57 protein-coding genes (2 of these 57 only partly in view) are annotated in these 56183 nt (G+C 69.5%); 25 read left to right on the forward strand and 32 right to left on the reverse strand.

Features of this window, described 5'->3' with window-relative positions:
* Window positions 1-44, reverse strand: partial view of a DUF3710 domain-containing protein gene (locus tag DMC61_RS07485; RefSeq protein WP_125687857.1) — the 5' end (the start) only. 610 nt of this gene lie to the left of the window's left edge; 44 of the gene's 654 nt are visible here — the first part of the coding sequence; its start codon is at window positions 42-44; its stop codon lies beyond the left edge, outside the window.
* Window positions 44-526 carry a dUTP diphosphatase gene (gene dut / locus DMC61_RS07490; RefSeq protein WP_007033571.1) on the reverse strand — a complete coding sequence of 161 codons (483 nt, stop codon included), beginning with the start codon at window positions 524-526 and terminating at the stop codon, window positions 44-46. Before dut ends, DMC61_RS07485 begins: the two co-directional genes overlap by 1 nt.
* 24 nt (window positions 527-550) lie before the next feature.
* Between dut and DMC61_RS07495 the strand changes: the two genes are divergently transcribed.
* Window positions 551-1045 carry a DUF3093 domain-containing protein gene (locus tag DMC61_RS07495; RefSeq protein WP_125687859.1) on the forward strand — a complete coding sequence of 165 codons (495 nt, stop codon included), beginning with the start codon at window positions 551-553 and terminating at the stop codon, window positions 1043-1045.
* 108 nt (window positions 1046-1153) lie between these two features.
* Here DMC61_RS07495 and DMC61_RS07500 read toward each other — a convergent pair whose 3' ends face one another.
* On the reverse strand, window positions 1154-1462 hold the full coding sequence (locus DMC61_RS07500; RefSeq protein WP_005164528.1) for a DUF4193 domain-containing protein: 309 nt from the start codon (window positions 1460-1462) through the stop codon (window positions 1154-1156).
* A gap of 454 nt (window positions 1463-1916) precedes the next feature.
* Here DMC61_RS07500 and cei point away from each other — a divergent pair, with 454 nt between their 5' ends.
* Window positions 1917-2600, forward strand: coding sequence for an envelope integrity protein Cei (cei, locus tag DMC61_RS07505; RefSeq protein ID WP_125687861.1), 684 nt, complete (start codon window positions 1917-1919; stop codon window positions 2598-2600).
* Window positions 2601-2668: 68 nt separating this feature from the next.
* On the opposite strand, the gene DMC61_RS07510 is transcribed toward cei, so the two are convergent.
* On the reverse strand, window positions 2669-3487 hold the full coding sequence (locus tag DMC61_RS07510; RefSeq protein WP_125687863.1) for an inositol monophosphatase family protein: 819 nt from the start codon (window positions 3485-3487) through the stop codon (window positions 2669-2671).
* 67 nt (window positions 3488-3554) lie between these two features.
* On the opposite strand from DMC61_RS07510, the gene ppgK reads away from it, so the two are divergent.
* Window positions 3555-4316: a polyphosphate--glucose phosphotransferase gene (ppgK, locus tag DMC61_RS07515; protein ID WP_043848708.1), complete on the forward strand. Its 762-nt coding sequence runs from the start codon at window positions 3555-3557 to the stop codon at window positions 4314-4316.
* Window positions 4317-4562: 246 nt separating this feature from the next.
* On the forward strand, window positions 4563-5963 hold the full coding sequence (locus DMC61_RS07520) for an RNA polymerase sigma factor (RefSeq protein WP_016332951.1): 1401 nt from the start codon (window positions 4563-4565) through the stop codon (window positions 5961-5963).
* A gap of 269 nt (window positions 5964-6232) precedes the next feature.
* On the opposite strand, the gene DMC61_RS07525 is transcribed toward DMC61_RS07520, so the two are convergent.
* Together DMC61_RS07525 and DMC61_RS07530 are read right to left on the reverse strand one after the other, a co-directional pair.
* Complete coding sequence (locus tag DMC61_RS07525; protein WP_233594726.1) at window positions 6233-7432, reverse strand: hypothetical protein; 1200 nt, start codon at window positions 7430-7432, stop codon at window positions 6233-6235.
* A gap of 46 nt (window positions 7433-7478) precedes the next feature.
* The gene (locus tag DMC61_RS07530; RefSeq protein WP_125687867.1) at window positions 7479-7745 is read right to left on the reverse strand and encodes a hypothetical protein; all 267 of its coding nucleotides are present in this window, start codon (window positions 7743-7745) and stop codon (window positions 7479-7481) included.
* A 62-nt stretch (window positions 7746-7807) separates the two neighbouring features.
* Here DMC61_RS07530 and DMC61_RS07535 point away from each other — a divergent pair, with 62 nt between their 5' ends.
* On the forward strand, window positions 7808-8599 hold the full coding sequence (locus DMC61_RS07535; RefSeq protein ID WP_125687869.1) for a bifunctional 2-polyprenyl-6-hydroxyphenol methylase/3-demethylubiquinol 3-O-methyltransferase UbiG: 792 nt from the start codon (window positions 7808-7810) through the stop codon (window positions 8597-8599).
* Complete coding sequence (locus DMC61_RS07540; RefSeq protein ID WP_125687871.1) at window positions 8596-9786, forward strand: hypothetical protein; 1191 nt, start codon at window positions 8596-8598, stop codon at window positions 9784-9786. Before DMC61_RS07535 ends, DMC61_RS07540 begins: the two co-directional genes overlap by 4 nt.
* Here DMC61_RS07540 and DMC61_RS07545 read toward each other — a convergent pair.
* A complete protein-coding gene (locus DMC61_RS07545) occupies window positions 9778-9987 on the reverse strand; it encodes a hypothetical protein (protein ID WP_016332945.1) in 210 nt (69 codons plus the stop codon). The genes DMC61_RS07540 and DMC61_RS07545 overlap by 9 nt on opposite strands.
* Window positions 9984-10568, reverse strand: a complete 585-nt coding sequence (locus DMC61_RS07550) for a hypothetical protein (protein ID WP_125687873.1) — start codon at window positions 10566-10568, stop codon at window positions 9984-9986. The genes DMC61_RS07545 and DMC61_RS07550 overlap by 4 nt, the downstream gene beginning before the upstream one ends.
* Window positions 10569-10678: 110 nt before the next feature.
* Between DMC61_RS07550 and DMC61_RS07555 the strand changes: the two genes are divergently transcribed.
* The 3 genes from DMC61_RS07555 (at window position 10679) to DMC61_RS07565 (ending at window position 14318) form a co-directional block, all read left to right on the forward strand.
* Complete coding sequence (locus DMC61_RS07555) at window positions 10679-11857, forward strand: sensor histidine kinase (protein WP_125687875.1); 1179 nt, start codon at window positions 10679-10681, stop codon at window positions 11855-11857.
* Complete coding sequence (locus tag DMC61_RS07560; RefSeq protein ID WP_016332942.1) at window positions 11854-12516, forward strand: response regulator transcription factor; 663 nt, start codon at window positions 11854-11856, stop codon at window positions 12514-12516. Before DMC61_RS07555 ends, DMC61_RS07560 begins: the two co-directional genes overlap by 4 nt.
* Before the next feature lie 362 nt (window positions 12517-12878).
* Complete coding sequence (locus DMC61_RS07565; protein ID WP_125688145.1) at window positions 12879-14318, forward strand: APC family permease; 1440 nt, start codon at window positions 12879-12881, stop codon at window positions 14316-14318.
* Here DMC61_RS07565 and DMC61_RS07570 read toward each other — a convergent pair.
* The 3 genes from DMC61_RS07570 to DMC61_RS07580 are packed head-to-tail and all read right to left on the reverse strand — an operon-like array spanning window position 14293 to window position 16218.
* Window positions 14293-14961 carry a hypothetical protein gene (locus tag DMC61_RS07570; RefSeq protein WP_125688147.1) on the reverse strand — a complete coding sequence of 223 codons (669 nt, stop codon included), beginning with the start codon at window positions 14959-14961 and terminating at the stop codon, window positions 14293-14295. The genes DMC61_RS07565 and DMC61_RS07570 overlap by 26 nt on opposite strands.
* The gene (locus tag DMC61_RS07575) at window positions 14961-15377 is read right to left on the reverse strand and encodes a GNAT family N-acetyltransferase (protein WP_125687877.1); all 417 of its coding nucleotides are present in this window, start codon (window positions 15375-15377) and stop codon (window positions 14961-14963) included. Before DMC61_RS07575 ends, DMC61_RS07570 begins: the two co-directional genes overlap by 1 nt.
* A gap of 46 nt (window positions 15378-15423) precedes the next feature.
* Window positions 15424-16218, reverse strand: coding sequence for a DMT family transporter (locus tag DMC61_RS07580; protein WP_125687879.1), 795 nt, complete (start codon window positions 16216-16218; stop codon window positions 15424-15426).
* Between the two features lie 339 nt (window positions 16219-16557).
* On the opposite strand from DMC61_RS07580, the gene DMC61_RS41570 reads away from it, so the two are divergent.
* The 3 genes from DMC61_RS41570 to DMC61_RS07595 all read left to right on the forward strand — a co-directional run bounded on the left by DMC61_RS41570 (window position 16558) and on the right by DMC61_RS07595 (window position 18293).
* Window positions 16558-16737 carry a hypothetical protein gene (locus DMC61_RS41570; protein ID WP_016332937.1) on the forward strand — a complete coding sequence of 60 codons (180 nt, stop codon included), beginning with the start codon at window positions 16558-16560 and terminating at the stop codon, window positions 16735-16737.
* A gap of 106 nt (window positions 16738-16843) precedes the next feature.
* Window positions 16844-17707, forward strand: a complete 864-nt coding sequence (locus DMC61_RS07590) for an alpha/beta fold hydrolase (protein ID WP_125687881.1) — start codon at window positions 16844-16846, stop codon at window positions 17705-17707.
* Complete coding sequence (locus tag DMC61_RS07595; RefSeq protein ID WP_125687883.1) at window positions 17688-18293, forward strand: TetR/AcrR family transcriptional regulator; 606 nt, start codon at window positions 17688-17690, stop codon at window positions 18291-18293. Before DMC61_RS07590 ends, DMC61_RS07595 begins: the two co-directional genes overlap by 20 nt.
* A 57-nt stretch (window positions 18294-18350) precedes the next feature.
* Here DMC61_RS07595 and DMC61_RS07600 read toward each other — a convergent pair whose 3' ends face one another.
* From DMC61_RS07600 to DMC61_RS07620, 5 genes are all read right to left on the reverse strand, one after another.
* A complete protein-coding gene (locus tag DMC61_RS07600) occupies window positions 18351-19532 on the reverse strand; it encodes an ROK family transcriptional regulator (protein WP_063274525.1) in 1182 nt (393 codons plus the stop codon).
* 11 nt (window positions 19533-19543) lie between these two features.
* Complete coding sequence (locus DMC61_RS07605; RefSeq protein WP_016332933.1) at window positions 19544-21004, reverse strand: sugar ABC transporter permease; 1461 nt, start codon at window positions 21002-21004, stop codon at window positions 19544-19546.
* Window positions 21005-21027: 23 nt separating this feature from the next.
* The gene (locus tag DMC61_RS07610; RefSeq protein WP_005164482.1) at window positions 21028-21801 is read right to left on the reverse strand and encodes an ATP-binding cassette domain-containing protein; all 774 of its coding nucleotides are present in this window, start codon (window positions 21799-21801) and stop codon (window positions 21028-21030) included.
* 79 nt (window positions 21802-21880) lie between these two features.
* Window positions 21881-23014: a sugar ABC transporter substrate-binding protein gene (locus DMC61_RS07615; protein ID WP_016332932.1), complete on the reverse strand. Its 1134-nt coding sequence runs from the start codon at window positions 23012-23014 to the stop codon at window positions 21881-21883.
* 325 nt (window positions 23015-23339) lie between these two features.
* A complete protein-coding gene (locus DMC61_RS07620) occupies window positions 23340-25094 on the reverse strand; it encodes a DEAD/DEAH box helicase (RefSeq protein WP_016332931.1) in 1755 nt (584 codons plus the stop codon).
* A 264-nt stretch (window positions 25095-25358) separates the two neighbouring features.
* Here DMC61_RS07620 and DMC61_RS07625 point away from each other — a divergent pair, with 264 nt between their 5' ends.
* Together DMC61_RS07625 and DMC61_RS07630 are read left to right on the forward strand one after the other, a co-directional pair.
* Window positions 25359-26462, forward strand: a complete 1104-nt coding sequence (locus DMC61_RS07625) for a YihY/virulence factor BrkB family protein (RefSeq protein WP_125687885.1) — start codon at window positions 25359-25361, stop codon at window positions 26460-26462.
* 134 nt (window positions 26463-26596) lie between these two features.
* Window positions 26597-29722, forward strand: coding sequence for an efflux RND transporter permease subunit (locus tag DMC61_RS07630; RefSeq protein ID WP_125687886.1), 3126 nt, complete (start codon window positions 26597-26599; stop codon window positions 29720-29722).
* Window positions 29723-29810: 88 nt separating this feature from the next.
* On the opposite strand, the gene DMC61_RS07635 is transcribed toward DMC61_RS07630, so the two are convergent.
* Entirely contained in the window at window positions 29811-30647 is an 837-nt protein-coding gene (locus DMC61_RS07635; protein ID WP_125687888.1) for a hypothetical protein, read from the reverse strand.
* A 120-nt stretch (window positions 30648-30767) separates the two neighbouring features.
* Entirely contained in the window at window positions 30768-31010 is a 243-nt protein-coding gene (locus DMC61_RS07640; protein WP_007033595.1) for a DUF3039 domain-containing protein, read from the reverse strand.
* A gap of 58 nt (window positions 31011-31068) precedes the next feature.
* Between DMC61_RS07640 and DMC61_RS07645 the strand changes: the two genes are divergently transcribed.
* The 4 genes from DMC61_RS07645 to DMC61_RS07660 are packed head-to-tail and all read left to right on the forward strand — an operon-like array spanning window position 31069 to window position 34315.
* Window positions 31069-31875: a sporulation protein gene (locus DMC61_RS07645; RefSeq protein WP_125687890.1), complete on the forward strand. Its 807-nt coding sequence runs from the start codon at window positions 31069-31071 to the stop codon at window positions 31873-31875.
* Window positions 31875-32519, forward strand: coding sequence for a hypothetical protein (locus DMC61_RS07650; protein WP_125687892.1), 645 nt, complete (start codon window positions 31875-31877; stop codon window positions 32517-32519). The genes DMC61_RS07645 and DMC61_RS07650 overlap by 1 nt, the downstream gene beginning before the upstream one ends.
* A 9-nt stretch (window positions 32520-32528) precedes the next feature.
* Window positions 32529-33446, forward strand: a complete 918-nt coding sequence (locus DMC61_RS07655) for a pseudouridine-5'-phosphate glycosidase (protein ID WP_125687894.1) — start codon at window positions 32529-32531, stop codon at window positions 33444-33446.
* Window positions 33443-34315: a carbohydrate kinase family protein gene (locus tag DMC61_RS07660; protein ID WP_016332924.1), complete on the forward strand. Its 873-nt coding sequence runs from the start codon at window positions 33443-33445 to the stop codon at window positions 34313-34315. The genes DMC61_RS07655 and DMC61_RS07660 overlap by 4 nt, the downstream gene beginning before the upstream one ends.
* A gap of 73 nt (window positions 34316-34388) precedes the next feature.
* Here the strand turns inward: DMC61_RS07660 and DMC61_RS07665 are convergent, their stop codons facing one another.
* Together DMC61_RS07665 and DMC61_RS07670 are read right to left on the reverse strand one after the other, a co-directional pair.
* Entirely contained in the window at window positions 34389-34742 is a 354-nt protein-coding gene (locus tag DMC61_RS07665) for a DUF3099 domain-containing protein (RefSeq protein WP_043848012.1), read from the reverse strand.
* Window positions 34743-34759: 17 nt separating this feature from the next.
* Entirely contained in the window at window positions 34760-36025 is a 1266-nt protein-coding gene (locus DMC61_RS07670) for an amidohydrolase (RefSeq protein ID WP_125687896.1), read from the reverse strand.
* A 27-nt stretch (window positions 36026-36052) separates the two neighbouring features.
* Between DMC61_RS07670 and DMC61_RS07675 the strand changes: the two genes are divergently transcribed.
* The 4 genes from DMC61_RS07675 to DMC61_RS07690 all read left to right on the forward strand — a co-directional run bounded on the left by DMC61_RS07675 (window position 36053) and on the right by DMC61_RS07690 (window position 41218).
* A complete protein-coding gene (locus DMC61_RS07675) occupies window positions 36053-37549 on the forward strand; it encodes a methyltransferase (RefSeq protein WP_016332921.1) in 1497 nt (498 codons plus the stop codon).
* The gene (dtd, locus tag DMC61_RS07680) at window positions 37549-37974 is read left to right on the forward strand and encodes a D-aminoacyl-tRNA deacylase (RefSeq protein ID WP_125687898.1); all 426 of its coding nucleotides are present in this window, start codon (window positions 37549-37551) and stop codon (window positions 37972-37974) included. Before DMC61_RS07675 ends, dtd begins: the two co-directional genes overlap by 1 nt.
* A gap of 247 nt (window positions 37975-38221) precedes the next feature.
* Window positions 38222-39253, forward strand: a complete 1032-nt coding sequence (locus tag DMC61_RS07685) for a sigma-70 family RNA polymerase sigma factor (protein ID WP_016332919.1) — start codon at window positions 38222-38224, stop codon at window positions 39251-39253.
* A gap of 306 nt (window positions 39254-39559) precedes the next feature.
* Window positions 39560-41218 carry a fumarate hydratase gene (locus DMC61_RS07690; protein WP_016332918.1) on the forward strand — a complete coding sequence of 553 codons (1659 nt, stop codon included), beginning with the start codon at window positions 39560-39562 and terminating at the stop codon, window positions 41216-41218.
* A gap of 92 nt (window positions 41219-41310) precedes the next feature.
* On the opposite strand, the gene DMC61_RS07695 is transcribed toward DMC61_RS07690, so the two are convergent.
* The 9 genes from DMC61_RS07695 to DMC61_RS07735 all read right to left on the reverse strand — a co-directional run bounded on the left by DMC61_RS07695 (window position 41311) and on the right by DMC61_RS07735 (window position 48856).
* Window positions 41311-41718 carry a hypothetical protein gene (locus DMC61_RS07695; RefSeq protein ID WP_016332917.1) on the reverse strand — a complete coding sequence of 136 codons (408 nt, stop codon included), beginning with the start codon at window positions 41716-41718 and terminating at the stop codon, window positions 41311-41313.
* Window positions 41719-41886: 168 nt separating this feature from the next.
* Window positions 41887-42354, reverse strand: coding sequence for a hypothetical protein (locus tag DMC61_RS07700; RefSeq protein WP_233594727.1), 468 nt, complete (start codon window positions 42352-42354; stop codon window positions 41887-41889).
* A 39-nt stretch (window positions 42355-42393) separates the two neighbouring features.
* Window positions 42394-43191 (reverse strand): ABC transporter permease, encoded by a 798-nt coding sequence (locus DMC61_RS07705; RefSeq protein WP_125687902.1) that lies wholly within the window; start codon window positions 43189-43191, stop codon window positions 42394-42396.
* The gene (locus DMC61_RS07710) at window positions 43169-44026 is read right to left on the reverse strand and encodes a 2-aminoethylphosphonate ABC transporter permease subunit (RefSeq protein ID WP_125687904.1); all 858 of its coding nucleotides are present in this window, start codon (window positions 44024-44026) and stop codon (window positions 43169-43171) included. Before DMC61_RS07710 ends, DMC61_RS07705 begins: the two co-directional genes overlap by 23 nt.
* Window positions 44023-45084 (reverse strand): ABC transporter ATP-binding protein, encoded by a 1062-nt coding sequence (locus DMC61_RS07715; protein ID WP_125687906.1) that lies wholly within the window; start codon window positions 45082-45084, stop codon window positions 44023-44025. Before DMC61_RS07715 ends, DMC61_RS07710 begins: the two co-directional genes overlap by 4 nt.
* Window positions 45081-46100, reverse strand: coding sequence for a 2-aminoethylphosphonate ABC transporter substrate-binding protein (locus DMC61_RS07720; RefSeq protein ID WP_125687908.1), 1020 nt, complete (start codon window positions 46098-46100; stop codon window positions 45081-45083). Before DMC61_RS07720 ends, DMC61_RS07715 begins: the two co-directional genes overlap by 4 nt.
* A 16-nt stretch (window positions 46101-46116) precedes the next feature.
* Window positions 46117-46791 carry a phosphonatase-like hydrolase gene (locus tag DMC61_RS07725; protein ID WP_125688149.1) on the reverse strand — a complete coding sequence of 225 codons (675 nt, stop codon included), beginning with the start codon at window positions 46789-46791 and terminating at the stop codon, window positions 46117-46119.
* On the reverse strand, window positions 46785-47897 hold the full coding sequence (locus DMC61_RS07730) for a TIGR03364 family FAD-dependent oxidoreductase (protein ID WP_125687910.1): 1113 nt from the start codon (window positions 47895-47897) through the stop codon (window positions 46785-46787). The genes DMC61_RS07725 and DMC61_RS07730 overlap by 7 nt, the downstream gene beginning before the upstream one ends.
* 182 nt (window positions 47898-48079) lie before the next feature.
* Window positions 48080-48856 (reverse strand): GntR family transcriptional regulator, encoded by a 777-nt coding sequence (locus DMC61_RS07735; protein WP_125687912.1) that lies wholly within the window; start codon window positions 48854-48856, stop codon window positions 48080-48082.
* A gap of 327 nt (window positions 48857-49183) precedes the next feature.
* Between DMC61_RS07735 and DMC61_RS07740 the strand changes: the two genes are divergently transcribed.
* Window positions 49184-49990, forward strand: coding sequence for a trypsin-like serine protease (locus tag DMC61_RS07740; protein ID WP_125687914.1), 807 nt, complete (start codon window positions 49184-49186; stop codon window positions 49988-49990).
* 83 nt (window positions 49991-50073) lie between these two features.
* Here the strand turns inward: DMC61_RS07740 and DMC61_RS07745 are convergent, their stop codons facing one another.
* Together DMC61_RS07745 and DMC61_RS07750 are read right to left on the reverse strand one after the other, a co-directional pair.
* Complete coding sequence (locus DMC61_RS07745) at window positions 50074-51180, reverse strand: nitronate monooxygenase family protein (protein ID WP_125687916.1); 1107 nt, start codon at window positions 51178-51180, stop codon at window positions 50074-50076.
* Between the two features lie 8 nt (window positions 51181-51188).
* The gene (locus DMC61_RS07750) at window positions 51189-52805 is read right to left on the reverse strand and encodes an acyl-CoA synthetase (RefSeq protein WP_199749926.1); all 1617 of its coding nucleotides are present in this window, start codon (window positions 52803-52805) and stop codon (window positions 51189-51191) included.
* 58 nt (window positions 52806-52863) lie between these two features.
* Between DMC61_RS07750 and DMC61_RS07755 the strand changes: the two genes are divergently transcribed.
* Window positions 52864-53652 carry a crotonase/enoyl-CoA hydratase family protein gene (locus DMC61_RS07755; protein WP_125687921.1) on the forward strand — a complete coding sequence of 263 codons (789 nt, stop codon included), beginning with the start codon at window positions 52864-52866 and terminating at the stop codon, window positions 53650-53652.
* A 68-nt stretch (window positions 53653-53720) separates the two neighbouring features.
* Here the strand turns inward: DMC61_RS07755 and DMC61_RS07760 are convergent, their stop codons facing one another.
* Window positions 53721-55292, reverse strand: coding sequence for an acyl-CoA synthetase (locus DMC61_RS07760; RefSeq protein ID WP_125687923.1), 1572 nt, complete (start codon window positions 55290-55292; stop codon window positions 53721-53723).
* Between the two features lie 53 nt (window positions 55293-55345).
* Here DMC61_RS07760 and DMC61_RS07765 point away from each other — a divergent pair, with 53 nt between their 5' ends.
* Window positions 55346-56183, forward strand: partial view of a Zn-ribbon domain-containing OB-fold protein gene (locus tag DMC61_RS07765; protein ID WP_370456392.1) — the 5' portion only. Its footprint extends 191 nt past the window's final position; 838 of the gene's 1029 nt are visible here — the first part of the coding sequence; it begins with the start codon at window positions 55346-55348; the stop codon falls past the right edge of the window.

Here is a 56183-nt window from a genome sequence, read left to right on the forward strand (position 1 = left end):
TGCCGTCCGGTCGGCTTCGCGCGCTTGCGTCCGAAAATCCCCACTAGTTCTCCGTTCCTTCCCTGGCTCCGGCTCCCAGTGTGGCGTGTCCGCCCGTGGAGCCATACCCTCCCTCGCCGCGCTCGGACGGCTCGAGCTCGGCGACCTCGACGAACTCGGCCTGTTCGACCCGTTGCACGACCAGCTGCGCGATCCGGTCGCCGCGGGTGAGCACGACCTTCTCGGAGAGATCATGGTTGATCAGGCAGACGCGGATCTCACCGCGGTACCCGGAGTCGATCGTGCCGGGGGTGTTGACGACCGAGAGGCCGACGCGGGCGGCGAGACCCGAACGCGGGTGGACGAAGCCCGCGTAGCCGGGCGGCAGCGCGATCGCGACGCCCGTGCCGACGACGCCGCGTTCACCGGGCGCGAGCACGAGATCCGAGGTGGTGACGAGGTCGGCGCCCGCGTCGCCGGGGCGCGCGTAGGCGGGAAGGGGGACCGAAGGATCGATCCGGGAAAGCAGTACCTGAACGGTGGACACGGGCGGCGAGACTACCCTGAAGAGGTGGTTGAAAGTGTGAGCGCGGCCGAAGGCGGCGACGTCAAGCATTCAGAGCGGCTCTATGTCCCGTGGTGGGGCTGGCCGTTGCCGCTGCTGGGCGGCGGGCTGCTGGCGGCGGAGATCGACATGGGCTACCCCGGGCTCCGCGGGTGGCTGCCGTACGTGGTGCTGATCCCCGCGGTGATCGCGCTGATGATCTCGCTCGGCCGGTCCCGCGTCCGGGTGACCGGTGGCGACGAGCCGGAGCTGTGGCTGCGCGACGCGCACCTTCCGCTCAAATTCGTCGGCGACGTCGACGTCATCGACAAGGAGGCCAAGCGCAAGGCGCTCGGCCGCGACGCCGATCCGGCGGCGTTCGTGCTGCACCGGGGCTGGGTCGGCCCGGTGGTGCGGGTCTGGCTCACCGACCCCGACGACCCGACGCCGTACTGGCTGTTCAGCACCCGGCATCCGGAGAAGGTGGCCGCGCTGCTGCGCCACCCCGCCTCGAAGCCCTAGACACGGGCTCGTGCCTGTTCAGGAAAGGGGGCCGGCCACCTGGCCGGCCCCCTTATTCCTGTTCAGACCCCGAAACCCCCTGTCGCGCCGTCCCCTGTGCCCGTAGGCTCAGGCGCAGTCGCGGCAGATGAGCCGTCCGCCACTCTCCTCCGCCAGCCTGCTGCGGTGATGCACCAGGAAACAGACGGAGCAGGTGAACTCGTCGGCCTGCTTGGGCACGACCTTGACGGTCAGGTCCTCCCCGGAAAGTCCGGAGAGGTCCGCGCCCGGCAGCTCGAAGTTCTCGGCGGTCGCGTCCTCGTCGACGTCCACGACGCCGGACTGGTTTTCGTTACGCCGTGCCTTCAGCTCTTCCAACGAGTCTTCGGCCAGCTCGTCGGCTTCGCTGCGGCGCGGAGCGTCGTAGTCGGTCGCCATTAGTCCCTCACCCCTGCGATGCTTTCGATGTCAGATGGCCCGGACACGCGAGCGTGCGGCTCGTGAGTCCTTCGTGCCGCTGGTTAACGTCCCAGCGCCCCTGTTTGTGCCCGGCTGGGCAGTGAGCGAGGTCTCTCTTTTGCGCCTCTTACTGCCGCCTGAGCCCGCGAAGGGTAGCTCACGCCGATACCGTCTCTGCAACGAGTCAGACATTGCCGCGATTACGTCACCCAACAGGGGGAACCCTGCTGTCAAGACGCCTGTCGTCCGAATGGGTTGCGCCCGCGTCGGGTACCTCACCCCTTGGGCCCGGCTGCTTGCCCGGAGTGGCCATCGCGTGGTGCTATCCGGAGGCCCGCGCCGATCACCCTCGCCGCAACGCATAGGCTGATCGGACACGATGGTGAGATGAAGCACCGTCCGGGGATCCGGGCTTTGGGGAAGGGACTGGCAGGTGGCGTCGGGGAACGGCATCGGGGACCGCGGGGCGAGGCCGTATCGCAAGCACAATCCGCTGCCCGCGCTCATCGTCATCGGGGTGATGGCCCTCGGCGCGGTCATCGTCTGGGTGAACGTCGTGGCGAGCAAATCCGACATCGACGCCAGGGTCCGCTGCGATCCGCCGCCCGTGGCGCCGCAGGGTGTCACCTACACGCCGCTGGCGCACAACGGCCTCGACGACCGCGCGCCGGTCCCGCCGGACAAGGTCGCCGTCCAGGTGCTCAACGGCTCCCAAGTGCGCGGCCAGGGCGGCATCGTCACCAGCACGCTCCGGGAACTCGGTTTCTCCCAGATCGTCGAGCCGGACGTCGACCCGGCCTACAAGAACGCGGAAGCCAAGTGCCGCGGCCAGATCCGCTTCGGCGAGAACGGCGCCGCCGCGGCCCGCACGCTGAGCCTGGTGGTCCCGTGCGCCGAACTGGTCAAGGACAACCGCAAGGACGCTTCGGTCACCCTCACCACCGGCACCCTGCTCGGCGACGTCCGCCCGAAGGCGGAGGCGCGTCAGGTCCTCGACCAGCTCACGAAGTGGTCGAAGGCGCAGCAGGGCAGCGGCGGCGGTGAGCAGTCCGCGGGCGGCGGTGCCCCGGTGATCGACCAGGCGCTGCTGAAGGCCGCTCGCGAAGCCCCCTGCTGACCCGCTCTCAAGCGCTATGAACGGTCCGTTCCTTGCAAAATTTGCAAGGAACGGACCGTTCATAGCATTCAGATCGTGCCCACACCCGAGTCGATGAGCGCCTGACGCAACGGAGGCGCGATCGACGGCGCCACCGCGAACGTCGCGTCCGGCCCCAGCGCGGCGTCCTCCCCCGGCAGCGACACCTGAGCACCCGCCTCGGCCGCGATCAGCGCGCCGGCGGCCCAGTCCCAGTGCCCGAGGCCGTGTTCGACGTAGGCGTCCAGCCAGCCCGCCGCGACGGCGCACAGGTCCAGCGAAGCGGCCCCGTTGCGCCGGACGTCCCGCACCCGGGTGGCCAGTTCCGCGACGAACCGGGCCTGCTTCGTCCGCCGTTCGACCTTGTAGGCGAATCCGGTGCCGACGAGCGTCAGATCCAGCCGAGAAGGGGCGTTGACCGCCAGCGGCCGCCCGTCGAGGAACGCGCCCTGCCCGCGCGCGGCGGTCCAGCGGCGCCCGCTGACCGGTTCGACGACGGCGCCCGCCACCGACACCCCGCCGACCTGCGCGGCCACCGACACGGCGAACCACGGCAGCCCGTAGAGGAAGTTCACCGTCCCGTCGATCGGGTCGACCACCCAGGTCACGCCGTCGCCGGCGATCCCGCCGCCCTCCTCGCCGAGCACGGCGTCGTCGGGGCGCAGTTCGGCGAGCCGCGCACGCACCAGCCGCTCCGACTCGTGGTCCACCGCGGTCACCACGTCGGTGTCGGCGGATTTGGTGTCCACCCGCACCTCGCGGCCCGCGTTCATCCCGGTCCAGGCCTCGCGGACCAGTTCGGCGGCCTCGCCCGCGACACGCTCGGCGACACCCTTCAGCAACGTCTCGTCAACTCCCACGTCCGCCATGTCACCACATCCGGTTAAAGTCTCCGAGGCAGGCTTCTGAATCGTGCGAGAAGGGACCACGTCCGTGGTGGAGGCGACCCGAGGGTTCGGTATCGACATCGGCGGCAGCGGGATCAAGGGCGCGCTGGTGGACTTGGCGCAGGGACAGCTGATCGGCGACCGGATCCGCATCGACACGCCGAAGCCGTCGACCCCGGAGGCGGTGGCGGACGTCGTCGCCGAGATCACCGGCCAGGCGGGCTGGGACGGCCCGGTGGGGGTCACCCTGCCCGCGGTGGTCAAGAAGGGGGTCGCGCACACCGCGGCCAACATCGACCGCAAGTGGATCGGCACCGACGCCGACGCCCTGTTCGCCAAACGCCTCGGCCGCGGCGTCGACGACATCGCGATGCTCAACGACGCGGACGCCGCCGGCATGGCCGAGATCCGCTGGGGCGACCCGGCTGCGCGGCGCGGCGTGACGGCGCTGCTGACCTTCGGCACCGGCATCGGCAGCGCGGTCTTCCAGGACGGCAAGCTGGTGCCCAACACCGAGTTCGGCCACATCGAGGTCGACGGCTTCGACGCGGAGAAGAAGGCCGCGGCGTCGGTGAAGGACAACGAGGAACTGTCGTATCCCGAATGGGCGGAACGGGTGAACAGGTATCTCTCCGTGCTGGAAAACCTGATCTGGCCGGATCTGTTCATCGTCGGCGGCGGGGTCAGCAAGAAGTCGCACAAATGGGTCCCGCTGCTGGACATCCGCACGCCGGTGATCGTCGCGTCGTTGCAGAACAACGCGGGCATCGTCGGCGCGGCGGCCGCCGCGGCGGAGGGCATCGAGCACTGACGCGACCACGCTGACAACAGCCCCGCGGATGTCACTTCGGCGCGTCGCACGGCGTGTCGCGCCCGCCGTTCGGTGGTCCGCGCCGAGACGCTGTCACGTATCGTCGTTACAATGGAACACGGCCCCCGGCGGCGGCACCCACGAGAACGAGGGAAACCGCAGGCCGAGGGGTGTTCCCCGAAGTTTGAGGCAGCCGAGACCATCACGCCTCGGCTCGTCATGATCGACCGCTGCGAAAGGGCGTAAGTGGCAGCCGCAAGAACCGCAACCCGAAGCGGGACGAAGACAGCGACCGCAGCCGGCGAGCCGGCCGACGAGGCAGCCACCGACGCGGCGAAGCCCGCGGCGCGCAAGACCGCCGCCAAGGCGGCCGGCGCGAAGAAGGCCCCGGCGAAGAAGGCTCCGGCCAAGAAACCCAGCACCAAGAGTGCGAAGACCGAAGACGGCGACCCGGAAGACGGTCCCGGCGACCTCGACGAGGCCGACCTCGAAACCCCGGATCTGTCCGACCTCGAAGAGGTCGAGGTGGATGTCGTCGACGCGTCCGTCACCGAGGAGACGGACGAAGACGCGGAGTCCGAGGAGGACGTCGAAGAGACGCCCGCCCGCGGGCGCCGCACGTCGACCGACAAGAACGCCGGCAAGTCTTCCGACAACCCGGACTTCGTCTGGGACGAGGAAGAGTCCGAGGCGCTGCGCCAGGCCCGCAAGGACGCCGAGCTCACCGCTTCGGCCGACTCGGTCCGCGCGTACCTCAAGCAGATCGGCAAGGTCGCCCTGCTGAACGCCGAGGAGGAGGTGGAGCTCGCCAAGCGCATCGAGGCCGGGCTCTACGCCGCCGAGCGCGTCCGCAACGCCGAGGAGGAGGGCGAGAAGCTCGTCACCCAGATGCGGCGCGACCTCAAGTGGATCGTGCGCGACGGTGAGCGGGCGAAGAACCACCTCCTGGAGGCGAACCTCCGGCTCGTGGTCTCGCTGGCCAAGCGCTACACCGGCCGCGGCATGGCGTTCCTGGACCTGATCCAGGAGGGCAACCTCGGCCTGATCCGCGCGGTCGAGAAGTTCGACTACACCAAGGGCTACAAGTTCTCCACGTACGCCACCTGGTGGATCCGTCAGGCGATCACCCGCGCGATGGCCGACCAGGCCCGCACCATCCGTATCCCGGTGCACATGGTCGAGGTCATCAACAAGCTCGGCCGCATACAGCGTGAACTGCTGCAGGACCTCGGCCGCGAGCCCACCCCCGAAGAGCTCGCGAAGGAAATGGACATCTCCCCGGAGAAGGTCCTCGAGATCCAGCAGTACGCCCGCGAGCCGATCTCGCTCGACCAGACCATCGGCGACGAGGGCGACTCGCAGCTCGGTGACTTCATCGAAGACTCCGAGGCCGTCGTCGCGGTCGACGCGGTGTCGTTCACGCTGCTGCAGGACCAGCTCCAGTCGGTGCTGCAGACGCTGTCCGAACGCGAGGCGGGTGTGGTGCGGCTGCGGTTCGGTCTCACCGACGGCCAGCCGCGCACGCTCGACGAGATCGGCCAGGTGTACGGGGTCACCCGTGAGCGCATCCGGCAGATCGAGTCGAAGACGATGTCGAAGCTGCGTCACCCGTCGCGTTCGCAGGTGCTGCGCGACTACCTGGACTGAGCCCAGGGTTCACGGAAAACCCCGTCACCGTTTCGGTGGCGGGGTTTTTCGCATCCGGTGTCGAATCGCGGCCCGCCCTGGTGTCTGTACCGCCTCGCCCTGCGCCGGGCCATCGGGGTGGCGGGGTGGCTTAGGCACCTGCTGCCGGTGCGCAGGCGGCGGTTTCGCGTGATTGAACGGACGACACACGTGTTGGAGGGGACGACACACGTGATCGGACGGACGACTCGCGGCGGAACCGGTTATCGAGTCACGGACTTGGGCGGGGTTCAGGGCCTGCCGGTCAGGGTGGTCCACGGGACGTGCACGGTCACCCGCTCCCGCAGCTGTTCGTTCATCAGCCACAGCTCCCCCGTGGCCGGCCAGTACGACAGGTTCTGCGAGTTCACCGGCGCCCGGCCGCTCAGCCGCGACGTCGACGTGCCGCCGACCCCGCCGTGCAGGCACGAAGGATGGTCGCCCGCCACCCCGGCGTACTCGGGACACACACCGGTCAGCACGAAATATCCGTTGCGCGACACCGCTCCCTGCATGCCCCACACCGGCGACACGAAGCCTTCCTTCGCGTGCACGGTGCCGTCGGCCGACACCTTGGGCAGCCCGGTCGCGCGGTCGAACGGCCACCGCAGCACCCGGCCGCCAGCCGCGTTCGGGATGTGCTCCGCGGTCACGATCGAGCCGTCGCTGTGGTCGAACGACATCGTCGCCAGACACGGCCGCGTCCCGGGCGCGTTGGTGCAGGCACCGCCGCCGGGGTACCAGTACGCGCCGATCTGCGGCATCGCGTAGTCGTAGAACGCCGCGTGGTACTTGCCGTCCGGGCCCTTCCCGACGACGCCGGAGCTGTCGTCGACCTTCCAGAAGTGCGTGGTGTCGAAGACCCGCACCACGCCCCCGGTGGTCGCGACGAACAGCCGGTTGCCGATCCAGGTCATGCCGTGGCCATGTCCTTGCACGACGGCGAAGTTGTCGTCCGACGTCGGTTCGACGAGCAGCACGTGCCGGTAGCCCAGCCCGGTCGCGTCCACAAAGGACAGACGGACCATGGTGTCGCCGGGGGTGTGCCAGGACGTCGCCACCACCCGTTTACCGCCGACCTTCCCGGTCGCCGCGTCCGCGTCGCCGGAACCGGTCAGGCCCTGAGGGATCCAGTCGTTGGTCTTGTCGTCGTTGGCGTCTTCCCAGCAGAAGCCCGCCGGTTTCAGCGCCGTCGCGAGATGGGTCGCGTGGCACAACGGCCGCGCCTTCCGGTTCGCCGACGACAGGATCTCCGGCAACCCGCGGGCCGGGAGGTGTTTCTCCAGCGCGGCGATCCGGGCGCCGTAGGTGCCGAAGGTCGAACCGGAGGTCCAGCGGAAACCGTCGACCGTGGCCGCGTCCATCTTCGGGAAGGCGGCCGCGGCGGAGGCCACGCCCGGGAGGAGCGCGAACACCAGCAGGAGTGAAGCGAGAAGTCCCAGCCTCTTCATGTCCGCGAGCCTTCCGCCCGCGCGCATACGTTCGATACAAACCGTGTCAGGACACGGAAAGCCCGCGCTCGGCCAGGGATTCCTCGACGCGCAGCCGTTCGATCTCCCGGTCGAAGCCCTCCGGCAGTTCACCCAGCCGGTGCACCCGGCGGAGATCGGCGGCGAGTTTCTCGATGGGCGGCCCCGCCGGGAGTTCCGGCCGGCGGCGGGCGCGCCACCACCGCACCCCGGCCGGTACTTTCAGCGCGCACCAGAAAAGCACCGAAGGCGCCACGGCGACAACGGCGTACAGCGCGACAGGCCCGATGGCCACGACTCATGGTAATCCCGCGCGGAGCACCGGAGAAACCGCGAATCCGGGCTATATTCGCGACTGTGCTGACCGAGGGCTATCGCTACCCGGACGCCGGCGACCACGTCACCGGTGTGTTCATCCGACGGCACGAACCCTACGACGGCTACTGGACGGCCAGCGAGGACCGCGCGCTCGCGAAGGTCGCCGAGCGGCTCACCGAGATCCTCGCCCCACGCGAACGGGTCAAGGCGCTCGACGCCGGCTGCGGCGAAGGCCGCCTTCTCCCCTGGCTCGCCCGGTTCTCCGCCGACGTCACCGCCGCGGATCCCGACCCGGACAGGCTGGCCAAGGCACGCGAGACCGTCGTCGAGGACACCGCGTTCTCCTTCGCCGTCTCGCCGATCACGGATCTGGACGGCGGCCCGTACGACCTCGTGCTGTGCAGTCACGTCATCCAGCACGTGCCGACCCCGGACGTCGGCCCGATCCTGCGGCGGCTGGCCGGGATCACCGCGCCCGGCGGCGTGCTGGTGCTCGCCTGCAGCCGGTCGCCGATCGGGCAGGGCGCGTTCAGTCTCGACAGTGTCGAAGCGGGCGGCGAAGTCCGTTCACGCCGGGTATCGCGCGAAGAGTTCGACAAGGCGCTGCACGACGGCGGCCCGGCGCTCCCGGTCCGCTATCTGGACCCTGCGGAGATCGCCGCCGACGCGGCCGAAGCGGGCTGGCGCACCGAGTGGGAGTGGACGTACCACGTCCTCGACGATCTCGGCCCGGCCGACGAGCACATCGACCGCGACGAACTGGTCAACGCCTCCGGCCCGCTGCGCCGTCACCTCGGCCGGGACCTGATCACCCTGCTGCGCCGCGGATGACCGCGGTTCTCCTCACCTTCGCCTGGGCGGTCCCGCTGTCGGAGCGGGAGGCCGGGAAGGTGCTGGACGGCGGACGGGACCGCGGCCTGCTGGCCCACCTCGACGGGAAACTCGGCGACGAGTGGACGGCGGCGGAGAACTTCCTGGCCAATTACACGACACCGCCGCGAAGACGGATACTGCGCAAACGCAGGCTCGCGATCCGCGTCGGCGAGACCGGTCTGCCGTGCGAACTCGTCGTCACCTGGCATCCCGCCTATCACGCGATGACGCTGGTCCTCGCCACCACCATCACCGGCGCGGCGGCGGACGGGCCCGCCGCCGAGTTCGACCTCGCCATCGCCATCCTGCAGAGCCTTCAGGGCCGGGAGACGTCGAACGGGGAACGAGGGCTGCACGGCCGCTACGGCGAGAAGACGTTCCCGTCGCTGCTCAAGGCCGTCACCCATGTCTTCGAGGACCTGACCAAGGGCTGCGGCCTCACCGAAGGGCTCGGCCGCAAGGGCTGGTGCGTCGAACTGCGGTCCCACGACGGGCATCCGCCCGCCCAGCGGGTCGCCGCCGATCCCCGGCCGTTCTACGGGCTGGCGACCAGCGACGAGGGCTGGCGGTTCGTGCCCCGCGAGGTCGCCAGGGACGCCCTCGGCCCGTCGTGGGGCACGCGGTCGTTCGTCGCCGCGTACACGATGGCGGGCGGGATCGTCTGCCTCAACAGCAAGGACGCCGAGTACGTCGAGCACCAGGCCGGGCTGATGCGCGGCCCGTTCGGCGACGCCGAGCCGTATTTCGGCATCGACAGCGAGATCGGCGGGCTCGACCACGGGATGCTCTTCATCCTCGAACGGGTGCTGATCCGGATGGCGCTGGCCGACCAGTGGCTGGCGTCGATGAAGAAGACCGGGAGCCGCACCCGGCTGTTGCGCGGCTCGCTCGACGACATCCTCGAAATGCTGCATTCGGTGCTGCCGCCCGAGATCGATTCGCTGGAGCGCCGGCTGGTCACCAGCATGGGCGTCGAGCGGATCATCGCCCAGCTCGACCGCCAGGCCGAGGCGATGGACGAGGAGACCAGGTACGCCTACGAGAACACGGTGAGCGCGCGGGTCACGCGGCTCACCGTGGTGACCGTCGTGCTGACGGTCGTCACCATCGTCCTCGGGGTCCTGCAGGTGCTCGTCTCACTCTGACCGGCGGCGCTGCTTGCGGGCGCGTTCGGCGAACAGCACCCCCACCCCCGCGGCCACCATCAGCGCGCTCGCCACCACGTGCATCCCCGGCGGGAGCAGATGGAGCTGGACGAACCAGCTCGGGTTCGTGCTCCCCAGCAACCGGTTGATCAGCCCGCCGCCGCCCTGCACCAGCAGGATGATCCCCAGCAGTTCGATCATCGTCGTACCCCTTCCCCGACCTTGTCCTTGGGTGACAACTCCTGCCACAGCGGCCCGGTGGCGAACCAGATGGCGGTCAAGACCCCCAGCCTCGGCAGCCAGCCCCACAACGGGTCGACCTGTGCGGTGCCGCCGGCCATGACGATCAGCAGGAGCAGCACCCCGGCGGCCAGCCCGCAGGCCAGCACGCATTTGAACCAGTCACGCCATTCGGCGCGCAGCTTCTCCCGGCCCCTCGGTTTGGGCGGCGGTGGCGGCCCGCCCGCGAACCGGTGCGCGAACCGCACGTCGGCCCACTTGATCATCGAATGCCCGAACACCACGCTGAAGCCCAGGTACACCGCGGCGAGGCCGTGCACGAAGTTCGCCGTGGCCCCGTTGCGCAGATCGATGACGGTCGCGACTAGCACGACGATGTCGATCACCGGGGTCAGGAGCAGCAGCGCGACACCGGTGCGCTTGAGCTTGAGCGGATAGCGGGCCACGAGGCCGGCGAGGATGGCGACCCAGAAACCGATCTCCCCGCCGGCGATCACGGCCGCCATCGGGTTTTCCGCGATGAAGTCCCAGATCTTGTTCACGAGCCGAGTCTGTCCCGGGAGACGGCGAGTCCGCGTCGGCGTACGGCACGAGATCACCGTCATCAGTTCGTAGGACCCCGTGGCGGGTGCCGGTGTGCTGGGATGGAACGGTGCCCACGTTCGTCCCGCGCCTGAACCACCTCGCCGAATGGAAACAGGACCTCGTCATCGCCTTCGGCACCTGGGTCCTCGGCGTGCTGGTCTATCTCAGCGGGATGCACGTGCTGCTCAACGGCAAGGACGACACGCCACTGTGGATCCGGCTGACCGAGCTGACCGTGTTGTGCCTCCTGCAACTGCTGCGCCGCAAAGTCCCTTTCGGACTGCTGTGCGGGCTCGTCGTCCTCGCCGTGGACATCGCGTTCGGTCCCTCGCTGCCGATCTTCGTCATCTTCACCGACTTCCTCTACGCGACGACGCTGTACGGCTCACGACGTGTCAGCCGGGTGATGATCGGCGTCGCCGCGGTCGGGACGCTCGCGGCGGTCTGCCTGGCGCTCCTCTTCTCCGCACAGTGGCGTACGGCGATCCTCGTCGCGTTCGCGTTCCTGCCGTTCCTGGTCACCCCGGTGTGGTGGGCGGCGAACGTCCGTCAGCAGCGGGACATCGCCCACAACGAGCGGGCGAACGCGGTCCAGCTGGCCACGATCGGCGAGCTGGACCGGAAGGCCGCCGTGGCCGGGGAACGGTCGAAGATGGCGCGGGATCTGCACGACGTCATCGCCGGGCATCTCTCGGCGATCGCGATCCAGTCCGAAGCCGCGCTGTCGATGGCCACCGCCGACCCGAAGCTGTCCAGGAAGGTGCTGGAATCGGTGCGGGAGAACAGTGTCAGCGCGCTGGAGGAGATGCGCGCGATGATCGGGCTGCTGCGCGCGGACACCGAGATCGAGCCGACCGCGCCCGCCCGGCTGGCCGAACTGTCCAAACTGGTCGAATCGGCGCGGGCGAGCGGGCTGGCGGTCGAGCTCGGCGCGGTGCCGGACCGGTCGGCCGAGCTGCCCGCCGCGGTCGACCTCACCGCGTACCGGATCGCGCAGGAGGCGCTGACCAACGCGATGAAACACGCTCCCGGCGGGCGGGCCGTCCTCGACATCCGGTCGAGCGGCGGCATACTCACCGTCGAGGTGCGCAACGATCTTCAGCCGGGCCGCTCCGGCGACGGCGGGACCGGCCTCGGCCTGCTGAACATGCGGGAACGCGCCGCCGCGGTGGGCGGCACCTTCACCGCCGGGCCGTCCGGCGGTCGCTGGCTGGTCCGCGCCGAACTGCCTCTGGAGGGGTCTTGAGCGACGGGAACATCAGGGTGCTGGTCGCCGACGACCACGGCGCGATCCGTGCCGGGCTGATGATGATCCTCGGCAACGCCGAGGGCATCGAGGTGGTCGGCGAGGCCGCGGACGGCGCCATCGCCGTCCGCCAGGCGAAGGCGCTGAAGCCGGACGTCGTGCTGATGGACGTGCGGATGCCCGGGGTCGACGGCATCGCGGCCACGCGGGAACTGACCGCGGAGGGGTTGTGCGAGGTCCTCGTGCTCACCACCTTCGATCTCGACGAGTACGTCCACGCCGCGCTGCGGGCGGGCGCGGCCGGGTTCCTGCTGAAGTCGGTGGAGGCGTCGCGGCTGATCGAGGCGGTGAAGCTGGTCGCGGCGGGCGAAGGAGTGCTCGCGCCGCAGGTCACGCGGAAGCTGATCGCCGCGTTCGCCGCCGGGACCCGCGAACCTTCCGCCGTCCCCGCCGGGCTCGAAGACCTGACCGAACGCGAACGCGAAGTGCTGGCGTGCCTGGGCGGCGGCCTGTCCAACGCGCAGATCGGGACGCGGCTGCACATCGGCGAGACCACGGTGAAGACACACGTCTCCCGGGTGCTGACGAAACTGGGGCTGCGGTCACGCGTGCAGGCGGCGATCCTGGCGCAGGAGAACGGTGTCGTGCTGGAGGGCTGAGCTCCCTTCCTGTCCGGGCGGTTCCGTTGTTGTCGCGCGTGGGCTGAAGGCTCCCTTCACCGCGTCTGATGCGGCGAAAGCTCCCTTCGCCTCCGCCGGATACGGGTCGTGAGTGGCGTTTCGGGTTTGAGCCAACCGCCGGCGTGAGCGAAGGCGTAACTCGCGTGATCAGGGACGTGACTCGCGTGACTGGACGCCGCACTCGGTGTTCCGCCGCTGATCACGCGAGTTCCGGCTTCAATCACGCGAGTTCCGGCTTTGATCACGTGAGTGCGGTTTCACGACCAGCTGGACCGCTCCCACCGATCTGCGAGGTGGGCGGCGATCTTCTAGCGTGACCCTTCATGCGGCGAACTCTGGACGTGGACGAGGTCCTGAAACGGCAGGATTCCGGTGAGCTGAAACGCCGCCTGCACGGGCGCGACCTGATCGGGTTCGGGGTCGGCATCATCATCGGCACCGGGATCTTCACCCTCGCCGGGGTCGAGGCGAAGACCCACGCGGGCCCGTCGGTGACGCTGTCGTTCGTGCTCGGCGCGGTCGTGGCCGGGATGGCCGCCCTCTGTTACGCCGAACTCGCCTCCAGCGTGCCGACGGCCGGAAGCGCCTACACCTACGCCTTCGCCACCCTCGGCGAGACCTTCGCCTGGATCATCGGCTGGGATCTGCTGCTCGAATTCGCCCTCGGCGCGGCCGTCGTGTCCCGCGGCTGGTCCGGCTACCTCGCGAATCTGATGGGGCTCTCCCCCGACTGGTTCGGCGAAGACGCGAAGGTGAACATAGGCGCGGTCGTGATCATCGCCGTGCTGACCGTGATCGCCGTCCTCGGCATCAAGGAGTCGGCGCGGGTGACGAATCTGCTCGTGCTGGTCAAGGTCGCGGTGTGCGTGCTGATCCTCGCGGTCGGCGTGTTCTACATCCGCGGCGAGAACCTCACGCCGTTCATCCCGGCCGCGCAGCCGCCGACGGAGACCGCCGGGACACTGCATCAGCCGATCGTGCAAGCCGTGCTCGGGCTCGAACAGTCCGTCTACGGCATCGCCGGGATGGTGACCGCCGCGGCCGTCGTCTTCTTCGCCTACACCGGTTTCGAGGCGCTCGCCAACCTCGGCGAGGAGACCGTGAACCCGAAACGCGATCTGCGGGTCGGCATCCTCGGCGCGCTCGGCGTCTGCGCGCTGCTCTACATCGGGGTCTCGCTGGTGCTGACCGGGATGGTGCCGTTCGCCGAGATCGACGCGGGCGCCCCGCTCGCCGACGCCTTCGACCGGGTCGGCCAGCACTGGGTGGGCGCGCTGATCTCGCTCGGCGCCGTCACCGGGCTGACGTCGGTGATGATGGTGGAGCTGGTGACGATCGGCCGGATCGGCTTCGCGATGGGCCGCGACGGCCTGCTGCCGAAGAAGTTCGGCACGGCGCATCCGCGCTGGGGCACCCCGCACCGGATGACCATCGCCGGCGCGGTGCTGATCGCGGCGCTGGCCGCGTTCGTCCCGATCTCCGAACTCGCCGACATGGTCAGCATCGGCGCCCTGTCGGCGATGATCATCGTCGCGCTGGCCGTCCCGGTGCTGCGCAAACGACGGCCGGACCTGGAACGCCCGTTCACCGTGCCGTTCTCGCCGTATCTGCCCATCGTGGCGGCGCTGGCGTGCTTCTACCTGATGCTGAACCTCGACGTGATGACGTGGCTGCGGTTCGCCGCGTGGCTGGGCCTCGGCATGCTGATCTATCTCTTCTACGGGCGCAAGCATTCCCGCTTCGCGAAGGACGAACTCAGCTCCACAGACCGGCCGTCGTGATCGCGGCGGCGGCGGCCTCGGTGTCGCCGTCGTCCACCACGACCAGCATCCGCTTCAGCGCCGCGGCCATCCATTCCACCGGCTGGTCGTGCAAACCGTTGTCCCCCAAGGACGGATAACCGTCCATAATGGACACCAGGGTGCCTTCGGCGCCGATCCGCATCCCGGCGGCCAGCACGTGATGCCCGGCGGGCGGACGCCAGCGCGACGACCACAGCGGCGGGATCCCGGTGTCGAGATAGTCGAGCAGCGCTCGCGCCGGGGTGTCGTGCGCGCCGAATTCGCCCGCGTCGACCTCCGCGATCAACGCGACCCTCGGCAGCCGCCACAGCGCGGCCAGGAGCATGAACAACGAATGCGGAGCCCAGTTCCCGGTGGCGGGCACGGCGACGAGCCGTCCGCCCGACAGCGTTTCGATCGCCCGCGCAAGGCCTTCGTGTGTGGTGCCGGACAGGGCCGCGACCTCGTCCTGGCCCGCGACGTCGAAACCCGCCGCGCGGAGGGCGGCCAGCGCGGTGAACGGCCCGGCTAGCCCGTCCCGCTGCGGGAGTTCGGCCCGCGCGACGGCGACGAGGTGCTCGCCCCCTGGCAGCCAGCGGCGATCGGACAGCCCCGTCCGGTCGCCGTCGATTCCGGACGACATCAGTCTTCGAACGTCCACGACTGCATGATGAACGGCCCGTCGTTCGACGCACCGGCCGAGGTGTAGGTCGCCAGCGCGGCCTGGTTGTCCGTTTCGACCCCGACCCACATCCCACGGCAGCCGCGCTCCCGCGCGATACCGGCCAGCGCGTCGACGAGGTCACGGCCGATCCCGCGCCGCTGGTAGTCGGGGCTGACGTCGAGTTCGTTGAGGAACATCTCGGTGCCCTTGTCCGGATGCGTCACCTCGGTACCGGTGATCATCCCCACCGGTTCGCCGTCCTCGTAGGCGACGAGGAGGTGGTTCTCCTCCCCCGCGAGGAACTTCTCGGACGCCTCCCGTTGCGCGGGGCCGTCGAACAGGTGCTGAGCGGCGACGACCTCCTCGACGGTGCCCGCCCGCCGGATCTCGGCCACGTGTCCTCCCGGTGCTGAAAGCGCCACAGACCGCTCAGTATCCCGCTCAGAGGGGCGCCGAGTCATCACGTTTCCCCGGAGAGCGCAGCGCCACCCCGGCGACGACGGCCAGCGTGCCGAGGGCCTCGGGCAGGGCCGGGACCTGACGGAGCCAGAGGAAGCCGATCACGCCCGCCGTGACCGGCAGCAACGCGAGCAGCAGCGCGAACCGCGCCTGCCCGGCCTTGCGCAGGACCACTTGGTCGAGCGCGTACGGCACGACGGTCGAGAGCACCCCCACCCCGACACCGAGCAGCAGCAAACGTGGCGAACCCCACACCGCCCCGGTGCCGAGCGCCAGCGGCGACAGCACCACGGTGCCGACCGCGAAGCCGACGGCCAGCCCGTCGATCCCGTTCCCGCCGACCGCGACACGCTTCCCGAGCAGGATGTACCCGGCCCAGGCGGCCGCCGCGCCGAGGGCGAACAGCACGCCGAGCAGGCTGCCTTCGAGCCGCACGTCCGCGATGGCGACCACCCCGGCCACCACCAGCAGCAGCGCGAGGACGTCGCGCCGGGTCCGCGAGCCGAACGCGGCGACCACCACGGGCCCGGCGAACTCGAGGGCGACCGCGGTGCCCAGCGGCAGCCGCGCGATCGCCTCGTAGAACAGCACGTTCATCCCGGCGGTGACGACGCCGAAGGCGCCCGCGAGCAGGAACGTGCGGCCGGTCCACGCCGAGCGGGGTGGCCTGCGCCACGCGAGGAGGACCACGGCCGCCCCGAGACAGCGGAGCCAGGCCACCCCCGCGGGGGAGGCGACCGAAAAGAGACCTACGGCGACGGCCGCACCGGCGTACATCGAAATTCCGCTGAGAACGAACAAGACCGGCGCAGGCACGCTCGCGACACGGTTCCGGACGACTGCGATTCCCACCCCTGCATGGTGCCTGACGTGGGAAAAGAGCCTTCGGCGGGGAGTCTTCTCCCACGTTGCGTGATTACGCTACGGCATCCGAGGTAATTACCAGTGACAAATGAGACACCCGCACGGGAACACTTGCGGGCCGCCGAACGTCTGGAAGAGTGGAAGCACGAACACGGCGGAGCCGGGAACGAACGTTGCCGGCATCAGTGCCGAAGTGGTCGTAGCTGGATCGATGGCACCGGGCCACCGGTGCCGGGACGGAGGGAGACTCCAATGACTTCACCGACGCTCACCCGCCCCGAACTGACCGCTGCCGACCGATGCGACCGGTGTGGAGCTGCAGCCCAGGTTCGAGCCATTCTCAGCACCGGTGGCGAGTTGCTCTTCTGTGGTCACCACGCCCGCGCACACGAGACGAAGCTCAAGGAAATGTCCGCGGACATTCAGCGGTAGCCCACCAGTCCACGACCACCGGCGGCCGGCTACTCCCCTCGGGGAGAGAGCCGGCCGCCCTGTTTTTGTCCTTCAAAAACATACAGACAGCATGTATGTTGATGCCATGACGACCAGCGACCTGCTCGGCGAAGCACACGTGGTGGATCTCGGCGACGCCCGCCTCCGCTATCGCGACCGCGGCGACGGCCCTCCCGTGGTCTTCGTGCACGGCCTGCTGACCAACGGCCTGCTCTGGCGCAAGGTGGCGCCCGCGGTCGCCGGCGCCGGCTTCCGCTGCCTGACCCCGGACTGGCCGCTGGGTTCGCACGAGATCCCGGTCCCCCACGCCGAGCTGAGCCCGCCCGGGGTCGCGGCGCTCATCGCGCGGTTCCTCGAAGCGCTCGACCTGACCGACGTCACCGTGGTCGCGAACGACACCGGCGGCGCGCTGACGCAACTGCTCATGACCACGAACCCGGAGCGGGTGGGCCGGGTCGTGCTGACCCCGTCGGACTGCTTCGAGCGCTTCCTGCCGCCGTTGTTCGCGGGGCTGAGCCCGCTGGCGCGGATCCCCGGCGGCGTCGGGCTGGTGACCGCGGCGCTGCGCTGGCGGTGGCTCCTGAAGGCGACGGACTTCCTCTGGCTGGCCAAGCACCCGGTGCCGGACCACATCCTCGACGCGTACCTGCTGCCCAGCCGCCGGAGCGCGGAGATCCGCGACGATCTGCGCCGGTTCCTGGCGAGCGTCCACCACCGCTACACCCTGACCGCCGCCGAGCGGCTCCCCGCCTTCACCAAGCCCGTGCTGCTGGCCTGGACGCCCGAAGACCGGCACTTCCCGTTGTGGGTGGGCCGCAAGCTCGCCGGGGTCCTGCCGAACGCCGAACTGAAGACGATCGAGGACTCCTACGCCTTCGTGCCGGAGGACCAGCCGGAGCGGCTGAGCGGCATGATGGTGGAATTCCTGCGTGCCCACGCCACGACGTAGCCAGACCGAACGCTCGCAGTCGACGCAGGCCGCGTTGATCACGGCGGCGCGGACACTGTTCGCCGAACAGGGTTACGCCGCCGTTCCCGCCGACGAGATCGTCCGGGCGGCAGGCGTCACCCGCGGCGCGCTGTACCACCACTTCGGGGACAAACAGGGGCTGTTCCGCGCGGTGATCGAGCAGATCGAAACGGAGATCACCGAGGAGCTGAAGACCGTCCTGGCTGCCGCGGCCGCCCCGTGGACGGGGGCGCTCGGGGTGCTGAGCCGGTTCCTGGACCTGTGCCTGCGGCCCGAGGTGGTGCGGATCGCGCTCACCGACGCGGTCTCCGTCCTCGGCTGGCAGGAATGGCGTGAGCTGGAGGCCCGGTACGGGCTGGGCCTGATCACGGAGATCCTGGAGTCCGCCGCGGCGGACGGGCTGCTGATCGACGCGCCCATCCCGGAGCTGGCGCAGCTGGCGCTGAGTGCCTGCGCGGAGGCGGCGCTGATGATCGCGCACGCCGAAGACCGCGAAGCCGCGAAGGAGAAGTCCCTGGCCGCCCTGGTGGCCCTGCTGTCCGGCCTCCTGAAAGAACGCGTTTAGTCCTCTGGATGCGGTCCTTGCGTGTGCAAGTACCGCATCCAGAGGACTAAACGCGAGCTAGACGGTGTCCAAAATCATTTCGAACGCCGCCTCGGCCGCTCCGAGCAGCTTCACGTCCGCCCCGAGAGCGGAGCTCACGATCTGAGTCCCGCCCACGGCCCGGCTGACCAGGCTCCGCCGCCGGACCTCGGCCGCCACCGACTTCACGACCGAATCCGGCAGCACGGTGAGCAGATCGCCCAGCACCACCAGCTGCGGGCCGAGCAGGTTGACGACGTTCACCAGGCCCAGCGTCAGCCATTCCGCGAACTCCGACAGCCGCTCCTCGGCCGCGTGCGGATCCCGGCCCAGCTCGCGCAGTTCGAACAGGATCGCCCCGCGCGGGGTGTCCTCGGGCAGTTCGAGCGCGCGGCACAGCGCCGCCTCGCCGACCTCGGTCTCCCAGCAGCCGCTGGACCCGCAGTAGCAGGGACGGCCGCCCGGCCGGATCGCCATGTGCCCGATCTCGCCGACGTAGCCGGCGCCGCCGCGCAGCGACGAGCCGTCCGCGATGATCCCTCCCCCGACCCCGACGTCGGCGGAGACGTACACGGCGTCCGACGAGCCCCGCGCGGCGCCGCGCAGGTGTTCGGCGATGGCGCCCAGTTCGGCGTCGTTGCCGACCAGGACGGGAATACGCAGCACACCGCCGAGCCGTTCCCCGAGCGCCACGTCGGTCCAGCGCAGGTTGGGCGCCTCGTGGACGTGCCCGTCGGCCCGGCGGACGACGCCGGGCACGGACACGCCCGCGGCGATCGGCTGGACACCCAGGTCGCCCGCCAGGACGGTGGTCGACTCGATCACGTGCGTGATCACCTCGTCGGCCTCCCGCGTCCGGCCGTGCAGGTTCCAGCTGTTGCGCCCGAGGATCTGGCCGCCGAACCCGACGAGCGCGATCGCCACGTGTTCGACCTGGAGATCGACCGCGAGCACCACCGCCGCGTGCGGCTGCGGCAGGACCAGGAGCGAGGGACGGCCCGCCCCTCGTCCCGGCCTCGGGACCCGCTCCTCGACGACCCCCGCTTCCGCGAGGCCGTCGACGAGGGTCTTGATGGTGCTGCGGTTGAGCCCCAGCTCGGTGGCCAGCGTCGCCCTGGTGCTCGGGCCGCTGACGTGCAGCAACCGGAGCAAGGTCGTGCGGTTGTGCCTGCGCACCTCGTCTGGTCGTGCAACGGGTGTGCTGGTCACGGGCTTCATCATTCCATGCGGACTCAGCGCGGCGACGCAGCCGCGCGGCGACGGGACAGCGCGTCCACCGTGGCCGCGAGAAGCAGCACCAGACCGGTGACGATGTTGACCACCGCCGCCGACTGCTTCAGCAGGCCCAGCGCGTTCTCGACGACCGCCAGCACGAGACCACCGATCACCGCGTCGACGACCCGGCCCTTGCCGCCGAACAGCGACGTACCACCGATGACGGCGGCGCCGACCGCGAACAGCAGCGTGTTGAGGCCACCGGCCTGCGGGTCGACGGAACCGACCTTCGACGAGTAGACGATCGCGCCGACCGCCGCCACCGCCGAGCAGATGACGAACACCGAGGCCCGGATCTTCTCGACGTTGATACCGGCGCGGCGGGCCGCCTCGCGGTTGCCGCCGACGGCGTAGATGTGGCGGCCGTACTGCGTGCGGTTGAGCACGTAGGTGCCGAGCACCAGCAGGCCGAGCACGATCGGCACGACGTACGGGACACCGGAGATGACGATGTTCGGGTTCGGCGCGCGGTTCAGCGTGAGCAGGTAGGTCGCGATCGCGGCGACCACGCCGATCGCGCCGACCTTGAACAGCACCATCGGCGTCGGCTGGGTGACCAGGCCGCGCTTGAGCCGCGAGAAGTGCTGTCCCAGTGTCACGGCGGCGAAACCACCGGCGGCGATCAGGAACAGGATCCAGCTGCCCACAGTGGACAGATTGCCGTTGGCGACCTTGAACAGCACATCGGAGGTGCTGATACCGAGCGTGCCGCCCTCACCGATGAACTGGAGGATGACGCCCTGCCAGGCGAGGAAGAGCGCCAGCGTCACGACGAACGAGGGCATGCCGATCTTCGAGACGAGGAAGCCGGTGAGGACACCGATCGCGCCGCCGACGGAGATCGCGAGCAGCATCTCGATCCACGCGTTGGCCGCGGTTCCCGACAGCACGAGCGCGATGGCGAGCACGGCGAACCCGACGCCCGCCCAGATCCGCAGGATCACGCCGAGCAGCGCGGCGATGGCGAGCACGACGAGGAAGGCGATGAACACGCCGTTCCCCATACCGCCCAAAAGGTTTCCGTTGCGGACGTAGTGCATCGCCAGCACCGCGGCGGTGACGCCGGAGGCCGTACCGGCGGAGAGGTCGATCTCGCCGAGCAGCAGCACGAACACGATGCCCATCGCGATGATCGCCTTGCCGGCGCCCTGGGCCATCAGGTTCGCGATGTTGTTCATCGTCAGGAAGGTGTCCGACAGTGACGCGAACACGATCACCAGCACGAGCAGGCCGAGCAGCGCCGGGAGCGAACCCAGCTGTCCGGCCTTGAGCCGGGAGAAGTAGTCGCCGACGGCTTCGCGCGTCGACATCGATGTCGTGTCGATGCCGAAGTCCGTGATGGCCGCCGACGGGTTGAGCGCGGCGGCCGCCGACTTGCCCCCCTCCGGCGAGGCGGGCTTTGCAGGTGTCTCAGTCATTTCCGGTTCTTTCTCGCCTCGGATCAGAGGACGGCGGCTTCGGGGCGGGCAAGGCCGAGGTCGCCGGAGCGACCGGCGGTGATCAGTTCCACGACCTGGCCGTGGGTGACGTCCTTGGTGTGCACCTCGGCGACGAGACGGCCGAGGTAGAGCACGGCGATCCGGTCGGCGACCTCGAAGACGTCGGCCATGTTGTGGCTGATCAGCACCACACCGAGGCCCTGTTCGGCGAGGCGGCGGACGAGGTCGAGCACCTGCCGGGTCTGCGCGACACCGAGCGCGGCGGTGGGCTCGTCGAGCAGGACGACCTTCGAGTCCCACAGCACGGATTTCGCGATCGCGACGGTCTGCCGCTGCCCGCCCGAGAGGGCGGAAACGGGCGTGCGGACCGATTTCACGGTGCGGACCGAAAGCGAAGCGAGCGTCTCGCGGGCGGCCTTCTCCATGCTGGCCTCGTCGAGCAGCCATTTGCTGCCGCGTTCCCGGCCGAGGAACATGTTCTGCACGATGTCGAGGTTCTCGGCGAGCGCGAGGTCCTGGTACACGACCTCGATGCCCAGGTCCGCGGCGTCGCGCGGGCCGTGGATGTTCACCTGCTTGCCCTGGAACGTCACCGTTCCCGAGTCGTAGCCGTGGATCCCGGCGATCGACTTGACCAAAGTGGACTTACCGGCACCGTTGTCGCCGACCAGCGCGGTGACCTCGCCGGCGCGCACGTTGAAGTCCACGTCGTGCAGGACGTGGACCGGCCCGAAGCTCTTGTTGAGCTGCTTCAGTTCGAGGATGGGTTCACTCATGGGGGTTCTCCCGGCTGGGTACCGGGCCGGTGCGCTCCGTCGGGGGAACGCACCGGCCCGGTCGTCTGGATTTAACGGGTCAGGAGATACCGAGCTGCGTGCACGCCGCGGCCAGGTCGCCGCCGCAGATCTCGGCGGCCTTGACGTAGCCCTGCGTCACGACCTCCTTGACGCCGTCCTTGGTGGTCAGCTTCGGCTCGAGGAGCACGGACTTGACCTCGCGGTTGCCCTTCGGGTCCTTCGCCTTGCCGGTGGCCAGCGCGTCGGCGCCCGCCTTGTCGCCCTTGGCCAGCAGGACGGCGAGCTTCGCCGCGGCCTCGGCCTCTTCCTTGATGGGCTTGAAGACGGTCATGTACTGGTCGCCGCGCAGGATGGCCATGAGGCCGTCCGCGGTGGCGTCCTGGCCGGTGACCGGGACCTTGCCGTTGAGGCCGTTCTTCTTCAGCACGGTGATGACCGCGCCGGCGAGACCGTCGTTCGCGGCGACGACGCCGTCGACCTTGCCCTTGTTGTCGGTCAGGATCTGCTCGAAGGTCTGGCCGCCCTTCTGGTTGTCCCAGTTGTCGATGGCCTGCTCGCGCACGAGCTTCAAATCGCCGCTGGCGAACTTCGGCTGCAGGACGGACTTCTGGCCGTTGGCGAACAGCGTCGCGTTGTTGTCGGTCGGGGCACCCTCGATCATGACGACCTCGGCGCCCTTCTTGTCCTTCAGCGCGTCGGCGAGGCCCTGGCCCTGGAGCTGGCCGACCTTCTCGTTGTCGAACGAGACGTAGTAGTCGGAGCTGCCGCCGAGGTTGAGGCGGTCGTAGTCGATCGTCGGGATGCCCGCGGCCTGCGCCTTCTTGGCGACGGCCGAGCCGACCTCGCCGTTGATCGCGGCGATGATCAGGACCTTGACGTTCTGCGCGATCATGCCGTCGGCCAGCGTGGTGAACTTCTGGACGTCGCCCTGGGCGTTCTGGACGTCGGCGTCGAAGCCCGCGTCCTTGAGCGCCTTGGTCAGGAAGGGCTTGTCGAAGGACTCCCAGCGGGCGGAGGTGGCGGTCTCCGGCAGGATGACGCCGACCTTGCCACCGGCGGCGGCGCCGCCCGGGGCGGGGGCGGACTGCGAGGAGTTGCCGCTGCCGGAGTCGGCGGTGTTGGCGCCACAGGCGGAAAGCACCAGGCCGGCGCCCACCGTCGCGGCGAGGAGGGTAAGGGTTCTGCTGCGCATCCTCGTTCCTTCCGGATCTTGCTCGCGGGCGGCGATCCTCGAGGACCGGTCGCACCATCGCGCATATGTTGTGGGCGACAACATATGCCGCCGAACGGGTTTCGCGGAAGACGGCTGAATCGATTAAGCCTCATCAAATGGACACGGTTTGGCAACGTGGCCGTAGCAAGGCGTATGAAGTCTAGGTGCGCTGACGGTGTGACCGCCACCACTCACTCAGCGTGATCGGCGCAGCTCCGGTTCTCCGCCCCGAACGCTATGAACGGTCCGTTCCTTGCAAATTTTGCAAGGAACGGACCGTTCATAGCGCTTGGTTACGGGGCGGTCACCAAGAACGCAGGGTGACGATCCGCTCTTCCAGCTGCTCCACCGAAGCCATCGCCGTCGGCGGCCCGCCGCACACCCGGCGCAGTTCGTTGTGGATCGCGCCGTGCGGCTTCTTCGTGCGGTGGTGGTGCACGCCCACCAGCGCGTTCAGCTCCTTGCGCAGGCTGCCGAGCCGCTCGCTGACCGACTGCGGCCGCGCGACCGGCGCCGCCTCCTCGGCCTTCGGCTTGCGCCGCTTCTCGTCGGAGAGCTGCTCCTCCTGCCGCTTCCGCAGCAGGGCGCGGACCTGGTCCGGTTCGAGCAGCCCCGGCAGGCCGAGGTACTCCTGCTCCTCGTCGGAACCGGAGAACACCGCGGTGCCGAACGAGTTGCCGTCGTAGATCACCTGGTCGAGCTCGGCGGAGGCACCCAGCGAGGTGAACGCCTTCTCCTCCTCGCCCGGCTCGTCCTCGGTGCGGTTGGCCTGGGCCAGGAGCTCGTCGTCCCAGCCCTCCTTCTCGCGGTGCGGCTTGCCGAGGACGTGGTCGCGCTGCGCCTCCAGCTCGCTGGCCAGTTCCAGCAGCACCGGCACGCTCGGCAGGAAGACCGAAGCCGTCTCACCGGGTTTGCGCGAACGCACGTACCGGCCGATGGCCTGCGCGAAGAACAGCGGGGTCGACGCGCTCGTGGCGTACACACCGACCGCCAGGCGCGGGACGTCGACTCCTTCGGACACCATCCGGACCGCGACCAGCCAGCGGTCCGTCGAATCCGAGAACTCCTTGATCCGCCCCGAAGCCTTGGGGTCGTCGGAGAGGACGACCGTCGGGTTCTGGCCGGAGATGCGCTGCAGGATCTTGGCGTACGCGCGCGCCGAATCCTGGTCGGTGGCGATCACCAGACCGCCCGCGTCCGGGATGCCGTTGGCGCGAAGCTGCGCGAGACGCGTGTCCGCGGCCTGCAGCACCGAAGGGATCCATTCGCCCGCCGGGTCGAGCGCCGTACGCCAGGCCCGCGCGTTCTGCTCGGCGGTCAGCGGCTCGCCGAGCCGCGCGGTGAACTCCTCCCCCGCGCTCGTGCGCCAGGAGGCCTCACCGGAGTAGGCGAGGAAGACGACCGGCCGGACCACGCCGTCGGCGAGCGCGTCGGCGTAGCCGTAGGCATGGTCGGCCTTGCTGCGCTGGAAACCCGAGCCGTCGGCCTCGTAGGTGACGAACGGGATCGGCGAGTCGTCGCTGCGGAACGGCGTCCCGGTGAGCGCCAGACGGCGGACGGCGGGGGTGAACGCCTCACGGATCGCGTCGCCCCACGATTTCGCGTCGCCGCCGTGGTGGATCTCGTCGAGGATGACCAGGGTCTTGCGGTTCTCGGTGCGCACGCGGTGCAGTGACGGATGCGCGGCGACCTGCGCGTAGGTCACCGCGACACCTTGGTAGTCACGCGAGGTGACGCCGGTGCCGTTGCGGAAGTTCGAGTCGATCGCGATACCGGCGGCCGCGGCCGAGGCGGCCCACTGGTGCTTGAGGTGCTCGGTCGGCGCGACGATGGTGATCCGCTCGACGGTCCGGTCGCTCAGCAGCTCGGCGGCGATCCGGAGACCGAACACCGTCTTGCCCGCGCCCGGCGTCGCCACGGCCAGGAAGTCCTGCGGTTTCTTCGTGAGGTACTTCGTCAGCGCTCGCCGCTGCCAGGCACGCAGCGGGCGGGCCGTGCTGTCCTTCGCCGCGGGAGGCGCGCCCAGCTCGCCTCGATCGCGCTCAACGGTTTCCGACATGCAGGTCCCCCTCCTCCCTCATCCGAAACGCCTGGTCATCCACCCTGACACAAGCGAAAACCCCCACTTGGGTATCCGGCCGCGACGCCGGCGCCTGAGGTGAGGGCACTCCGGTGAGCCTACCTTCCAGCCCCGTGGAACGCCGGAAGCGCCACCCCCGTTGTCGGTTTACTCACCCGAAAACCCAGGGGTGGCGAGCCGAATGGCGCGGCATGGACCATGCTGGACACCGTCAAGGGCGCTCGGCGCCGGCGGAGGAGCTGCATGAGCGAGGAGAACGGCCGTCCCGACACGGCCGCCGAGGTCGCGAAGGGCCGCAGGGGGCCGTTGCGCCTGCTCAGCCGCACGCTCAGCAAGGCGTGGGACGGCAACATCTTCTCCGAGGCCGCCGAAGCCGCCTTCTGGCAGACGTTGTCCCTCCCCCCGCTGTTGCTCGGTCTCCTCGGTTGCCTCGGCTTCGTCGGCGACTGGTTCGGCCAGGAGGTCGTGACCGCCGTCCACGACCGGATCATCACCTTCAGCAAGACGATCTTCAGCGACAACGCCGTCCACGACATCATCGAGCCGACGGTCAACAGCATCCTCACCGTCGGCAAGGGCGAGATCGTCTCCGTCGGCTTCCTGATCTCCCTGTGGGCCGGTTCGTCGGCGATGTCGTCGTTCGTCGACGCGATCACCGTGGCGCACGACCAGTACGGCGTCCGCAACGACGTCTGGCAGCGGATCTTCGCGCTGCTGCTGTACCTGGCCGGGCTGGTCATCCTGGTGGTCGGGCTGCCGCTGCTGGCGATCGGGCCGGACCTGCTCCCCCAGTTCTTCCCCACCGACTGGCGCGGCACGGTGTCGTACTGGGTCGGCACGCTGTACTACCCGGTGCTGGCCGTGATGATCGTGCTGGCGCTGACGACGCTGTACAAGCTGGCGCTGCCGCGCCGTCTGCCGTGGCACCGCGGGCTGCCGGGCGCGATGCTCGCCATGGTCGTGTTCCTGCTCTCCAGTATCGGGCTGCGGATCTACCTGAACTGGATCACCAAGACCGGCTACACCTACGGCGCGCTCGCCGCGCCGATCGCGTTCCTGTTGCTGATGTTCTTCATCGGGCTCGCGGTGGTCGGCGGCGCGTACTTCAACAGCGCGATCCAGGAACTGTGGCCCGCCAAGGCGACGAAACGCCAGCGCCGGAAATGGCGGCGGCTGGAAATGGAACGCGCCAGCGAACGGATCCGTGCCGAAGAGGGCCGCAAACTGTGGGAACGGACGACCGTCCCGCTCCGCCGTCCCCGCCAGAACGGCGAGACCGAATCAGAACAATCGGTGAACGAAGAAACGCAGAGCGAAGCCGATCAGGTGACCGAACGGCAAAATTGAGGCCGGTCTGAGCAGGACCTCATCCCGAAGTCGTACTCCGATTCCACCCGTGGTGTGAATCCAGTCCACCCCCCGCCGTGAAAAGCTCGCGGTAATCCGCACGTTCCCGAGCTGTCTTCCTGGGGGATCCCGTCATGTCCACGCTGGCCAGACTGAGCCTGCGCAACCGAAGTCTCATCGGGCTGCTCGCCCTGGTGGTGATCGGCTTCGGCGCCTTCGCCCTGCCGCAGCTTAAGCAGCAACTGTTCCCGTCACTGCAGTTCCCGCAGGCGCAGGTCATCACGCCGTACGCGGGCGCGTCGCCGGACGCGGTCGACCGTCAGGTCACCGAGCCGCTCGAAGGCGGGCTGCAGGGTTTGAAGGGGCTCGAAGAGCTGAGCTCGACGTCGTCGGAGGGGCTGTCGCGGATCACCGCGCAGTTCGAGTTCGGCACGGACATCGACGCGGCCGTCGGGCAGATCCAGCGCGTCATCGACGGGCTCAAGACCCGGCTGCCGCAGAACAGCGAGCCGACGGTGTCCGCGGGGTCCACCGACGATCTCCCGGTCGTGCTGCTGGCCGCCGGCACCACCGGTGACCCGCAGGCGCTCGCGCCCGCGCTGACCGGGGAGGTCGCGCCGGAACTGCGCAAGATCGACGGCGTCCGCGAGGTCGACGTGACCGGTGCGCGGCAGCCGCGGGTCACCATCGCGCTGGACTACGCGAAGCTGGCGGCCGCGGGGGTCGACCCGGCGTCGATCGCCACCACGCTGCAGACCGCCGGTGCCGCCGTCCCGGCCGGGACGCTGACCGAAGGCGACAAGACGCTCACCGTCCAGGTCGGCGGCGGACCGACCACAGTGGACACGATCAAGAACCTGTACCTGACACCGGCTTCGCGTCCCGGGGCGCCGGCGGGCAAACCGGTGAAGCTCGGTGATGTCGCGGACGTCCAGGCGGGCTTCGCGCCGCCGACGTCGATCACGCGCACGAACGGCAAGCCGAGTCTCGGGCTCTCGATCACCATGGTGGAGAACGGGAACGCGGTCGCGATCTCGGAGGCGGTGCGGGACAAGCTGCCCGAGTTGTCGAAGAAGATCGGCGCCGAGATGAGCGTCGTGTTCGACCAGGGCACCCCGGTCAAGGACGCGATCAGCGGCCTGACCACCGAAGGCCTGCTGGGGCTGGCGTTCGCGGTCGTGGTGATCCTGCTGTTCCTGATGTCGGTGCGCTCGACCCTGGTGACGGCGGTGTCGATCCCGCTTTCGGTGGTCGTGGCGCTGCTGGCGTTGTGGACGGGTGATCTTTCGCTGAACCTGCTCACCCTCGGCGCGCTCACCATCGCCATCGGGCGGGTGGTCGACGACTCGATCGTGGTGCTGGAGAACATCAAACGACATCTGGCCTACGGCGAGGAGAAGGAGCGCGCGGTCCTCGACGGCGTGCGCGAGGTCGCGGGTGCCGTGACGTCGTCCACCCTCACCACGGTCGCGGTGTTCCTGCCGATCGCCTTCGTCGGCGGATTCGTCGGCGAGCTGTTCTCGCCGTTCGCGATCACGGTCACCGTGGCGCTGCTGGCGTCGCTGCTCGTGTCGCTGACGATCGTGCCGGTGCTGGCGTACTGGTTCCTCAAGCCGCCCAAGGCCCCGGCGGACGAACGCGAGGCCGAGCTCACACGCCAGGCCGCCGAGGACAAGGAACGCCGCGGGCTGCTGCAGCGCGGATACGTGCCGGTGATCCGGTTCGCGACCCGGCGCCGCGTCACCGTCGTGCTGCTGGCGCTGATCATCTTCGGCGGCACGGTGGGGCTGGCCTCGCAGCTGAACACGAACTTCCTCGACCAGTCCGGCTCGACGACGCTGAGCCTTTCGCAGAAGCTGCCGCCCGGCACCAGCCCCGAGGCCAAGGAGAAGGCCGCGGGCGCGGTGGAGCAGGCGCTCGCCGCCGAACCGGCCGTCGAGACCTATCAGGTCAGCATCGGCGGAGGGAACTTCTTCGGCGGCGGCGGGACGGCGACCAGCATCCAGGTCACCGTCGCCAAGGACACCGACCTCGACGCGCTGTCGGATCGCTTGCGGGGCAAGCTGGACAGGCCGGAACTCGGCGAGGTGAAGATCGGCGCCGAAGCGGGCGGGTTCAACTCCGACCAGGTCTCGATCACCGTCACCGCGCCGGACGAAGCGGCGCTGAAACCCGCCGCCGAGCAGGTCCGCCAGGCGCTGTCCGGCATCCCGGACCTCACCGAGGTGACCAGTGATCTCGCGCAGGGCTCGCCGCGCGTGCAGGTCGAGGTCGACGCCGCCAAGGCCGCCGCGAGCGGGCTTTCGGCGACCACGATCGGCCAGATCGCGAACCAGGCCATCGCCGGCCGCACGGTGACCCAGCTGCCGGTCGACGGTCAGCGCACGGACATCGTGCTGCGCGCGGGCACGGCCCCGGTGTCGGTCGACGCGGTCAAGGCACTGCCGATCCCGAGCGCGACCGGCGTGGTGCGGCTGGACTCCGTCGCCACCGTGTCCACAGTGGACGGACCGGCCGCGGTGCACCGCACCTCGGGCGAGCTGAGCACCACGGTCACCGCTAAGAACACCGGCGCGGACCTGGCGGCCACCACGAAGGCCATCCAGTCCAAACTGGACGGACTGACCTTCACCGGTGGCGCGGCGTACAAGCTCGGCGGTGTCAGCGAGGATCAGCAGGAGGCGTTCGGGAACCTGTTCCTCGCGCTGCTGGCCGCGGTCGCGATCGTGTACCTGATCATGGTGGCGACGTTCCGCAGCCTGATCCAGCCGCTGATCCTGCTGGTGTCGATCCCGTTCGCGGCGACCGGCGCGATCGGGCTGCTGCTGGCCACCGGGACCGCGCTGGGCCTGCCCGCGCTGATCGGGATGCTGATGCTCGTCGGCATCGTGGTGACCAACGCGATCGTGCTGATCGACCTGATCAACCAGTACCGGGCTTCGGGGATGAGCGTCGCCGACGCCGTCGTCGAAGGCGGCAGGCGACGGTTGCGGCCGATCCTGATGACCGCGGCGGCGACCATCTTCGCGCTGATCCCGATGGCGCTCGGGCTGACCGGGCAGGGCGGGTTCATCGGGCAGCCGCTGGCGATCGTGGTGATCGGCGGGCTGGTCAGCTCGACCCTGCTGACGCTGATCCTGGTGCCGACGCTGTACACGATGGTCGAGACGCGGAAAGAGAAGCGCCGCGCGAAGAAGGCGGCCCGCCGGTCCCCCGCGGCGCCGCACTCGGAAGACCTCACCCCGGAACCCGCCCGGTAACCCGTGACTCGCGTGATCGAAGCCGTAACTCGCGTGATTGGAGCAGGTACGCCTCCAATCACGCGAGTCACGCGTCTGATCACGCGAGTCACGCCTTCCGGAACCGCCAGGTCTTGCTGTCGAAGGCCACGCACCACGAAGGCGAAAGCATGACGACCCGCAGGGTCCCGTCGGCGGCGACGTCGATGCCCTCGGTCTCGAAGTTCCCGCTGCAGGTGCTCTTCAGGGGGAGCTGCCCCAGCGACGTGACCCGCCCGGTCACGTCCGAACCGGACAGCGCACCGGAAAGATCCACCTGCAGCAGCGGCTTCGTGGTCCCGAACAGCGAGCCCTCGGGATCGTCGGACGCGCACAGCAGCCGGGTCGCGGTGACGAAGTCGCAGCCCTGGATGTCCCGCACCGGCTTGTCGAGCCTGATCGCGGACGAGTACGGCAGGTTCGCCGAGGGGTTCGTGTGCGCGACGCCGGGCATCGGGTGCACGAGGAGGCGGTCCATCGTGCCCCACTCGCCCGCCACCATCCAGCGGGCATCGGGTGTCACGGCGGCGAACGAGTTGTTGTTCGCCTCCCACGATTCCAGCGCGTGCGTGTAGTTCGCCCACTTCCCGTCGGGCGATTCGACACGGAAGAGCTTCGCGCCCCGGTCGTCGCGCTGGTACGGCTCGACGTACCACCCTTGCGCGGAGCCGGGGTCGCCGACGTGGTTCCAGCCCTGGGTCGAGAGGCTCATCGGGACGGTCGCTATCCCGGTGTAGCGGTAGATCGTCCCGGACGGCCGTTCGATGGTGGCCAGGCCCTGGCCCTCGTCGAGCGGGCGGGCGTTGTCCGAGCCGACGATGGTCCAGCCGGTGACGGCTTGGGCGGCGGCGGGTGAGAACACCGCGACCAACGCGGCGATGGCGAGCACGATCCCGGTTCTACGCATGAAGGCTCCGTCCCGGCTGGGTTTCGCTGGCGCGTACTGATTACCAGCGAAGACCGGGACGGGCAGCCGCCATGTGAAGGATTTTCAGATTTTGTCCGGTTTCGGACACCGGACGGACACTCAGTCGCCCGGCTTGAGACCGTCGTAGATCTTCTTGCAGTCCGGGCAGACCGGCGAACCGGGCTTCGCCGACTTCGTCACCGGGAAGACCTCACCGCACAGCGCCACCACGTGCGTGCCCATGACCGCGCTTTCGGCGATCTTGTTCTTGCGCACGTAGTGGAACATCTTCGGCGAATCGTCGTCGGTGCCGTCGGTGCCCTCGGGACGGGTATCCGGCTTCGGAAGGGTCTGAGTACTCACCCCTCCATAATGCCCCAAATCCTCCTGCGCACACCGGCGACCTGGCAGGATCTCGCCCATGTTCCAGAAGGTGCTCGCGACGTTCGGCTCGGGCGGGGCGAAGATCGACGCCCGGCTGCTCGACCGCACGGTCTCCCCCGGCCGCCCGTTGCGCGGCGAGGTCCTGCTGCTCGGCGGCGAAGTCGATCAAGAGATCAACGGCCTTTCGGTGAAGCTGCTCGCCAGGGTCACGGTCCCGGACGAGCGCCGCCCCGGCGTCGAGGACCTCGAGTTCGGTGTCCAGCAGCTGGCGGGCAAGGAGCGGATCGGGCCCGGCCAGCAGGTGCGGATCCCGTTCGAGGTGGCCCTGCCGTGGGAGACGCCGATCTCCAGCGTCTTCGGCAAACCGCTGAACGGGATGGCCGTCGGCCTGCAGACCAGCCTCGACATCGCGAACTCCGTCACCGACCCGGTCGACGTCGACGCCGCCGCGATCGAGCCGCTGCCCGCGCAGAAACGGATCCTCGACGCCTTCAGCCGGATCGGCTTCGTCTTCCGCGAGGCCGTGCTGGAACGCGGCCGCGTCGACGGGGCGGTCCAGCAGCTCCCGTTCTTCCAGGAGATCCGCTTCACCCCTTCGCCGCGGTTCGCGCCCGTCTTCACCTCGGTGGCGGTGACCTTCCTGTCCTCGCCGTCGGAGACCCAGGTCGTGCTGGAGGTGACCAAACGGGTCCGGGTGTCCAAGAGCGGCGGGTTCGGCGGACGCGGCCAGGAGTTCCTCGGCCTGTTCAAGGTCGACCACGCCGCGCTGGAGCGGGTCAAGTGGGAGCCGCAGCTCGAAGGCTGGCTGCACGAGGTGGCCAAGGCACGCGGGATCTTCGACTGATGGACTGGCCGACCGCGATCACCCGGCTCGGCGGCGATCACCGGATCGCCGCCGTCGCATGGACCGACCTCCAAGCCCGCTACGCCGAACCGCACCGCCGCTACCACGATCTCCGGCACGTCACGGCCGTCGCCCGGGACAGCGGGGACCTCGCCGTCGCCTTCGGCCTGGGCGCCCGCGAGCGGGCCCTCGTCGCCATCGCGGCGTGGACGCACGACGTCGTCTACGACGCCCGCCCCGGCGAGGACGAACAGGCGAGCGCGGCCTGGACCCGCGACGAACTCACCAACGCCGGCGTCCCCGAGGCGGATGTCGAGCGTGCCGAAGGGCTGGTCCTCAGCACGATCCACCACGCCGCCCCTGACGAAGACCTCCTCGCCACGGCACTGCTGGACGCCGACCTCGCCATCCTCGGCGCCGCGCCGGAGGACTACGAGCAGTACGCGAACGGTGTCCGGGAGGAGTATTCGATCTACTCCGACGCGGATTGGCGGGCGGGCCGCGCGGCCGTGCTCGAGAACCTGCTGGCCAGGCCGCGGCTGTACCGCAGCGACATCGCGCGGGCACGCTGGGAGGCCAAGGCACGCGAGAACCTCTCGAACGAACTGACCCGATGGCGTGACGCGGACCCACATCACCGATGATGTTCGTTCGTGACTCCGCAACTGTCCCTTCACGAAGAGGTCGCCTCCGCCCTCGCCGCCGGTGACCCCGTCGTCGCGCTGGAGAGCACCATCCTCTCCCACGGTCTCCCGCCCGGCCGCAACCTCGACGTCGCCCGGCGGCTGGAGAAGGTCGTGCGCGACGGCGGCGCCGTCCCCGCGACCATCGCCGTCCTCGACGGCGTCCCCCTGATCGGCCTCACCGGCGAGCAGCTGGAACGGGTGTGCGCACCCGGCGCGGACCTGGACAAGCTCTCCCTGCGCGACATCGGCCCGGCCGTCGGCCTCGGCCGCTCCGGCGCGACCACGGTCGCCAGCACCGCGGCACTGGCCGCCGCGGCCGGGATCGGCATGTTCGCCACCGGCGGGCTCGGCGGCGTGCACCAGGGCGCGGCGCAGAGCTGGGACGTGTCGGCGGACCTGGGCGTGCTCGCGAAGGTGTCGACCACGGTCGTCTGCTCGGGAGTGAAGTCGGTGCTCGACATCGCCGCGACCCTCGAGGTGCTGGAGACCAACTCGGTGCCGGTGCTGGGCTACCGCACCGGCGAGTTCCCGGCGTTCTACCTGCGCTCGTCCGGTTTCGAGGTGCCGTGGCGGGTCGACGACGCCGCACAGGCCGCCGCGGTCATCGCCGCCCACCGGGCGCACGCGACTTCCGGGGCGCTGCTGGCGAATCCGATCCCCGAAGTGTCCGAAATGGACCGGGAACTGCACGACCGGCTGCTCGCCGAAGGGCTCGAACTCCTGAAGGCACGGGGCGTGCACGGGAAGGACGTCACGCCGGTGCTGCTGGAGCACTTCCACACCGCCAGCGAGGGCGTGAGCCTCGACGCGAACGAGGCACTGGTGCTGTCCAACGCGGAACTGGCCACCGAGGTCGCCGTCGCGCTCGCCGGGACCGCCGCATGAGCGGCATCGTCGTCGTCGGCGACGTCGGCCTGGACGTGGTCGCGCGGCACGAAGGCCCCATCCCGCACGGCGGCGACATCCGCGCGAAGGTCCATTTCACCAGCGGCGGCGCGGGTGCGAACACCGCGCTGTGGCTGCGGGCCGAGGACACGGAGACCACGCTGGTCGCCCGGATCGGGGACGACTCCGGCGGCCGCATGGTGAAGAGCGAACTGGAGGCCGCGGGCGTCCGCTGCGAGTTCGCGGTGGATCCCGAGGAGCCGACGTTCTGCGTCGTCGTGCTCGTCGACGGCGCCGGTGAACGGAGCATGCTCGCCGACCGCGCCGCGAACGCGAAGTTCAGTCCCGAGGACGTCACCGAGGCGGCGCTGGCCGGGGCGAGTCACCTGCACCTCTCGGGCTATGTCCTGCTGTACCCGTCGTCACGGCCCGCGGCGCTCGCCTCGCTGGCCGCGGCGAAGAAGGCCGGGCTGACGACGTCGGTCGACCCGCAGGCGGCGACGCTGATCACCGATCCCGCGGCCTTCCTCGACGACGTGCGCGGCGTCGACCTGCTGATGCCGAACACCAGCGAGCTGGTCGCGCTGACCGGGTCGAGTGATCCCGAGGCGGCGAAGGAGTTGCTGGACTACGTCGGCGAGGTCGTGGTCACCGCCGGTCTCGACGGCGCCAGCTGGGTGGACGCGAGCGGCACCATCACCTCGGTGCCCGCGCAGCCGGCGGAGTGCGTCGATTCGACCGGTGCCGGGGACGCCTTCGACGCCGGTGTGCTGGCGGCGTGGCTGCGCGGCGAGTCCACCGTGGAGGTGCTTCGGGCGGGGACGCGGCTGGGGGCCCGGGCGGTCGCGAAGGTCGGGCCGCAGCCGTAGCCGAATGCTATGAACGGTCCGTTCCTTGCAAATTTTGCAAGGAACGGACCGTTCATAGCACGCGCGAAACGAGTCAGCCGCCGTCGATGACGCGGTGACCGGAGCTTTCGATCCGCGTCGGCTCGGCCTGGTACCGGTTGACCTTCTCGCTCTTGCGCGGCGGCCGGTCGTTGGCGATCAGGACGGCGACCCACGGCAGCGGGATCGAGATCGCGATCAGCGCCAGCGCGAGCCACCAGGTCTGGTAGAAGATCCCGGCGAGGATCAGGCACGGGATGCGGAACGACATCATGATGATGTACTTCCGCTTCCGCTTGGCCAGCTGGTCTTCGTAGGACGGGGCGGCTTCGGTGATCAGCACCGGAGCGGGTTCCCTCGGTTCGGGACCGTGGGCGGGCGCGTTCACAGCACCACCTCCGGCTTCCATGCTCCCACTCCCCCGGCTCATCCGACACCCGGGTGGGTGAGCCGGTGCAAAGCCGCGACCACGAGCGTCTCGACGCCCGCCGAAAGCGTCGGATGAGGGACCGGCGCGAAGAGGGGCGAATGGTTCGACGGGATGTCCTGTTCGAAGCGCCCGGCGGTCATCGCGGCGATCACCTTGCCCTCGTCCAGCCCGCCGACCAGCCAGAACACCGACGGCACCCCGGCGGCGCGGCCGAACTCGCTGAAGTCCTCGCTGCCGGTGACCAGCGGCGCGGGCATCACCCGGCCCTCGCCGAAGTGGTCGCGGAACGCGGCGGTGAGCCCCTCGGTGGCCGCGTCGTCGTTCTCGGTGACCGGGAACGCGCCGATCCGCTCGATCTCCGGCGGTTTCGGCGCGCCCGCGGTGGCCGCCTCGCCCTGGACGATCCGCTCGACCGCCGCGACGACCTTCTCCCGCACGGCCTGGTCGAACGACCGGATGTTGACCTCGAGCACGGCCTGGTCGGCGATGATGTTGTGCGCGGTGCCGACGTGCAGCGACCCCACGGTCACCACCGCCGATTCGGTCGCCGAGATCTCCCGCGACACGATGGTCTGCAGCTTGAGCACCACGGACGCGGCGAGCACGGCGGGATCCACCGTGGTCTCCGGCCGCGAACCGTGCCCGCCCCGGCCGTGCAGGGTGATGCGGAGCGCGTCGGTGGCCGCCATGATCACGCCCGGCCTGGTCAGCACCCAGCCCGCCGGGCCGGGGACGACATGCTGGCCGAGCACGACGTCGGGCTTGCCGGCGGGTTCGAAGACGCCGTCGCGGACCATGCCGGCGGCGCCGTCCCCGGCCTCCTCCCCCGGTTGGAAGACGACCATCAGCGTGCCGGACCAGTGCTCGCGTCCGGCCGCGAGCAGCGACGCGGCACCGGAGAGCCAGGTGGCGTGCATGTCGTGGCCGCAGGCGTGCATCACCGGGACGTCGCGGCCGTCGGCGTCGACCCCGCGCGCCGTGCTCGCGTACGGCAGGCCGGTCTTCTCCTCGACCGGCAGCGCGTCGATGTCGGCGCGCAGCATCACCTTCGGGCCGGGGCCGTTGCGCAGTACGCCCAGCACTCCGGTGCGCCCGATGCCGGTGTGCACCTCGTAACCGTCGGCCTCCAGGCGCCGCGCCAGTTCGGCGGCGGTGCGGGTTTCGGCGAACGACAGCTCCGGATGCCGGTGGAGGTCGGTGTACAGGTCTTCCAATCCGGGCAGCGCCGCCTGCAGCGGTGCCAGGACACTTTCGAGGCTCACGACGCAATCCTGGCAGTATTACCCACCGTGAGCACACGAGCGGCCCTCCCCGACCTGTCCGACGACGTCTGCGCGAGGCTCCGTGACGCCTTCCGCCGGACGGGTTACGACGCCGACGGCGTGGTCGGCGCCCTCGGCTCCGCGCACGGCGCCCTCGGGCGCGGCGAACCGGAACTCGCCTACCGCGCGACACGCGACGCGGGGGAACTCGGCACGCTGATCCGGCTGTTCCTCCTGGGGTCGACCGAACCGGAGAAGGACGTCGAGGCCGCTTTCGCGCCGCTTTCCCTCGATGACGCGGTCGCCGCCACCCTGCTCGTGCCCGTGGCCGACGGCTACCGCGCCGGTCTCGACGTCCGCCCGCACGGCGACGACGAAGGCTCGTGGTGGGTCGTCGCCGACCTCGACGCCGACATCCTGGGCCGCACCGTGCCCGAAGACCACGTGCTCGGCGTCGGGCACGCCTCCCTCAGCCTGATCCGGGCCACCAGCCGCCGCGAGGTCGGCAGCCTGCTCGACGTCGGCACCGGCAACGGCGTCCAGGCGCTGCACGCCACCCGGCACGCGAAGAAGGTCACCGCGACCGACGTCTCGGCCCGTGCGCTGGCGCTGGCCGCGGCCACGTTCCGGCTCAACGAGCTGGACGTCGAACTCGTCCGCGGCGAATGGTTCGCGCCGGTCGCGCGGCGCCGGTTCGACCAGATCGTCTGCAATCCGCCGTTCGTGGTGGGCCCGCCGCGGGTCGACTACACCTACCGCGACTCCGGTCTCGCCGGTGACGACGCCAGCGCGCTCGTGGTGCGGCAGCTGCCCGGGTTCCTCAACGACGGCGGCACCGGCCAGCTCCTGGCGTCCTGGCTGCACGTGAAGGGTGAGGACTGGGGCGATCGGGTGACCCGCTGGCTGCCGGCCGAGACCGACGCGTGGTTCGTCCAGCGGGACATCGCCGATCCTGGGCTGTATGTGGGAACGTGGCTGCGTGACGCGGGCATCGATCCCCGGTCTCCCGAAGGCCGCGCGAAATCCGGAGCGTGGCTCGACTGGTTCGACGAAAACGACGTCCAGGGCATCGGGTTCGGCTTCGTGACGCTTCGCCGGGCGGACGGCGCCACTCCGACGATCGTGTGCGAGGACCTGCGCCAGGCCTACGACGACCCGCTGGGCGCCGAGGCCGCGAACTGGCTGGACCGGGTGGAATGGCTTCGCACCAACGGGGACTCGCTTCTCGATGTCCGGTTCAGAGTCCCGGAGACCGTGCTTCTGGAAAGCGTCGCCGAGCCGGGTGAGGAAGGCTGGGCCACGACCGTCCAGCGGCTGCACCGCACCGACGGTCCCGGTTGGTCACACGAGGTGGACGAACTCGCCACACGGCTGCTCGCCGGTTGCCAGGGCGCATTGCCCTTGGAAGACCTGATCGTGCTCCTGGCGGCCGCTCAGGGCCTGGAACCGGAGGAACTGGCCGAGGCCGCGCTGCCCGTCGTCCGGGAACTGGTCCGGCACGGCATGCTGCTGCCCGCCGTCTGATGCGGGCGGTGGTGGCGAGGGTCACGGAAGCGAGCGTGACCGTCGGCGACGAGGTGACCGGCGCCATCGACGAGCCGGGTTTGCTGGTGCTGCTGGGAATCCATGCCGACGATGACGTGTCGAAAGTGCCGACGATGGCGCGCAAACTGCACGAAGCTCGCATACTTCGCGACGAGGAGTCCTGCGCCACCACCGGCGCTCCCCTGCTCGTCGTAAGCCAGTTCACTCTTTACGGCGACACCCGCAAAGGCCGCCGTCCGTCCTGGACCGCGGCCGCCCGGCCCGAGGCCGCCGAACCGCTCGTGACGGCCGTCGTCGACGCGTTGCGCGAACGCGGCGCCCGGGTCGAAACCGGTCGCTTCGGGGCCATGATGGCGGTCCGGAGCGTGAACGACGGTCCGTTCACCCTCCTGATAGAGGTCTAGACCACGTTTCTTTCTCCCGGGCACGGGCATTCTCAGGAAAAGCTCAGGGTTGGTCGAGCAACGCCCCAGGTCAGCCACCCGTCTCCTCTGTAGCGGCCGGGAACGTTTTCGGACCTCCCGGCGTTGAGCCAAGTGTCCAGCCAAGCTGGGCCGACGAGGAGTAGCGGGTTTTCCACAGGGCCTGCTACGCCGAGGCGGATCCGGCGGACACATCGCAGCACGTTCAGCCCGTGACCGGGGAGGCAGAATGTCAGTCCAGACTCTCGAACGCGAAGCGCGCGGGATTCGCGAGCGCCGTATCCCGGCGCAATCCACCCAGGAGCCGGTGAGCACGGGGGCGCTCACCGACGCCGACCTCGACGCCCAGAGCCCGGCCGCGGACCTCGTTCGCGTGTACCTCAACGGAATCGGCAAGACGGCGCTGCTGTCCGCCGCCGACGAGGTCGAGCTGGCCAAGCGCATCGAAGCCGGCGTGTTCGCCCAGCACATGCTGGACACGGCCGAGGGCCTCACGCCGAAGCGGCGTTCGGAGATGTCCGCCCTCGTGCGCGACGGCCACAGCGCGAAGAACCACCTGCTGGAGGCCAACCTCCGCCTCGTGGTCTCGCTCGCGAAGCGGTACACCGGCCGGGGGATGCCGCTGCTCGACCTGATCCAGGAGGGGAACCTGGGTCTGATCCGCGCGGTGGAGAAGTTCGACTACTCCAAGGGGTTCAAGTTCTCGACGTACGCCACCTGGTGGATCCGCCAGGCCATCACCAGGGGGATGGCCGACCAGGGACGCACCATCCGGCTGCCGGTCCACCTGGTGGAACAGGTGAACAAGCTGGCGCGCATCAAGCGCGACCTGCACCAGCAGCTCGGCCGGGACGCCACCCACGAGGAGCTGGCCGCCGAATCGGGTATCCCGGCGCACAAGATCTCCGACCTGCTCGACCACTCGCGTGACCCGGTGAGCCTCGACATGCCGGTCGGCACCGAGGAGGACGCCCCGCTCGGTGACTTCATCGAGGACTCCGAGGCGACCGACGCCGAGAGCGCCGTGATCTCCGGTCTGCTCCAGGACGACCTGCGCCGCGTGCTCGCGACGCTGGACGACCGCGAGTCCCAGGTGATCCGCCTGCGCTACGGCCTCGACGACGGCCAGCCGCGCACGCTCGACCAGATCGGCAAGCACTTCGGCCTCTCCCGTGAGCGCGTTCGGCAGATCGAGCGAGAGGTCATGTCGAAGCTGCGTCAAGGTGAGCGGGCGGACCGCCTGCGCGCCTACGCTTCGTAGCGCCACAGAGCCTTTCGGCGCGGAAAAAGCAACACCCGTTCGGCAGCGTTGACTTATGACCTGCGTCACGAGACCGTCGAGCAGGTAAAAAGTCTTCGCGGTCGGGTGTTCGCGCCCGGATCGCTTTCCCCGGGAGGTCGGGTCCGTCGGGGTGGGCCCGGCCTCCCGAACCATTTGTGGGGCGCGGCGACAAAATGCGGAGTGCGAATTGCATTCCCGCGCCTTCGCTGCGGACGTGGCGCCGGTCACGTCGGGCCCGCCTAGTACCGTGAGCGGGTTCCCGATGCCGGCAAAGGAGCCCGCGCAGTGGCGCCCACCACGTTCCAGTACACCGAAGTCCTTCCCCTCGCCAAGGACACCCGCACCGAGTACCGGCTGATCGGCACCGAAGGTGTCGAGGTCGTCGAAGCCGCGGGCCGGAAGTTCCTCAAGGTCGAGCCCGAGGCGCTGACCAAGCTCGCCAAGACCGCGATCACCGACATCCAGCACCTGTTGCGCTCGTCACACCTGGCGCAGCTGCGCGCGATCGTCGACGACCCCGAGGCCAGCGGCAACGACCGGTTCGTCGCGATGGACCTGCTGCGCAACGCGGCGATCTCCGCCGGCGGCGTCCTCCCGATGTGCCAGGACACCGGCACCGCGATCGTGATCGGCAAACGCGGCGAGGGCGTGCTCACCGGCGGCGACGACGAGCGCGCTCTCTCGCGCGGTATTTTCGACGCCTATCAGGAGTTGAATCTGCGCTATTCGCAGATGGCGCCGGTGAATTTCTGGGATGAGCGCAATACGGGCACCAACTTGCCCGCGCAGATCGAGCTCTATCACAAAGACGGCCAAGGCGACCCGAGCTACGAATTCCTGTTCATGGCCAAGGGCGGCGGCAGCGCGAACAAGACGTTCCTCTATCAGGAAACGAAAGCCGTCCTGAACCCGAAGCGGCTCGCGAAGTTCCTCGACGAGAAGCTGCGCAGCCTCGGCACCGCGGCCTGCCCGCCGTACCACCTCGCGATCGTCGTCGGCGGCACGTCGGCGGAGTTCAACCTGAAGGTCGCGAAGCTGGCCTCGGCCCGCTATCTCGACGACCTGCCCACCGAGGGTTCCGAGCTGGGCCACGGTTTCCGCGACGTCGACCTCGAACAGCAGGTGCTGGAGATGACGCGCCAGTTCGGCATCGGCGCGCAGTTCGGCGGCAAGTACTTCTGCCACGACGTCCGCGTGATCCGCCTGCCGCGCCACGGCGCGTCCTGCCCGGTCGGCGTCGCCGTGTCGTGCTCGGCCGACCGCCAGGCGAAGGCGAAGATCACCGCCGACGGCGTGTTCCTGGAGCAGCTCGAGCGCGACCCGGCGCAGTTCCTGCCGGACGTCACCGAGGACGACCTGTCCGACGAGGTGGTGACCGTCGACCTGAACCGGCCGATGGCCGAGATCCGCGCCCAGCTCTCGCAGCTGCCGGTGAAGACCCGCCTGTCGCTGACCGGCCCGCTCGTCGTCGCCCGCGACATCGCGCACGCGAAGATCGCCGAGCGGCTCGACGCGGGTGAAGAGATGCCTCAGTACCTTCGCGACCACCCCGTGTACTACGCGGGCCCGGCGAAGACGCCCGAGGGCTACGCGTCGGGTTCGTTCGGGCCGACCACCGCGGGCCGCATGGACTCCTACGTCGAGCAGTTCCAGGCCGCGGGCGGTTCGCTGGTGATGCTGGCGAAGGGCAACCGGTCCAAGAAGGTGACCGCGGCGTGCAACGAGCACGGCGGGTTCTACCTCGGCTCGATCGGCGGCCCGGCCGCGCGGCTCGCGCAGGACTGCATCAAGAAGGTCGACGTGCTCGAGTACGCCGAGCTGGGGATGGAAGCGGTCTGGAAGATCGAGGTCGAGGACTTCCCCGCGTTCATCGTGATCGACGACAAGGGCAACGACTTCTTCGAGGCCACGTCGGAACCGGTGCTGCAGATCAGCTTCCGCTGACAGCCCGGCCCAGTGTCATGAAAGGGTCGTTCAGGACGTTTTTCGTCCTGAACGACCCTTTCATGACATCGCGGGGATGACTCCCCTGAGCGTTATCGCATCTGCTTCAGGACCACGGTCCGCTCCCCCAGCGGCGCCGAAAGCGCCACCGAGATCACCGGATGCCGGATGTCCATCGTGCACATCTGGCCGGTCTGGCCCTTGAGTTCGGTCAGGTTGACGGTGACCCTGGTCCCGTCCTGCTGCGCGGCCTCCGCCGTCGCGTGCCCGCAGCCGCCTTCCTGGCCGCGGATGTTCAGGATCGTCCCGCCGTTGCTGGTGTACACCTCACGCGGGTAGTCCGCGGGCAGTGCCGACGCGTCGAGCTGTTTGTCCGGCAGCTTGGTGCTGCCTTCCGGAACCTCCTGGCGCGGCGCGCCCGGCACGCCCGGCTGGCTCCCGGGCTTGCTGCTCGGGGCGGGGGCCGACGACGAAGGCGGCGCGGTCGGGGACGGCGGCACGGTACTCAGGGTGCCGCTCCCGGGTCCGGCCGCGGGTTCCGCCGCCTGGTTCTGCGCCCCGCAGGCGGATACCGCAACGACGATCAGGCCAAGGCCGATGACATTCGTTAAGTACCTCATGTGACTGGGACGGAACGAAGCCGCCAGGGGGTTGCATCCCCGGCCCGATCAAAGGACGACGGTCCGGGTTCCGAGCGGCTCGGCGAGTTTCACCGGCAGGACGACGTTGCGGATCACCTGCGGGCACATCTGCCCCGGCTTCCCGTGGTCGATGGTCACGTGGACCACGACCCGCTGCGCGTTCTCTTCGGCGAGGTTCGCCCTCGCCTCGTCGCAGCCGCTCACTTCGAGGTGCACGTTCAGGCCGCCGTTCTCGGCGCTGACCTGCGCGGGCAGTCGGGTCTCGACCTGGGACGGCGGCAGCATCTTGTCCGAGGGCGGCGGGCCGGCGGTCGGCCGTGACATGGGCGGTTTCGCGACCGGCGGGCTCGCCGGGAGCGAGGTGGGCAGATCCGAAGGTGTGGTGACGACCGGAGGGGTGCTCGTGTTCGCCGGCGCTCCGGGGCCGCCCGCGCCGCAGGCCGCCGTCGTCGCGGCGAGCACGAGCCCCGCGCCCAGCGTCTTCGCTGCGTTCATCATGGTTCCAGGACGGAACGAACCTCGCGCGCGGTTGCATCACCGCTGGGCAGCGCGCCCCCGGGCTAGCCCGAGCAGCACCACCCCGGCGAGGGTGACGGCCAACAGGAGCACGGTGCTCGCCGACGCGAGGAACACTTGTCCCCGGTCGGTGAGCGCGAAGATGCTCGCGGGCAGCGTGCGCCAGTCCGGCGGGTACAGCATCATCGTCGCGCCCAGTTCGCCCATCGACATCGCGAGCGCGAGGCTCGCCGACGCCGAGATCGACGGCAGCAGCACCGGCAGCCGCACCCGCAGCAGCACGCGGACCGGCGACGCGCCGAGGCTCGCCGCGGCCTGTGCCAGCAGCGGATCCATCCGCGCGATCGCGGCGGACACCGTGCTGTAGGAGAACGGCAGCAGGATCATCACGTGCCCCAGCAGCACGATCCAGCGCGTGCCGTTGAAGGCGAGCGGCGGACGGCTGAACGCGACGAGCAGCGCCAGCCCCAGCACCACCGACGGCACCGCGATCGGCAGGTGGAACAGGGTGTCGACGGCCTTCCGCAGCTTCGGCGGCGCGGCCGGCGACGCGAGCGCGGCCCACGTGCCGAGCACCACCGACACCAGCGACGCGATGACACCGGTCTGGATGCTCACCGAGAGACTCGCGAACGTCTCCCCGGACAGCGCCTGCGCGAAATGCGAGCCGGTGAGCGCGCCCGGCAGCAACCCGGTCCAGTTCCCGGCGACCGACGCCAGCACGATCATCAGCAGCGGCGCCAGCACGATCGCGGTGAACATCACCGCGAACACCACCCACAGCAGGACGCGGCTACGCCTGGTCCACAGCAGCACGGCGGCCTCCCTTCGTCAGTCGCCGGTAGATTCCGTACAGGGCCAGGGAGAACAGGACGTTGACCACCGCGATGACACAGGCCTGCGGGAAGTCGAAGGTGACGATCCCCTTGCCGTACACCAGCATCGGCAGCGTCGTGACGTCCTTGGCGCCGAGGAACAGCACGATGCCGAACTCGTTCATCGCCAGCAGCATGGTCAGGCACGCGCCGGAAGCCAGTGACGGCAACGCCTCCGGCAGGATCACCTGGCGCAGCACGCGGCCGGGTTTCGCGCCGAGGCTGGCCGCGACCTCCATCTGCGCCGAGGAGACCTGCCCGAACGCGGCGAGCGCGGGCCGCATCACGAACGGCGTGTAGAAGGTGATCTCCGCCAGCAGGATCCCGAACGGCGAGTACAGGAACCCGCCCGCGCCCAGGATTCCCGCGCTGCCGTAGATGAAGGTGAACGCGAGCGCGATGAGGAACGACGGGAACGCGAGCACGGTGTCCACCAGCCGCGAGAGCGTCCGCGCGCCGGGGAACGGCACGAACGCGATCACCAGCGCGAGGAACGTCCCCAGCACCACGCAGCCCGCGGTGGCGCCGAGCGCGAGCGCGACGGTCTTCCACGCGGCGTCCCGGAATTCCGCCGAGCCCAGGACGTCCAGCCACACCGACAAGCCGAACTCGCCGGTCTTCGATTCCAGCGACTGCAGGACGACCAGCACCAGCGGGTAGCCGAAGAAGCCGAGCAGGACGAGCACCGGCGGCAGCAGGAGCCAGCCGCGACCGGGTCGTTTCTCCTGCCGCCGCGCCGGTGCCGCCGCCGTGGTGGCGAGCGCGAGGCCGGTCATCCGACGCCCACCAGCGGGCAACCGTCCGGAATGGACACTCCGACGCGCTGCCCCACGTCCGGGAGACCGTCGATGTCCGGCACCTCGGCCCGGACCTCGTTGCCGTCGTGCGCGAGTTCGAGGTCGAGCCGGAAACCCGTGCCCCGCCACTGGACACCGCGCAGGACCGCCGGCAGCGCGCCGGGGGTGTCCGCCGCGGTGATCCCGACCCGGTGCGGCCGGACGCCGAGCGCGACGGGCTGGCCCGCCCGGAAGGTCCCGGACGGGTCGGCCGCCAGCTCGCGATCGCCGAGGCGGACCCTGGTGCCGTCGGCCTGGATCAGCTCGACCGGGATGAGGTTGGACGCGCCGAGGAAGCTCGCGGTGAACTCCGTCGACGGCCGCTGGTAGAGCTCGCGGCTGGGCCCGAGTTCGACCAGCTTCGAATCGCGCATGACGGCGATCCGATCGGCCAGCGCCAGCGCCTCGCCCTGGTCGTGGGTGACGTAGATCAGCGTGGTGTCGGGCAGTTCGGCCCGCAGCCGCAGCAGTTCCGCGACCATGTCCTCGCGCAGGGCGGCGTCCAAAGCGGACAGTGGCTCGTCGAGCAGCAGCACCCTCGGGCGGATCGCCAAGGCCCGCGCGAGGGCGACGCGCTGCTGCTGTCCGCCCGAAAGCTCACGCGGGTAGCGCCGGGCGTACTTGCCCATCCCGACCAGCTCCAGTGCCTCGGCGACCCGGCCCGCTGTCTCGGCACGGGGCGTTTTCCGTGCCTTGAGGCCGAAAGCGACGTTGGCCTCGACCCGCATGTGCGGGAACAGCGCGTAGCTCTGCACGACCACGCCGAGGCCGCGCCGGTGTGGCGGCAGCGCGGTGACGTCTTCGCCGTCGAGCAGGACGCGGCCGGTGCTCGGCACGACGAAGCCCGCGAGCGCCTTCAGTGCCGTCGACTTGCCGGAGCCCGACGGCCCGAGCATCGCCAGCGTCTCCCCTCTCGCCACGGTGAGGTCCAGTGGCGAGAGGGCGGTCGTCCGGCCGAAGCGGACGGACACGCCGCGGAATTCGACCGCCGGGGTCATCGGCCCACGGCCTTCTTGTACGCGGCGAGGTCGGCGTCGAGCTTCGCGAGGACGGCGTCCCAGTCCGGCTGCCAGATCTCGACCCCGGCGAGGGCGGCCTTCACCTTGTCCGCGCGCGGGCCGGACGGCGTGACGTCGGTCCGCGACGGGGCACCGAAGGCGTCGACGGCCTTGCCCTGCACCTCGGGCGAGAGCAGGAAGTCCAGGAACTTCTTGGCGTTCTCGGCGTGTGGCGCGTTGTTCACCAGGCCCGCGTAGTACGGGAGGGCGAAGGTCGAGCGCTTGCCCTGCGCGTCGGCCGGGAAGAAGACCTCGAAACCGCCGCTCTTCTCGATCGCGGCGAGGTTCATCTGGACATCGCCGTTGGCCACCAGGATCTCGGCCTTGGCCACCTTCGGCTGGAGCTTGCCGGTGGAGGACGACGGGCCGACGTTGTTGGCTTCGAGCCTCTTGAGGTAGTCGAGCGCGCCCTGCTCACCGAGGACGTGCTGGAGCTGCAGCAGGACCGCGGTGCCGTCGCCCGCCTCGCCGGGGGTGGAGTACTGGAGCTTGCCCTTGAGCGACGGCGACAGCAGGTCGTCCCAGGTCTTGGGCGAGACCTGCGGGTTGCGGATGAAGCTGAGGTAGTTGTTCATGAGGGCGAAGTAGCGGCCCTGGCCGTCCTTCTGCCCGGCGGGCACCTGGTCGATCCCGGCGGGTGCCGAGGCGGCCAGCAGGCCCTGCGACGCGGCCCGCTGGATGAACGGCGGCAGCGTGACCAGGATGTCGGCCTGGGTGTTGGCCTTCTCCTTCTCCACCCGCGAGGCGACTTCGCCGGAACCGGCGGTGACCGCCTGGACGGTGATCCCGGTCTTGGCCTTGAACTCCTCGATGCGCTGGGCGTACCAGTCCTCGAGACCGTCCACTGTGTACAGCGTGACGGTCTGGTCGCCGGACGCGCCACCGGCGGTTCCACCGCAGGCGCCCAGGGTGAGGGCGAGCAGGGCGGCGAGGGCGGTGGCCGCGAGTTTCTTCATGTCGTCAAAGCTCCTTTTAGGACAGCAGGGTGGGGAGGTCGCGGACGGATTCGAGGACGTGGGTGGCGCCGGCGGCTTCGAGTTCCTGCTTCTTCGCCGATCCGGTGAGCACGCCGGCGACGATCGAGGCACCGGATCGCAGCCCGGTCTGGACGTCGGATGGGGTGTCACCGGCGACGGCGACGCGGCGGACGTCGGTGACTTCGAGCCGCAGCGCGGCGGCGAGGACGAGGTCGGGGAACGGGCGGCCGCGTACCCCGTCACCCGGTGCCAGTACAGCGTCGGCGAGGCCGTGCCAGCCCAGCGCGTCGAGGATCGCCTTTTGCGTGCCCGGGGCGAAGCCGGTCGTGAGCGCGACCTTCACGCCGTGGGCGCGCAGTTCCTGGATCGTCTGCTCGGCACCGGGGATCGGCTCGCAGTGGCCGTCGGCGACGAGTTTCCCGTAGGCGTCCTGGAAGGCGGTGTTCGCGCGCTGGGCGAGTTCTTCGTCCCCGTCGAGCAGGGCGCGGAAGACGACGATCTTGGACTGGCCCATCGTTTCGACGACGTAGTCGAGCATGCCGGGGAAGCGGCTGTCCTCTTCGGACACTCCGGCGGCGGCGATCGCGGCGGTGAAGGCGCGGATCACCAGGCCGTCGTCGGCGACGGTGGTGCCTGCCATGTCCAGGACGACGAGTTCGGTGTTCACCAGGACAGCTCCTCGGCGGTGTCTTCGGCGATGGCGGGGGAACAGGTCATGCCGCGGCCGCCCGGCCCGGTGACGAGCCAAGCGTTGTCCGCGACGCGGGCGCGGTGCACGATCCGGGCGGTGTCGGTGGTCTGGGCGTAGACCCCGGCCCAGCGGCGGGTGATCCGCGGCAGCGGCCGTCCGAGCAGCGCCCCGGCGACCTCGGCGAGGTGGTCGTACGGGGCTTCGGTGGTGTCGAAGGAGAACGGTTCGTCGTACTCGTGGGTGTCGCCGATGGTCAGCGAGCCGTCGAGGCGCTGGACCATGAGCAGCTGCATCTTGTGGGCCGCGGCGATCTCGCCCTGCGGCTGGCCCGCGTTGAGGCCGTCGAGCGCCTCGCCGCGGTACGCCGGGTAGTAGCGGAAGCTGTCCGCGTCGGCGACCGTGGTGGTGAGGGTTTCCCCGAGCGGCTCGGTCTGGGCCATCTGCAGCCGCACGCGGCGGACCGGTGTCGTCCCGGCGAGCTCCTTGACCAGGCCGCCGGTCCAGGCGCCGGTGCACAGCACCACGACGTCGCCCTCGTGGGTCTCACCCGTGTCGTCGACGACGCCACGATCGGTCAGGTCGCGGATCTCGCGGCCGGGCACCCAGGTGTAGCGGCCGGACTTCGCGAGTTCGGCGCGCAGGGCTGGCTGGGCGACGCGCGGTTCGACGGCGGCGTCGCGGTCGCACCAGAGCGCGCCGAGGAATTCACCGCGCAGGGCCGGGTTCAGCTCGCGGGTCTCGGCGGCGTCGAGCAGTTTGAAGCCGCGGTCTTCGGTGGTGTCGGCGGCCGCCCGCGCGACGGCGAGTTCGGCCTCGGTGCGGACGACGGTGAGCGAGCCGTTCGGCCGGAAGCCGATCCCTTCGACGCGTTCCCCGATGCGCTCCCACAGCACCCGCGCCCTGGCAGCCGTCTCCAGTTCGGGCCCACTGGCGCGGCCGCCGACCCAGACCAGGCCGAAGTTGCGCACGGACGCGCCCCTGGCCTCGGGTTCCCGTTCGATCTGGACGACGTCGTGGCCGCGTTCGACGGCCTGCCAGGCGTGCTGGGTGCCGAGCACTCCGCCGCCGATGATGAGGATTCGCACACCGCAGACGCTCGCCTGCGCGCACCAACGCTCCGTGACCCCCGCCCTAACCCCAGGTGAAGTGCCACCGAAATGTGGACCAGACCTGTTATCTTTGCGTTACATTACGCCGCGTTTCGTCCTCTGGATGCGGTCGTTGAATCCGCAAATATCGCGTTCAGAGGACTAAATGCGGCAGTTGGCTACTCCACGCGGCCCAGTCGGGTCTCGAAGGAGAGCCGGTCGCCGCGGAACAGCGAGCGGACACGTTCGAACGGGACCCCGTCGGGTCCCCACGAGGTCCGGTGCATCAACAGCATCGGCAGCGCCGGGTTCGTCCCGATCAGCAGCGCCTCCCGCGGGGTGGCGAGCACGGTCTCGACCCGCTCCTCGGCGCCGTCGAAGACCACCCCCAGCCGTTCCCGCAAACAGGCGTAGAGCGACTGTGTGGGATCGAACACATCCATGAGCGTCGGGAATCGCGCGGCGGTGAGATAGGTCGATTCCAGCCCGACCCGCTCGTCGTCGGCGAGCAGCACCCGTTCGATGTGGATGACGTCGTCTTCGGGATCGATTTCCAGTTCCGAAGCCAGTGACGGGCCGGCCTCGCGGCGTTCCAACGAGATCAAATTCCGGCCGGGCTGAATGCCCTGCCTCCTGAGTCCTTCGGTGTAACTCACCAAGGCGAGCGGCTGGACGAGCTTGGGGCCCGCGACGTACGTGCCGCTCCCCTGCCGCCTGCTCAGCCGCCCTTCCAGCACGAGTTCACCGACGGCCTGGCGGACCGTCGCACGGGAAACCTCGAATCTTTCGGACAGTTCCCTTTCGGTGGGAAGTACCGCTCCTTGGCCCAATTCGGAGATCACGTCGAGCAGATCGACTTTGACCGCGTAATAGCGGGGAATGCGACCGTGCTCGGGAATTCCGTCCCGGACCGGGCCGTCGGCGGGGGGATGCAGTCTAGGCGAACGCGCTTTCACGATCCAGATCCTAGGCCCGATTCCCCATGCCTGTACTGACCCGAACGAAGTGTTCATGCCACGCTCACACTCGTGGCCGAAAGGGCACCCCTCGGCGGTCGTTCAGCCTTCCGGCGGTTCCGGCGGCTCCCGCTCCGGGAGTAAGGGCGCTGGGCACTCCGGCCCACGCCATTCGTCGGCGATCCGGCCCGGACGTCCGTTAATCACCACCATCGGCCGAAAGATCCGAAGAAAGTTGGTTGTCCCGGCGTATGCCCACCTGCTGTAGTCAATTGGCCGCAGTCAGTCTCCCTGCCTCCACTGTGGACAGCCGGAAGGAATGAACCCTTGGACATCAAGCGTCGGTTCAGCCTGCTCAAAAAGACCCTGATCGCCGTCGCGGCGGCCGGAACCCTGGCGGGTCTCGCCACGGCTCCGCAAGCCGCGGCCGCCGAGCCCCCGTCCACCGACGTGGTCGGTGGCACCCGGGCCGCTCAGGGCGAATTCCCTTGGATGGTCAGGCTTTCCATGGGCTGCGGTGGTGCGCTCTACACCCCGCAGATCGTGCTGACGGCCGCGCACTGTGTGTCGCGGACGGGGGCCAACACGGGTATCACCGCCACCCTCGGCGTGGTGGACCTGCAGAGCACGGCGGCCAAGAAGGTCAAGTCGACCTACGTGTACCGGTCGCCGACCTACCCCACCTCCACCGGTGGTGACTGGGCCCTGATCAAGCTCGCCAGCCCGGTCAGCGGCATCCCGACGTTGCCGATCGCCACCACGACCGCCAACAACAGCGGCACCTTCACCGTCGCCGGCTGGGGTGCCGCGACCGAGGGTGGCGCGCAGCAGCGGTACCTGCTCAAGGCCAACGTCCCGTTCGTCTCCGACTCGACCTGCAAGGCGCAGGGCGGCAGCTACGCCGACCTGATCGACAGCGCCGAGATCTGCGCGGGCAACGTCGCCTCCGGTGGCGTCGACACCTGCCAGGGTGACTCGGGCGGCCCGATGTTCCGTCGCGACAGCGCCGGTGCCTGGATCCAGGTCGGCATCACCAGCTGGGGTGAAGGCTGCGCGCGGGCGCACGCTCCCGGCGTCTACACCGAGGTGAGCACCTTCGCGACCGCGATCAAGAACGCGGCCGCCGGTCTCTAGCCCTACCCCACGGCATGCCATGAACGGTCCGTTACTTGCGAAATTCGCAAGTAACGGACCGTTCATGGCGTTCGAAGGGGACCTCAGCGGGTCTTGTCCAAACGCGACAGTGTCTCTTCGTAGCCCGACACGAGTTCCGCGATCACGTCGGCGACCGGGCGCACCCGGTCCATCCGCCCGACGATCTGCCCCACCGGCATCGAGACCACGCTCGGATCCGCCGCGTGGTGGATCCGGTTGTGCGCGTGGGAGACCAACAGGTTCTGCAACGGCATCGGCAGGGGCTCGGGCGCGCCGGGCGCGGCCCACGCCTCGGTCCACCGCGTCTTGAGCAGCCGCGCCGGTTTGCCGGTGTAGATCCGCGTGCGGACGGTGTCGGACGATCCCGCCGCGACCAGCGCCCGCTGCATCGCCTCGGACTCCCCCATGGTCTGGAGGTATTCCTCGGTGGCGAGCCAGAAGGAGCCCATCCAGACCCCGGAAGCGCCCAGCGCGAGCGCGGCCGCGACCTGCCTGCCCGAGCCGATCCCGCCGGCGGCGAGCACCGGAACGCGGTCGCCGACGGCGTCCACCACCTCGGGCAGCAGGACCATCGACGCGATCTCGCCGGTGTGCCCGCCCGCCTCATACCCTTGTGCCACAACGATGTCGACGCCGTTGTCGACGTGCCGGACGGCGTGTTCGGCCTTGCCCGCCAGCGCCGCGACCGGCACGCCTTTCGCGTGACACTGCTCGATGACGTCCACCGGCGGTGATCCCAGCGCGTTGGCGATCAGCCGGATGGGGTGTTTCAGCGCGACCTCGACATGGGACCGGGCGACCGAATGCAGCCAGCCCAGCACGCCCGCGCGTTCGTCGGTGTCGTCCGGCAGCGGCGGCACCGCGAGGTCGCGCAGCGTCCGCTCCACGAAGTCGCGATGCTCCTGCGGGATGTGCTTCGCGAGATCGATCGACGTCCCTTCGGCCGGGATCTTCGTCGGCATCACGATGTCGACGCCGTACGGCTTCCCGCCGGTGTTCTCGTCCATCCAGGACAGGACGGCGTCGAGCTCGGCGGCGTCGTTGAACCGCACGCAGCCCAGCACGCCGAGACCGCCCGCCCGGCTGATCGCCGCGGCCACGTGCTCGGACGGGGTGAACCCGACGATCGGCAGGTCGATCCCGAGCCGGTCGCACAGAGACGTCCGCATGAAACTCCTTACGCCGGTTGGATGGTGATGGGTTCGTGCTCGGCGGCGTAGCGCTGGGCCCAGGGATAGTCCGGCTTGCCGCTGGGTGAGCGCCCGATCTCTTCGGTGAGCCACAGACTGCGCGGCACCTTGTACCCGGCGATCTCGGTCCGTACGTGCGCTTCGAGCGCGGCGACGTCGAGTTCCTTGCCGGAGCGCGGCTGGATCACCGCGGCCACCCGCTGGCCTAGCCGGTCGTCGGGGATGCCGATGACGAGCGCGTCGAAGACGTCCGGATGCGATTTGAGCGCACCCTCGACCTCTTCCGGGTACACCTTCTCGCCGCCGGTGTTCACGCACTGCGACCCCCGGCCGAGCAGGGTCACCGTGAGGTCTTCCTCGTAACGTGCGTAGTCACCTGGGACGACGTACCGCTTGCCGTCGATCTCGACGAAGATCTTCTCGGTCTTCGCGGGATCCTTGTAGTACCCGAGCGGGACGTGCCCGCGCCGCGCGATCAGGCCGATCGCGCCCGGTTTCGGCTCGACGAGCGCGCCGTCGTCGTCCACGAGGATCGCGTCCTTGCCGAAGTTGACCCTCGGACCGGCGGAATGATCGCTGTCCTTGCTGACCATGCCGATGCCGGTGAACCCGCTTTCGGAGGAACCGATCGCGTCGGTGATCACCACGTTCGGGAGCAGCGACAGGAATTCCTGCTTCACCGACTGGGAGAACAGCGCGGCGTGGCTCGACACCGCCACGATCGACGACGCGTCGTAGTCGCCCTCGCGATAGGCGTCGATCAGCGGCCGCGCCATCGCGTCGCCGACGATGGTGAGCACCTGGACCTTGTTGTCCTGCACGGCTTTCCAGACGTCGTGCGCGTCGAACCGCGGGACGAACACGACCGGGCTGCCGGTGAACAGCGCGCCGAACGCGGCCCACTGCGCGGCGCCGTGGATCAGCGGCGCGGCCGGGAGCCGGACCAGGCTGCCCGACTTGCCCTGTTCGGCGAGTGTCCACTCGTCCGGGACGTACTCGCCGGTGACGAAGTTGATGCCGCCGCCGAGCGCGCGCCAGATGTCCTCGTGGCGCCACAGGACGCCCTTGGGATAGCCGGTGGTGCCGCCGGTGTAGAGGATGTAGATGTCGTCGGCGCTGCGTTCGGCGAAGTCGCGCTCGGGCGAGCCTTCGGCGAGCGCGGCTTCGTAGTCCACACCGCCGTAGGACGAATAGTCGCCGTCGCTTCCGTCGTCGACAACGACAACGTGTTTCAGTTTCGGGGTTTCCGGCAGGACGGCGGCCACCTTGTCCGAGTAGCCGCGTTCGTGGACCAGCGCCACGAGGTCGGCGTTGTCGAACAGGTACCGCAGTTCGCCGTGGACGTAGCGGTAGTTGACGTTGACCGCGATCGCGCGCAGCTTGTACGCGGCGATCATCGATTCCAGGGCCTCGATCGAGTTCCGGGAATAGACACCGATGTGGGATCCGGGTCCCACGCCGTGTGCGGCGAGGTGGTGCGCCAGCCGGTTGGCGCGCTCTTCCAATTCGGCGAAGGTGACCCGCCGATCGCCGCAGACGACCGCGATGCGCTCCGGCACGGCGTCGACGGCGTGCTCGAGTAGATCCGCGATGTTGAGTGCCACTTCCTCAAAGTAGAACATGTTATCGTTCTGGGCAATGGCCGCTCTTTGGGAGGTTCAAGTGGGCGAACCGCACGCGCTGGTGGAAAAGATCGGACACACCCTCGTGGTCACGATGAACCGACCGGAGGCCCGCAACGCGCTCAGCGGCGAGATGCTCGGCATCATGGTCGAGGCGTGGAACCGGGTCGACGAGGACGAGGACGTCCGGTGTTGCGTGCTCACCGGCGCTGGTGGCGCGTTCTGCGCGGGGGCGGACCTGAAGTCGATGTCGAAGAATTCGCCGTCGGACTCGTTCGTGAAGGGCACTTTCGACCCCAGCAAGATCGAGGGCCTGCTGAAGGGACGACGGCTGACGAAGCCGTTGATCGCGGCCGTCGAAGGCCCCGCGATCGCGGGCGGGACGGAGATCCTCCAAGGCACGGACATCCGCGTCGCGGGCGAGAGCGCGAAGTTCGGCGTGTCCGAGGCTCGGTGGAGCCTGTTCCCGATGGGCGGTTCGGCCGTGCGGCTCCCCCGCCAGATCCCGTACACCGTCGCGGCCGACCTGCTGCTGACCGGACGGCACATCACCGCGGCCGAGGCGCTGGAGATCGGCCTGATCGGTCATGTCGTTCCGGACGGCAAGGCGCTGGACAAGGCGCTCGAACTCGCCGGCCTCATCTCCGCGAACGGCCCGTTGGCCGTCCGCGCGATCCTCAAAACGATGCGGGACACCGAGGGCATGCACGAGGAAGAGGCCTTCAAGCTCGACGCCCAGTACGGCATCGAGGTCTTCGCGAGCGAAGACGCGAAGGAAGGCCCCCGCGCCTTCGCCGAGAAGCGCAAGCCCGTCTTCCGGGGCCGTTAACCCCCGCGTTTCGTCCTCTGGATGCGGTAGTTCGCCGGTGAACTACCGCATCCAGAGGACTAACTGCGTCAGGGGGCGCGGTGGCCTTCCCAGTACGGGTCGCGGAGCTTGCGCTTGTAGAGCTTCCCGTTCGGATCGCGCGGGAGTTCGGGCAAGTAGTCGACCGAACGCGGGAGCTTGAACTTCGCCAGTCGTGACGCCGCGTATTCGAGGATCTCCGCGGTCAGCTCCTCGGAGGGCTCGACACCGTCCGCGGGCTCGACGACGGCCTTGATCGCCTCGCCCCAGTCCTCGTGCGGGACGCCGAACACGGCGACGTCGGCGATCTTCGGGTGCATCACCAGTTCGCCCTCGATCTCCGCCGGGTAGATGTTGACCCCGCCCGAGATGATCAGATCCGCCTTGCGGTCGTGCAGGAAGAGGTAGCCGTCCTCGTCGAGATGACCGACGTCGCCGAGGGTGAACAGGTCCCCGACCCGCGCCTTGTCCGTCTTCGCCCGGTCCTTGTGGTACTCGAACTTCGAGTCGCCCATCTTCATGTACACCGTGCCGGTCTCACCGGCGGGCAGTTCCGTGCCCTCGTCGTCGAGGATCTTGATCGTCGAACCCGGCCACGGCAGCCCGACCGAACCCGGTTTCTTCAGCCACTCCTCGCCCGAGATCGCCGTCCCGCCGCCTTCGGTGGCCGCGTAGTACTCGGTGACGACCGGGCCCCACCAGTCGAGCATCCGGCGTTTGACCTCCAGCGGGCACGGGGCGGCGCCATGGATCATCACGCGCAGCGAACTCAGGTCGTAGGCCGCGCGGACGTCGTCCGGCAGGGCGAGCAGGCGGCGGAACTGCGTCGGGACCATGTGACTGTGCGTGACGCGGTGCCGCTCGATCAGCCGCAGCATGTCCTCGGCGTCCCACCGGTCCATCAGCACCGCGGTATGGCCCAGCTGCAGGGAGATCGCGACGAAGTTGAGCACGGCCGTGTGATAGAGCGGCGAACCGCACAGATGCACGTGGTCGTCGTGCGGCGCCAGCCCGAAGATCCCGAAGAACCACGTCGACGCGGCCGGCACGGAGTCGGGGTCGGCGCCGGTCAGCGGCCGCCGGACACCCTTGGGCCGCCCCGTGGTCCCCGACGTGTAGAGCATCGGCGAGCCCGCCGTGCGCCTTTCCGGACGTCCGTCGCACGAGCTCTCACCATTGCCGGAGCCGAGTTCCTCGATCCGGCGGAAGCCGTCGACGTCGCCGACGGCGAACCGGCCGCGTTCCGGGATGCCGGCCTCGTCGGCGGCGGCGATCGCGACGTCGGCGAACCGTTCGTGCGCGAGGAAGGCCTTGGCGCCGCTGTCGGACAGGATGTAGGCGACCTCCGGCCCGACCAGATGCCAGTTGACCACCACGATGTACAGGCCGGATTGGATGGCGGCGAAGTAGGCCGCGACGAGTTCGTCTCCGTTGGGCTGCAGGACGACGACCACGTCCCCGGCCTCCAGCCCGAGGGCCTGCAGGCCCCGGGCGTACGCGTTCGCTTTCGCGGCGAGGTCCCCGTAGCCGATCGAGCGGCCGTCCGGATCGACGAGCGCGACCCGCTCCGGCTCCTGTGCGGCGATGTTCCAGACCCCAAGTGTCCCGGTGGCAGTCGACATACCCGTGAATCTAGAACGCGTTCCACTCAAGAGCAACCGCCAGCCAAGCCCAGATGACCGATCTTGCCGAGAAATCGAGAACATGTTTCACTCAGGATGTGAGCGCACCTGAACTTCCGCTGTCGGCCCCGCTCAACGTGGGCTTCGACTACACGCGTTCGGTCGGCCCGGTACTCGGCCGGTTCGTCGACGCCCTGCGCGAGCGCCGCGTCGAAGGCGTCCGGGGCAGCGACGGCCGTGTCCATGTGCCCCCCTTGGAGTACGACCCCGTGACCGCCGAAGCCCTGTCCGAGTTCGTTCCGGTGGCCTCCGAGGGCGAGATCGTCTCCTGGTCCTGGATCGCCGAACCCGTCGACGGCCAGCCGTTGTCGCGGCCGTTCGCGTGGGCGCTGATCCGGCTCGACGGCGCCGACACCTCGATCCTGCACGCCGTCGACGCGGGCACGCCCTCGAATGTCCACACCGGACAGCGCGTGCGGATCCGCTGGGCGGACGAGACCGTCGGGCACATCCGGGACATCGCCTACTTCGTCCCCGCCGACGGGCCCGACACCGAAACCACCGAGGCGCCTCCCCCGGTCGCGAAACGCGAGGAGGGCGCGCCGGTCAGCGTGGTGATCACGCCGATCCACCTGCGCTACGAGCATTCCGCGTCGCCTGAGGAAAGCCGCTACCTGCGCGGGCTCGCGGAGGGGAAACTGATCGGCCAGCGCTGCCCGTCGTGCGAGAAGGTCTACATCCCGCCGCGCGGCGCGTGCCCGACCGACGGTGTGCCGACCACCGACGAGGTCGAACTGCCCGACACCGGCATCGTCACCACGTTCTGCATCGTGAACGTGCCGTTCCTCGGCCAGAAGATCAAACCGCCGTACGTGGCCGCGTACATCCTGC

Source organism: Amycolatopsis sp. WAC 04169 (assembly GCF_003947535.1).
Lineage (GTDB): Bacteria > Actinomycetota > Actinomycetes > Mycobacteriales > Pseudonocardiaceae > Amycolatopsis > Amycolatopsis keratiniphila.

Bases quoted from the DNA above. Each gene is read 5' to 3' on its own strand.
- DMC61_RS07635 (WP_125687888.1), bottom strand. From the start codon at position 30,647: ATGCGTAGAACCGGGATCGTGCTCGCCATCGCCGCGTTGGTCGCGGTG.
- DMC61_RS07620 (WP_016332931.1), bottom strand. From the start codon at position 25,094: ATGTCGGAAACCGTTGAGCGCGATCGAGGCGAGCTGGGCGCGCCTCCC.
- DMC61_RS07545 (WP_016332945.1), bottom strand. From the start codon at position 9,987: ATGATCGAACTGCTGGGGATCATCCTGCTGGTGCAGGGCGGCGGCGGG.
- DMC61_RS07650 (WP_125687892.1), top strand. From the start codon at position 31,875: ATGGACTGGCCGACCGCGATCACCCGGCTCGGCGGCGATCACCGGATC.
- DMC61_RS07500 (WP_005164528.1), bottom strand. From the start codon at position 1,462: ATGGCGACCGACTACGACGCTCCGCGCCGCAGCGAAGCCGACGAGCTG.
- DMC61_RS07510 (WP_125687863.1), bottom strand. From the start codon at position 3,487: ATGGCGGACGTGGGAGTTGACGAGACGTTGCTGAAGGGTGTCGCCGAG.
- DMC61_RS07760 (WP_125687923.1), bottom strand. From the start codon at position 55,292: ATGTCGACTGCCACCGGGACACTTGGGGTCTGGAACATCGCCGCACAG.
- DMC61_RS07605 (WP_016332933.1), bottom strand. From the start codon at position 21,004: ATGACTGAGACACCTGCAAAGCCCGCCTCGCCGGAGGGGGGCAAGTCG.
- DMC61_RS07715 (WP_125687906.1), bottom strand. From the start codon at position 45,084: ATGACCCCGGCGGTCGAATTCCGCGGCGTGTCCGTCCGCTTCGGCCGG.
- DMC61_RS07590 (WP_125687881.1), top strand. From the start codon at position 16,844: ATGACGACCAGCGACCTGCTCGGCGAAGCACACGTGGTGGATCTCGGC.
- DMC61_RS07610 (WP_005164482.1), bottom strand. From the start codon at position 21,801: ATGAGTGAACCCATCCTCGAACTGAAGCAGCTCAACAAGAGCTTCGGG.
- DMC61_RS07525 (WP_233594726.1), bottom strand. From the start codon at position 7,432: ATGAAGAGGCTGGGACTTCTCGCTTCACTCCTGCTGGTGTTCGCGCTC.
- DMC61_RS07710 (WP_125687904.1), bottom strand. From the start codon at position 44,026: ATGACCGGCCTCGCGCTCGCCACCACGGCGGCGGCACCGGCGCGGCGG.
- DMC61_RS07580 (WP_125687879.1), bottom strand. From the start codon at position 16,218: ATGTACGCCGGTGCGGCCGTCGCCGTAGGTCTCTTTTCGGTCGCCTCC.
- DMC61_RS07625 (WP_125687885.1), top strand. From the start codon at position 25,359: ATGAGCGAGGAGAACGGCCGTCCCGACACGGCCGCCGAGGTCGCGAAG.
- DMC61_RS07570 (WP_125688147.1), bottom strand. From the start codon at position 14,961: ATGTCGTCCGGAATCGACGGCGACCGGACGGGGCTGTCCGATCGCCGC.
- DMC61_RS07615 (WP_016332932.1), bottom strand. From the start codon at position 23,014: ATGCGCAGCAGAACCCTTACCCTCCTCGCCGCGACGGTGGGCGCCGGC.
- DMC61_RS07660 (WP_016332924.1), top strand. From the start codon at position 33,443: ATGAGCGGCATCGTCGTCGTCGGCGACGTCGGCCTGGACGTGGTCGCG.
- DMC61_RS07645 (WP_125687890.1), top strand. From the start codon at position 31,069: ATGTTCCAGAAGGTGCTCGCGACGTTCGGCTCGGGCGGGGCGAAGATC.
- DMC61_RS07685 (WP_016332919.1), top strand. From the start codon at position 38,222: ATGTCAGTCCAGACTCTCGAACGCGAAGCGCGCGGGATTCGCGAGCGC.
- DMC61_RS07600 (WP_063274525.1), bottom strand. From the start codon at position 19,532: ATGATGAAGCCCGTGACCAGCACACCCGTTGCACGACCAGACGAGGTG.
- dtd (WP_125687898.1), top strand. From the start codon at position 37,549: ATGCGGGCGGTGGTGGCGAGGGTCACGGAAGCGAGCGTGACCGTCGGC.
- DMC61_RS07745 (WP_125687916.1), bottom strand. From the start codon at position 51,180: ATGCGGACGTCTCTGTGCGACCGGCTCGGGATCGACCTGCCGATCGTC.
- DMC61_RS07720 (WP_125687908.1), bottom strand. From the start codon at position 46,100: ATGAAGAAACTCGCGGCCACCGCCCTCGCCGCCCTGCTCGCCCTCACC.
- DMC61_RS07665 (WP_043848012.1), bottom strand. From the start codon at position 34,742: ATGGAAGCCGGAGGTGGTGCTGTGAACGCGCCCGCCCACGGTCCCGAA.
- DMC61_RS07540 (WP_125687871.1), top strand. From the start codon at position 8,596: ATGACCGCGGTTCTCCTCACCTTCGCCTGGGCGGTCCCGCTGTCGGAG.
- DMC61_RS07630 (WP_125687886.1), top strand. From the start codon at position 26,597: ATGTCCACGCTGGCCAGACTGAGCCTGCGCAACCGAAGTCTCATCGGG.
- DMC61_RS07700 (WP_233594727.1), bottom strand. From the start codon at position 42,354: ATGAACGCAGCGAAGACGCTGGGCGCGGGGCTCGTGCTCGCCGCGACG.
- DMC61_RS41570 (WP_016332937.1), top strand. From the start codon at position 16,558: ATGACTTCACCGACGCTCACCCGCCCCGAACTGACCGCTGCCGACCGA.